Below are 57,671 nucleotides of genomic sequence, written 5' to 3' on the forward strand. Positions count from 1 at the left end.
CTTGGCCTCGTGTCAAGGTTTTTAATTGTTCGTAAGCATTAGGCACATCATACCGACGCATTACGGTTTGAACCGCTTCTGCGAGAACTTCCCAATTGCTATTCAAATCATCTTTTAAAATGTGTTTATTGATTTGTAATTTATCATTGCCTTTGGCGATTGATTGATAAGCAATCAAAGTATAAGCAAAGGCTACACCGATATTACGTAAGACGGTAGAATCTGAGAGATCACGCTGCAAACGGGATTGTGTAAGTTTATGGGCAAAATGATCGAAAAGTGCATTGGCCAAGCCTAAGTTGCCTTCGGCGTTTTCGAAATCAATAGGGTTGACTTTATGCGGCATTGTCGATGAACCCACTTCTTCAGCGACTGTTTTTTGCTTGAAATAGTTGAGGGAAATATAGGTCCAAATATCTCTGGTGTAATCAAGTAAGATATTATTAGTGCGGATCATGATATGAGCTACTTCTGCAATGCCATCATGGGGTTCAATTTGTGTGGTATAAGCACTAAAAGATAGACCCAGTGAATTAACAAAATTCCCACAATGTTTACGCCAATCCACTTGAGGATAAGCAATCATGTGGGCATTATAATTACCTACTGCGCCATTAAATTTCGCTGGAATTAATACTTCCGCCAATTGCTGTTGAGGACGTTTCAAGCGGGCGACAAAATTCACTAATTCTTTGCCTATGGTTGTGGGAGTTGCGGGTTGCCCATGTGTTCTGGATAACATAGCCACATCACCATGTTGTTTACCTAATAGGGTAATGCTGCCAATAATTTCCGCCAGCGTAGGCTGGATGATTTGCGCTATCGCTTCTTTGATCATTAAGGCATAAGCAGCATTATTAATGTCTTCGGAAGTGCAAGCAAAATGGATAAATCCAATATATCGGCTTAAGCCTTCATGTTCCTGTAATTTATCTCGGAGATAATACTCAACTGCTTTCACGTCATGATTGGTTTGTTTTTCGTAGACTTTTACTTTTTCCGCTTCAGTCTCGTCAAAATTAACTAATAGATCAGCTAAGAAGGCTTTGTCGTCACTATCAAACTCACCTACTTCGGGAATTTCTTTATTGGCTCCAAGCGATTCTAGCCAGCGAATTTCTACCATAAGACGATAATAAATGAGAGCGAATTCACTAAAATAAGGGCTCAATGCACTTGTTTTTTTAAGGTAGCGCCCATCAATAGGAGAAATTGCATTTAAGGAAGTTAAAGTCATATCTAAGCCGCCACAATCAGAAAGTCTATATCATATTAGATGCAGCGACAGATGTGAATGAAACTAGCTATCAATTTATTTATTAGCAAGCTAAATGAGTGATTATGAGCAGTATTGATGCATAATTCCTCTTGATTTGTTATTATCCAGCTCCTATTGGACAGTTTAAAAAATTTAAGATTTATGATAGTAGACGATTTAACGAGTTCTCCGCTTGGTCAACGCAGTATTTATATCGATAATTATGATGATACGCTCTTGTTTCCAATTTCAAGGCAACCTAAACGAGAAGCTATTGATATTCGTCAACCCTTACCTTTTAAAGGCTATGATATATGGACTGCTTTTGAATTATCTTGGCTGAATGAAAAATGCAAACCCGTCGTTGCCGTGGCTGACATTATCATTCCCTGTGATTCACCGAATATTATTGAATCTAAATCCTTTAAATTGTATTTGAATTCATTTAACAATACTCGCTTTTCTTCCCCGGAATTAGTTCGCGAGATAATCCAGCGCGATCTGTCTAAAGTAGCAGGTCTTACTGTCGAAGTGCTTATGTATTCTCCTCAAGAATTTGCTAATTCCCCCATTGGCCAATTTGAGGGATTTTATTTGGACGAGTTAGATATTGGTTGTTCAGAATATAAAGTGAATGCTGAGCTGCTGCAAACAAGTCAGGTCTATGTCAATAATTATTCTGTTTATAGTCATTTACTTAAATCGAACTGCCCTGTGACTGGCCAGCCTGATTGGGGATCTGTCTTAATCAATTACTCAGGTCCTCAGATTGACGCTAACAGGCTTCTACAATATTTAGTTTCATTTCGTAACCATAACGAATTCCACGAGCAATGTGTCGAACGGATATTCATGGATATTAGGTCCCGTTGTCAGCCTGAAGAGTTAACCGTTTATGCGCGATATACGAGGCGAGGCGGTTTGGATATTAATCCAATTCGCTCTACTAATATAATTGCCCCCCCTAGAAACTCGCGCTTGTACCGACAATGATCCAGGTAGGGCTTCGGTTCAATGTTCAATGAATTTGTCGGGCCGATGCCCGACCTAGATCCTGGACGAGAACTTAATTTTCCTTTTTATCTCCATTGATCCAAGTTAGCTAGCTCTATTTTATCCTTGTTGTGAAAAAGGAGAGACGTTCCTTCTAATAACTCGATTCGTGCGATTTGGGTAAATTTGGCTAGGAAACTTCGTGGAAGTTGTGGTAATTCAGAGGCGCCAATAACTAAGTAGCTATCTGGATTGACGGCAAATAAATAAGCCAAATAATAAAGATTTCGAGTCGTTAACACCCTGCCTTCTGAGTAAAATTGAGCGGAGTATTCAAGCCGTGTAGCCCAATAAAAAAGTTTTGAACTTGGAGACAGGGGTTGTTTCTTCCATTCTGACACTATTAGTTTCTGCGATTTCGCGACCTTAGCTGGATTCAACATAAAAATAGTAGTCGCCACAAAGAAAGAAATTGCAGTTAGAGTGCTGAGATAAATAATTTTTTTGGCCCATTGTTCTCTAATCCCGGAGCGTTTCCATAATTCGGCAAATAATAAAGCAAAAGCAGGTAAACTAGGGAAAACATAGGTGTAGATAATATTTCTTGAAAACGTGAAAAAAAGGAAAGGCATATAAGCCCATAGAAGAAGATAAAGTAACCAGCCTTTATCATTTTGGCGTAAAAAAGAGGGTAGTTTTTTGCCATGATTAAGTAGCCAAAAGCCTGCAACAAGTGACCAAGGAAAAAGGCCGACTAAACCATAGCCCCAGATTAAGCCATAAGGTTTTGCATGGGAATAGCCATATTTATTCCCGGTCCATGAGGGGACATAAAACCGGCTAAAATGTTCGCCAATAATGAAATAATTGATCAAACCAGGTGTGCGAATCTCCGCTAAAATATACCAGGGTAAGGCAATAGCTAGGCTAAGCAAACTGCCTTTTATCCAGGGCAGATTATGCCAAAGAGCTCGCCATTGACCGCGTATTAAAGTCCAAAAGAAGATAGGCAGTCCTGTGAGAACTATGCCAATCAGTCCTTTGGCTAATAAATTCAGTCCTAAGGCAATAAAAAAGAGGTAGGACCAGAGTTTTGAAGGATCAATCATGCTTCGCCAAAAAGCAATCATCGCCAGCGTGGTGCAAAATAGCAGCGATGAATCAGTCATTATGGTCCCGGCGTTTAAATAAAAATATAAATTACCCGCTAGAAACACGATGCTGATCAGGGCTACGACAGAGCCACTTTGTTTTCGTGCTTGAGCCCAGACCAACCATAGAATAGCAATTGATAACAGTAAACTCGGTAATCGTAAGACTAATTCGTTGAGTCCGAATAACTGCATGCAAAAAACAGAAAGCCAGGTTGATAATGGAGGTTTTGCCATAAAAGGAACGCCATTATTGTGGGTAAGCGTAATCCAATTATGTGAACTTAACATCTCTCGAGCGATTTCACTGTATCGTGCCTCCGTAGTATCCATTAAGGGCACAAAATACATCGCAAAAAGTCGAATAATAAGAATAAATAGTAAGATAAAAGCCACTTGATAGTAGAAGTTTTTACTAAAATTAAGTTCGTTTTTTACATCTGTCATGAATAATAAAACCCCTTCTAATACTTAAATCGGGTTATTCTCTTTAGCTCATTGCCAATTGCTGGATAGATTCCCACCCGCGGGAATGACAAGCTTTTTTTAACTTAAAGAAGCCTTAAGTTGTAATTGACATTGTGCATCATTTAAATCGCTTAAAAACTCGTTACTCATGAAGTAATTCAACTCATAATGACGGTAAGGATGCAATGCATCTCGTCGGTCATTTGAGAGCACACCTGGATGGCACATAATGAGTCCGCCACTATCACTCTGCTCTAAAAATTGTTTAAAGTAATAACGATAATTTTTTGCTTTGGCAAAATTATAAATCCCGGCAAAACTTGAGTTGCCTGAGATGAGTTGTTTTTTTAATAACTTTTTGAAGGAAAAACCACCTAAGAGAGAAATCGCCTGAGCTTTAGGAAAATTAGTACAAAGTAAAAAGTCTCGCCAATGACTACTTGTATTACGACAAAAAGCAGTTAATTTTTTTTGCTTATAAATAGTGATTAACGCGTCGCGAACAATTGGTAATTGATGAATATGTTGATGACCATCGATAAAATCCGGAAGCATGCCGGTTGAATTGCTAAAAGCATCCAGCTGGGCAGAAATTTCAGCCTCAAGGCATTCTTTATCGAGAAAACCTAGATAACTTTGCCGAATGGTTGATGAAAGTTTATTAAAATGAAGAGAGTATTTTTTTTGCCATTTTGTGCTAAGCGCTTGACCCAAACTCAAATTTAAATGCAGGCCAAGATAAGTATCGTTATTCACCTGCTTTAATTCACGGTGAGTGTTTGCCCAATCCGGTAAATTGACTAAGCAACTGATAGCGTTGATTCGTTTTTTTTGCGCTAATAGTAGGATGCCTTCACTAATGGCTTCATTCTGCGCATAATCATCTGCACAAATTATCAGCTTTCTAATCATAAACTGCCTATAAAAGTCGGACTTTAGTGGATTTAAGAAAGATTTTCGAAAGTCTCATGGGTTATTTCTTGTTTAATGTAATATAAAGGTCGATTTTTGGTTTCTACTAGAATTCGACTAATATATTCAGAAATGATTGCCAAAAATAAAAACAAAACTGAAAACAACCCGGAAGTTAAAAAAATAATTGACGCGATACCATCTGCTAGCTGCTGATGAGTAAATAATTTTTCAATTAAAATGAATCCAGCATAGAGCATCATAATTGCACTGATGAAAATAGATAGGAAGGACATTGTCCGCAGTGGGCGAGCTGAAAAGGAGATAATTGAGTCTAAGGATAAATGAACGAGTTGCTTTAAATTATACTTCGATTTTCCTCCGGCTCTAGGAGGGCAGTGATAGGGTAGGATTGCGGTCTTAAAGCCCACGTAAGCGAACATCATAACAAGATGGCGGTTACTTTCTTTCATTTTTTTTAGAGATTCAACCACCTTACGGTTAAGAAGGCGAAAGTTTCCCGTATCGCCTTGCATATCAAAACCAGTCATTTTTCGCGTAAAGCGGTAAAAAACTCTTGCTGAAACTCGTTTAAATCGCGTTTCATGATCACGATTGGTGCGAGAAGCGCAAACTACGTCATAGCCTTCTTTCGCTTTTTTAACCAAGTCAGGAATAAGTTGTGGAGGATGCTGTAAATCCGTATCCATCAAGATAACGAAATCCCCTGTCGCATGATCAAAGCCTGCTGTGGATGCAATTTCATGACCGTAATTACGAGAAAATGAAATTAGGCGAATATTTTTATTCGTCTTAATATAAGGGGTACAACGCATCAGGGTATGATCTGTTGAGCCATCATCGATAAGAATTAACTCATAATTCTTATAATGCGCTTCCAACACCTCAATTGTTTCTTGAAGATAGGTTTCTATAACCATTTCCTCATTATACATTGGAGCGATTACTGAGATCTTGCTATGCTGAAACATAAGTAGGGGTATAAGTGGAAGATGTGGCCATCAATCTAGCGATAATCAATTGATTTTTCAAGTGAATGAGGAAGGTTTTTTAAAATCTCGCGCGCACTACATGCTAGGTCCCGTGACTTGTTCGTGGGAACCACAGATCTGAAGATGGAAAAAGATCGCCTGGATACCGCGGACAAGCCGTCATACTTAGGTATCAGGGTTAGAACAATGAGAATCTTATTACTAAGTGAGGTTGTCATTCACATCCCACTGTAATTTCAGTAGAATGAGGGTCATTTTTTAAGGATTAGAGGGTAACTTATGGCTGTCAGCGTACATACAATAGATTTACGGCATTTAGGAATGAAGGATCTAGAGCAGGTTGGAGGTAAAAATGCCTCCTTAGGAGAAATGATTAGCCATTTATCTTCTGCAGGTGTATCGGTACCAACTGGATTTGCTACAACCGCTGATTCTTTTCGTGAGTTTTTAGCGAATGATGGCTTGGATAAGAAAATTTATGAGTTATTGCAAGCTTTAGATCCTGATGATTTGCCCGCTTTAACTTCGGTTGGGAAAACAATTCGTGAGATGGTTATCAAAGCACCATTTTCTGCTGATTTTGAAAAGGCGGTGCGTAAATCCTATGAGGAACTAACAAAAACAATTGGCCATAAAGAGTTTAGCGTTGCAGTTCGCTCATCAGCCACTGCAGAAGACCTACCCGAAGCCTCTTTTGCTGGCCAGCAAGAAACTTATTTAAATGTGGATGGCATAGAGGATGTGTTAGTTACAATTAAACAAGTGTTTGCTTCACTGTTTAATGATCGAGCCATTACTTATCGTTCTCATCATGGTTTTGCCCATAATGATGTGGCTTTATCAGCTGGTATTCAGCAAATGGTTCGCAGTGACCTAGCTGAAAGCGGTGTTATGTTTACTATGGATACTGAATCAGGTTTCGACCAGGTTGTATTTATTACTTCTTCCTATGGTCTGGGTGAAATGGTCGTACAAGGGGCAGTAAACCCAGATGAATTTTATGTCCATAAACCGGGCTTACAAGCTGGAAAACCTGCTGTGATTCGCCGCAATTTGGGTTCAAAAGCGCTAAAAATGGTTTATTGCGATGATAAAACACAAAATCGTCGTGTAAAAACAGTTGATGTGCCTCCAAGTGAACGTTTAAAGTTTTCTTTAACTAATGCAGAAGTTGAACTTTTGGCCAAACAAGCGCTGCTCATCGAAGCACATTATGGCCAAGCCATGGATATTGAATGGGCAAAAGATGGAGAAAGCGGCAAACTATATATTCTGCAAGCTCGACCAGAAACAGTAAAAAGTCGGGCAAATAAGCAAGTTTTAGAGCGTTATACCTTAAAGCAAAAAGCGAAAATCTTAAGTGAAGGTCGCAGTATTGGACAGCGCATTGGCCAAGGGCGAGCAAGAATTATAAATGACATCAGTGAGATGCATCGTGTAGAACCTGGTGATGTATTGATCTCAGATATGACTGATCCCGATTGGGAACCAGTAATGAAACGAGCTGCAGCTATTGTCACTAATCGTGGTGGCAGAACTTGTCATGCAGCCATTATTGCAAGAGAGCTAGGAATTCCCGCTGTGGTTGGTTGTGGCGATGCAACCCGCCTGATCCGCGATGGTGATGAAGTGACTGTCAGTTGTGCAGAAGGCGATATCGGCTATGTCTACGAAGGTTTGTTGCCTTTTGAGCGAGTAAGTCTGGATGTAAATACCATGCCTGAATTACCAATGAAAGTGATGCTCAACGTAGGAAACCCTGAGCGTGCTTTCGCTTTCCAATCAGTACCCAACTCTGGTGTTGGCTTGGCTCGCCTGGAGTTTTTAATTTCTAATACTATCGGTATTCATCCCAAAGCCTTACTAGAATACGATAGTTTACAAGATAAAGAGTTGAAAAAATTTATCGCTGATAAAACTGCGGCCTATGCTTCACCAGTAGAATATTATATTGAGCGTTTAAAAGAAGGGATCGCTACTATTGCTGCAGCATTTTATCCAAAACCAGTGATTGTCAGACTTTCCGATTTTAAATCCAATGAATATGCCAACCTTGCAGGTGGTAGTCTTTATGAACCTCACGAAGAAAATCCTATGTTGGGTTTCCGTGGTGCCTCACGTTATGTCTCAGACAATTTTGCAGATTGCTTCGCTTTAGAATGCAAAGCTGTTCGCCGGGTGCGCGAAGATATGGGACTTAAAAACGTTGAAGTGATGATTCCATTTGTTAGAACTGTTTCAGAGGCCAAAGAAGTCATTCAAGTACTGAAAAAGCATGGACTTGAGCGTGGTAAAGAAGAATTAAGAATTATTATGATGTGCGAACTTCCTTCGAATGCTCTTTTGGCTAGCGAATTTTTAGAGTATTTCGATGGATTTTCTATCGGCTCCAATGATCTCACGCAACTTACCCTGGGTTTAGATAGAGACTCCGGTCTAGTAGCCGCGCAGTTTGATGAACGAGATGCTGCAGTCAAGGCTTTGTTGCATCTAGCCATCTCGACGTGCAAGAAAGCAGGAAAATATGTAGGGATATGCGGACAGGGACCATCAGATCATCAAGATTTTGCGCAATGGTTGATGAAAGAAGGAATTGATAGCGTATCCTTAAATCCTGATTCAGTATTAGAAACTTGTTTATTTCTTGCTGAGCAATAGTTATGTTGTTAGGTGCAAAGACTTGGGCATCCTTAGCAGGGTATATCCCTGCTGTTTTTACAGAAAGCCCAGCAACGCAACATCATGATCCAATTGCCCCTGTCATTCTATGGGTAACGCTTATTTTTTTGTGTGCACTGATTGGACGCTATCTTGCCGCGCACTGTAAGCAACCTGCAGTATTAGGTGAGTTACTCATGGGCGTCTTACTAGGTAACCTCTGTTACTTCTTCGGCTCCAATCTGATGATTGTTTTACGTGAGGGCTCAGCGGTTTTTAATATTATGCGCGAGATGTTGACTGGCTTTCCCCTCGCGCAAGCAGTAAGCGATAGCATTCATAATCCCTATTATGCTAACCAAGTCACCCAGGCTCTTAGCCAAGAAAATGGGATTGATTTGATGAAGATTGCTTATGTTTTAGATATTTTTTCCCGCTATGGCGTTATTTTTCTGCTATTTAAAGTGGGGCTTGAAACGTCCATAGAGGAGTTAAGGCATACGGGGCGAGAATCAGTCCAAGTGGCGGTTATTGGTGTCATTGCTCCGATTATTCTCGGCTATGCTGTCTCTTGCTTACTGTCACCTGGCTCCAATTATAAATCTCATCTTTTCGTAGCAGCCACTTTATCAGCCACAAGTATTGGCATTACTGCTCGTGTACTCTCCGAAATGAAAAAATTACGTACTAGGGAGGCAAAAACTATTCTTGGTGCGGCGATGATTGATGACATTCTAGGCTTAATCCTCCTTGCTGTGGTGAGCTCGGTTGTACTGAGTGGGGTGGTTGATTTCTGGATGGTAACGAAAATTATTATTTCAGCGATTGTTTTTTTTGCAAGTGCTGTGCTTATTGGACCATGGATCATCCGCAAGGCGATAAAGTTTTTTCAATTCTTAGAGCTCTGGGAGCTGAAGTTATTTATTGCTTTTATTTTTGTAATGATGCTTGCCTGGTTAGCAACGCTTGTCCAACTAGCGACAATTATAGGAGCCTTCGCCGCAGGACTTATTTTGCACGAAGGATTTTTCGAATCTGAGAACTACAAAGCCAGATCGGAGAGTATTAAAAATCTTATCGCACCTCTCGAGTCCATTTTAGCGCCTCTATTTTTTATGCTGATTGGTATCCAGGTTAAATTAGAATCCTTTTTTGATTGGCAAGTATTATTAATGGCGAGTGGATTAATTGTTGCCGCAATACTCGGAAAGCTTATAAGTGGTTTGGGAGGGGCTGCAAAAGATGATCGCTGGTTGATAGGAATTGGCATGTTACCTCGAGGAGAAGTAGGGTTAGTGTTTGCATCGATCGGTAGGACTCTTGGCGTGATGTCAGATCAACTTTTTTCAGCCATTGTCTGTATGGTGATTGTAACCACTTTTATAGCGCCTCCACTTTTAAAGGCACGCTATGTACAGAAAGGTTTAAAGCTAAGCAAAAGCAATCGAGGTGATAAAGAATGAAACCACAGCAAGCGGATATTTTAGCTGATGTTAAGCGCGCTTTGCATGAAGACCTTGGTTCCGGCGATGTCAGTGCAGCGCTTATACCCAGCACAGTGATTGCGGAAGCTGAAATTATTTCACGTGAACCAATGTTAGTTTGCGGGTGTTCTTGGGTTGAGGCTGTTTTTGCAGAAGTAGATGCAGCAATCAAATTAAATTGGTTGGTAAAGGAAGGCGAATGGCTAGCTGAGCCTGCAACCTTGTGTCAAATTAAAGGTCCAGCAGCGGCTATCTTAACTGCAGAACGTACGGCTTTAAATTTTTTCCAAACCTTAGCTGCCACAGCAACCCAAACTTATCGCTATCTGCAAGCGATTAAAGGAACAGGTACGCGATTGTTGGATACACGAAAAACGCTACCGGGATTACGCCTTGCGCAAAAATATGCCGTTGCTTGTGCTGGAGGGGTCAATCATCGCATGGGGTTGTATGATGCGATTTTAATTAAGGAAAATCACATTAAAGCCTGTGGCTCCATTAGTAAAGCGATCAAACAAGCCCGTTTACTGAAAAAGGATTTATTTGTTGAAGTAGAGGTGGAAAATTTTGATGAATTGCTGGAAGCCTTAAAAGCAAAACCTGATCGTATTTTACTGGATAACTTTCCTCAGGAAATGATCGCGGAAGCAGTAAAAATAAATCAGACTTATCATTGTGAATTAGAAGCCTCAGGAGGCATCAATTTGTCAACAATCGGGGCTATTGCGCAAACTGGAGTAGACTATATTTCAACAGGAGCAATGACTAAATCCATCCAAGCGATTGATTTAAGTTTATTAATTAGGGACATCCAATGAATCCACGAATTGTTTTTACCGGCGGAGGGACTGCTGGCCATGTAATTCCCAACTTACCCTTGATAGAGGCATTGCAGCAGGAAGGCTGGCAAGTTGACTATATTGGCTCGGAGAATGGTGTAGAGAAGGGAGTCATAAACCATTTAAATATCCCTTACCATACAGTAAACAGTGGAAAATTAAGACGTTACTTTAGTTGGCAAAACTTTCTTGACCCTTTTAAAATTTTTCTTGGTATTGGCCAAGCCTACTGTTTATTGCGAAAACTCAAAACAGATGTGGTTTTTTCTAAAGGTGGCTTTGTTGCTTTCCCGATTGTTTTTGCAGCTTGGTTAAATCGTATTCCGGTGCTTGCCCATGAATCTGATATAAGCCCTGGGTTAGCAAATCGCCTGAGTTTTCCTTTCGTTGATAAAATTTGTGTGACCTTTGCCGCAGCGAAACAACATTTTAAAAAACACCAAGAGAAAGTAGAAATCACGGGAACACCCATTCGCCAAGAATTGTTTAATGGTTCCAAAGAAGCAGGCTTAGCTTTATGCGGTTTTAAAGCAGAGAAGCCTTGTTTACTGGTTGTCGGTGGCAGTCAAGGTTCTATGAGACTGAATAAAGTAGTTAGAGAGGCTTTGCCTTTACTGAGCGGGGATTATCAAATTATTCATTTATGCGGCAAAGGAAAGTTGGATGCTAACTTATTGAATAAAAAGGATTATTGCCAGTTAGAGTATGCTAATACAGAGCTTGCTGATTTATTTGCTGCTGCTGACGTTGTGGTTTCGCGTGCAGGAGCTAATTCAGTCTATGAAATCCTTGCCTTGCAAAAGCCGCATATCCTGATTCCTTTGTCGCTTCAAGTGAGCCGCGGTGATCAAATTCAAAATGCTCGTTATTTTCAAAAACTAGGACTAAGCCAAGTGTTAGATGATGATACTCTGACGGTCGAGCAATTTTTGCAAGCTATCAATGAAGTCAATCAGCGAAAAGACGAAATTATCAAAAAAATTAAAGAGTTAAACATTGAATCCGCAACGTTGAAAATCGTAACCCTTATCAAGGAGCAGATGCATGTTGAATCCCCAAAAACTGTATGACTATATCAGCCGTGAATGGAAAGAAACCATTCTACCCAGTTTATGTGACTATATAAAAATTCCTAATAAATCGCCTCATTTTGATAAAGATTGGCAAAAACATGGTTACATGGATCAGGCAGTAGATCATGTGGCTGATTGGTGTAAGCAACACGCCCCAGCCAATATGAAATTGGAAGTGATACGATTAGCAGGTCGTACCCCTTTATTATTTATGGAAGTCCCGGGAGAGACTGAGGAGACCGTATTGCTCTATGGGCACCTTGATAAACAGCCGGAAATGACAGGATGGCATGCAGATCTTGGCCCCTGGAAACCAGTCATTAAAGAAGGTCGTCTTTATGGGCGTGGTGGGGCTGATGATGGCTACGCTGCCTATGCCTCAATTACGGCGATACGTGCTTTACAAGCGCAGCAGTTATCCCATGCTCGTTGTGTTTTAATTATTGAGGCTTGTGAAGAGAGTGGTAGTTATGATCTACCTTATTATATTGACGCCTTAAAAGACAAGATAGGCGAACCCTCCTTGATCATTTGTTTAGATTCCGGTGCTGGAAATTATGAACAACTTTGGATGACTACCTCATTACGCGGTAATGTTGTCGGTGAGTTGTCAGTTGAATTACTCTCAGAAGGAATTCATTCAGGTTATGGCAGTGGTATTGTAGCTGATAGTTTTCGCGTGGCTAAGCAAGTGCTCAGCCGCATTGAAGACGAGCACAGTGGTGAGATAAAATTGCATGAACTGCATTGTGATATTCCAACGGAGCGTATTCATCAGGCTGAAGCTTGTGCTGAGGTTTTAGGAGAGGAAGTTTATAGGGGACTCCCTTTTCACTCTGGTGTTGAGCCCATCACCAAAGATAAAAAACAGCTCATTTTAAACCGAACTTGGCGTCCGGCCTTGGCAATTACTGGTGCTGAAGGATTTCCCGCCCTAGCAGATGCAGGCAATGTATTAAGACCTAAAACGGCATTGAAATTATCTATGCGTTTGCCGCCAATGGTTGCACCAGAAAAGGCAGCCAAAGCACTACAAAAAGCGTTGATTGAAAATCCACCTTACCAAGCAAAGGTTAGGTTTCGCATCGATAATGCGGCTGCAGGTTGGAATGCTCCGCCCTTAATGCCCTGGTTAGAAAAAGCAGTCGAAGAGGCCTCCATGACGTTTTACCAGAAGCCTGCAATCTATATGGGGGAGGGGGGGACAATTCCTTTTATGGCGATGTTAGGTGAAAAATTTCCACAGGCCCAATTTATGATAACTGGAGTTCTTGGACCACATTCGAATGCTCATGGACCTAATGAATTTTTGCACTTAAAAATGGTAGAAAAATTAACGAGTTGTGTGGCCTATGTTCTAAATCGTCATTACGAGCAAACAAGGCTCGACAGTTAGAAAAAATACTGAGATACTTTGCTGCCTCTTCTCCGAGAAGAGGTAACAAACGTGGTTAGAAAACCACACTAGTCCAATCAATAAGGAGCTTCAAATGAAAGCAAATTTATTTGCTATTGTTCTATCATCATTTATAGTCTGTCTTTCTGTTTACGCTGCAAGCGAACCATTGAATAAATCCTCAACAGCAACCCTGCAAAAAACAAGAAGTCAAATTGATTTAAATAAAGCGGATAGTAAGGCTTTATTTAGAGTAATCAAGGGGATAGGTCAAAAGCGTGCCGAGGCAATTGTAAAATACCGGACTGAACATGGTCGTTTCAATTCAATACAAGACTTAGCGAAAGTCCCTGGATTTGGTGAGCGATTTGTTAAAAATCATCTCATTCAATTGCAAAAAGTGTTCACAATTAACTAATTTTTGCTACAGCAAATTTTAAGGCGGCAATGCCGCCTATTTTTTGATTTATAGGTATGAATAAATCTTTCTTATTATCTGTCGATTTTTATTTCAATATAGGTTAAAGTGTTCGCCAAAAAAAGAACGAGGTAATGTGGCTCATGTTCAGGAAATTGCGGGGCGTTTTTTCCAACGATTTATCAATTGATTTGGGAACTGCTAATACGTTGATTTATGTAAGGGATAAAGGGATAGTTTTAAATGAACCCTCAGTCGTTGCTTTACGCAATGAGTCAGGTCAGAAACGAGTAGCAGCTGTTGGTCTAGAAGCCAAGCGCATGCTTGGAAGAACCCCTGGAAATATTAATGCTATTCGACCAATGAAAGACGGCGTAATAGCCGATTTCTTCGTGACTGAAAAAATGTTGCAGCATTTTATTCATAAAGTTCACGAAAATCGCTTCCTCAGACCAAGCCCACGTGTTTTGGTTTGCGTGCCTTGCGGCTCGACACAAGTCGAGAGACGTGCAATTCGTGAATCAGCAATGGGTGCTGGAGCGCGCGAAGTATTCCTTATCGAAGAACCTATGGCTGCGGCATTAGGTTCTGGTATGCCAGTTGAAGAAGCAAGTGGTTCAATGGTTGTCGATATTGGCGGTGGTACAACAGAAGTAGCCATTATTTCTCTTAGCGGTATTGTTTATCACCAATCCGTCCGAATTGGCGGTGATAAGTTCGATGACGCAATCGTCTCCTACGTACGCCGTAATTACGGTACTTTAATTGGTGAAACGACGGCTGAGCGCATTAAACATGAAATTGGTTCTGCCTTCCCAAGTCGCGATCTTTTTGAAATAGAAGTAAGAGGTAGAAACTTAGCTGAAGGTGTACCGCGTAGCTTCACGCTAACCAGTGCAGAAATTCTGGAAGCCCTACAAGAACCTTTATCAGGAATAGTCGGCGCAGTAAGAGCTGCTCTTGAGTTAGCACCTCCTGAGCTGGCAGCGGATATTGCTGAACGCGGAATGGTTTTGACAGGCGGTGGAGCACTCCTGAAAAATATGGACACCTTATTGATGGAAGAAACAGGCTTGCCTGTGCTAGTTGCAGAAGATCCGCTCACCTGTGTTGCTCGTGGTGGTGGTAAAGCCTTGGAAACAATGGATCTACGTGGCGGTGATTTCCTCTCAACAGAGTAATTCTAAAAACAGGCTATTTGCTAAAGGCAAACATAGGGCGCTTAGTTTTGTGTTTGCTTTGATAATATCAGCCTCGTTAATGTTCTCAGACTATCACTATCGATATCTCGATAGTGTCCGTAGTGGCTTTGCCTTGCTGGTTTCACCTTTGCAATATGCTGTGGATTATCCTGTGCGAGTAATAGGCTGGGTTCAATCTTTAGTTAGTGCCAAAAGGGCACTGATTAGCGAAAATATGCAACTACGCTATCAGCAAGCCATGCTTGAAGCAGAATTACAAAAACTCTTAGTTATTAAAGAAGAAAACTCACAATTGAGAGAGTTATTACTTACTTCATCTAAAGCAAGTATGCGCGCAATGGCCGCGCAAATTTTAGCTGTTGATACCTCAATTTCGCGACAATTAGTTGTGTTGAATAAAGGGAAGCGAGATGGTGTTTATACTGGGCAGCCTGTCCTTGATGCGAAAGGTGTCATGGGGCAGGTTATTGACGTAGGCTATATGACGAGCACTGTTTTATTGATCTCAGATGCGAAATCCGCTGTCCCGGTAAGAAATAATCGCACGGGAGAACGAGCTATTTTGATGGGAACCAATAACATGAGTCAGTTGTCTTTGGCCAATTTACCTAGAACTTCATCAATTGAAAAAGGTGATTTATTGGTGACTTCAGGGCTCGGTCGCCTTTATCCTGAAGGTTATCCCGTTGGGCGGGTAGAAAAGGTTAAGAGTATTCCTGGAGAGGCATTTATCAAGGTTGACGTGAGCCCTATTGCGTTACTTAATCGAAATCGCTTAGTCCTTCTTATCTGGCCTGACAAAGAACAAGCTGAACTAACTGCTCAGATTAATGAGCGTATGGATGCAATAGGAGCAAATGCATGAGCTCTTTAAGTTTGCGTTTGTTTATCGCAACTATTTTAGTACTTGCGTTAACTATTTTGCCTTTCCCAGAGTTTTTTTTGGGGCTTAGGCCACCTTGGGTATTGATCCTTATTTTATATTGGCAGTTTTTTTTACCTGAGCATTTCAATGTTGCTATTTTACTGATTATTGGTTTAGCTCTTGATGTTTTACTCTCAACAGTTCTAGGAGAGCATGCCTGTGCATTGTCCTTAGTGACTTGGTTAGCAAGCTCCAAAGCTCGACGGTTTCGTTTATTTACGATGGGGCAGCAAATGGCATTGGTGGGTTTTTTCTGTTTACTCTATCAAACGATAATATTAATGATTGATGCCTCACTTGGTTATTATTATGGCTTCCTCATGTCTTTAGGCAGCACTCTGATCTCCATCTTACTATGGCCTTGGGTACGATTAATTGCAGACGATACTTTAGGGAGCAAAGTGCCTCGATTAGGGGGATAATTCGGGCACTTCAGATTTCTTTTTACCCGGTTCTTATTCCGTGCTAAGCAAAGTTTTCTTCCCCAGGGTTTACAAGGATGGCTTCATGCGTGTTTACAAAAGCCCCTGGGGAGGAAAACTTTGCTGAAAGATTGGAGTAGGGAACTTGTGAGGAAGCTTTACCAGCATCTGTGAAAGCGACTTGGTATAGGGTTGGTTCAGAGAATTATTTTAGCGCCCTCTCTTTTTTGTTTTTGCGGAATGCATCACCATTCGAGATTCACCAGGCTGTAGGTCTTCTAAAGACCAATTGGCAATACGATGTCGTACTAGGCGCAGTGTCGGAAAGCCAATAGCGGCCGTCATTCTGCGGATTTGGTGATTTTTCCCTTCTTGTAAAATGATTTCCAGCCAGCAAGTGGGTACAGTTTTGCGGAAACGTACTGGCGGTACTCTAGGCCATAGCAACGGTTCTTCAATTAGCTTAACAACCGCAGGCAAGAATTTCGTTTGCTGAATAACTAAACCTTGACGAAGTGGTAACAAGTCTAGATCACGAGGAATTCCTTCCACTTGAACCCAATAATATTTTTGTTTATTAAAGTTAGGATGAGTTAAGCGATGCTGTAATTTTCCATCATCGGTTAGGAGTAACAAGCCTTCGCTATTCTTGTCTAAACGACCTGCTGCGTAGAAATTGGGTAACTGAATATAATTGGCTAAGGTTTCCTCGTTAGCGTCACCGGTGAATTGGCTTACAACCCCAAAGGGTTTATTAAACAATAAAATAGAACTCATAATACCTTAAACCTTTTATATTTATGCATTGAAATTAGAAAAATTAACAAGAAATAAAAAAAATTTATTATGCATGCTAACGCATTTGGGACAAAGGGTTTTAGCATGCTATTATACCCGCTTTAATTTAGACGGAGTTGTCGATGACATTCGAAAAAATTCATGTACCTACTGATGGCCAGACCATTACCATTGCTGCCGATCAATTATTACAGGTACCAGATTTTCCGATTATCCCTTTTATTGAAGGGGATGGTATCGGTGTGGATGTGACCCCTCCTATGCGCGAAGTAGTTGATGCAGCCGTCAAGAAAGCATATGGTGAAAAAAAGAAAATTTTCTGGATGGAAATCTATGCTGGAGAAAAAGCAACCAAGATTTATGGTGCCGACCAATGGTTACCCAAAGAAACCCTCGACGCTTTGAGAAAATATGTCGTTGCCATCAAAGGCCCATTAACGACCCCAGTTGGCGGGGGCATCCGCTCCCTTAATGTGGCGATTCGCCAACAGCTGGATCTTTATTGTTGTTTGCGCCCAATTCGCTATTTTGAAGGCACCCCAAGCCCGCTGAAAGAACCTTGGAAAACAAATATGGTAATTTTCCGTGAAAATTCGGAAGACATTTATGCGGGTATAGAATGGCAGGCTAACACCCAGGAAGCAAAAAAAGTAATTGATTTTTTACAAAATGAAATGGGCGTTACAAAGATTCGCTTTCCTGAGAATTGCGGTATAGGAATCAAACCTGTTTCTAAGGAAGGAACCTCTCGTTTAGTAAGAACTGCGATTCAGTATGCCATTGATAACGATCGTGAATCAGTAACCTTTGTACATAAAGGGAACATCATGAAATTTACTGAAGGTGCGTTTAAAGAGTGGGGTTATCAAGTCGCTCGGGATGAGTTTGATGCAAAGGACTTTGAAGGTGGGCCTTGGATGCAAATAAAAAATCCGAATACTGGGAAGCCGATTATTATTAAAGATATGATTGCAGATGCATTTTTGCAGCAAATTTTGCTTAGACCGGAAGATTATAGTGTTATTGCGACACTAAATTTGAATGGCGACTACATTTCTGACGCCTTAGCTGCTCAAGTTGGTGGGATTGGTATTGCACCAGGTGCTAATATTGGTGATAAAGTAGCAGTTTTTGAGGCGACACATGGAACTGCGCCAAAATATGCTGGACAGAATAAAGTAAATCCTGGCTCAATCATCTTATCCGCTGAAATGATGCTACGCTATATGGCATGGTCAGAAGCAGCAGACCTTATTGTCAAAGGAATGGAAGAAGCTATCAAAGCGAAAACTGTGACTTATGATTTTGAGCGTTTAATGGACGGGGCTACTTGCTTAAGCTCTTCTGAGTTTGGCAAAGCAATTATTAAGCACATGTAAAAGGATTAAAAATAAAATCTTGAATTTGCCGCAGATTGCTAACTACTTCTTTAAGAATAGAATCTGCAGGCAAAAGGCTACCATCTAACCAGTAAATAAAACCAAATTTGGTCTTGCTCGAAGTGGTCGTCAGAAAGATCCCTCATAATGTTGTGAAAATTAGGCCCCATAGAAAGGCGCTTTGTGTATAACTGTCGTATTGAAAAGGATTTTTTAATTTAAGGACTAAAAAGCTGAGGTCTTTTTTTAACCATGTAATAAAACCAATTTGGATGTGATCTAATCAAGATGTCGCTGATTATCACAAGGTTTAATTTTTTCATGAATTAAATCATTTTTTTACTGGCCAAATGCTCGCTGTCAGTCTATAAAATTAATAAAGGGTATATGTTATGAGTGGGTGGTCATTAGAGGAGATAATTGAACGTAAAACGGCGGAGTCGGAAGCTCTACCGGCGCTCAAGCAGCCTAAAAAATATAAGGTTATATTGCTCAATGATGATTATACCCCTATGGAGTTCGTGGTAGATGTATTAAAGCGGTTCTTTCATTTCAATGAGGAATTGGCAACACAAGTGATGTTACAGGTTCATATTTTAGGAAAAGGCATCTGTGGAGTGTTTACAAGGGATATTGCAGAAACAAAAGTAGCCTTAGTTAACGATCACGCAAGATCTAATGAGCATCCACTGCTATGTACTATGGAACCCGAATAATTTGGTGTTTGTGGCTGGAGAGAGGAGCGACAAAATGTTAAACAAAGAACTTGAATTCACCTTAAATCTAGCCTTTAAGGAAGCGAAAGAGAAGCGTCATGAATTCATGACTGTTGAGCATTTGCTATTATCTTTGCTAGATAACCCTGCCGCTGGAAATGTACTCCAGGCTTGTGATGCTAATGTTGATTCACTACGTCGTGATTTACTTGAGTTCATTGATGAAACCACTCCAAGAATTCCTGAGGATGAGTTGGATCGGGAAACTCAACCTACGCTTGGTTTTCAGCGAGTATTACAACGCGCTGTATTTCATGTTCAATCAGCAGGAAAGACTGAAGTGACAGGCGCTAATGTTTTAGCTGCTATCTTTAGCGAACAGGAAAGTCAGGCTGTTTATTTCCTCCGTCGAGAGAATATTACTCGTCTTGATGTGATTAATTATATCTCTCACGGTGTTTCCAAATATCATAACAACGAACTGAACGAAAATATGAACTCATCAATGGATGAGGATTCTATGGGTGGTGAAGGTAATGAGTCTCCACTTGAAAGCTATTGCATGAATCTTAACAAACGCGCCAGACTAGGTAAGATTGATCCACTCATTGGGCGTCATGAAGAGATCCAACGAACTATCCAGGTTCTTTGCCGTCGCCGTAAAAATAATCCTTTGCTCGTTGGTGAAGCAGGGGTTGGTAAAACAGCTATTGCTGAAGGATTAGCAAGACGCATCGTCGATGGTGAGGTGCCCGAGGCAATTAGTTCTTGCATCGTCTACTCACTGGATTTAGGTGCTTTGCTCGCAGGAACAAAATACCGAGGCGATTTTGAAAAACGCCTAAAAGCTGTTTTAAAACAACTAGGTCAGCAAGATGGTGCCGTATTGTTTATTGATGAAATACATACCATCATCGGTGCAGGTGCAGCTTCTGGCGGCGTAATGGATGCTTCTAACCTGATAAAACCCTTACTTGCAAATGGCGAATTAAAATGTATTGGTTCAACCACATATCAGGAATATCGTGGTATTTTTGAAAAAGATAGAGCACTTGCTCGTCGTTTCCAAAAAATTGATATTAAAGAGCCAAGTATTGATGAAACTTTTGAAATTCTCAAAGGCTTAAAAGGACGCTTGGAAGAGCACCATGGTGTTAAATTCTCGATTCCAGCCTTGAAAGCCGCTGCAGAATTGGCTGCTAAGTATATTAATGACCGCTTCTTACCTGATAAAGCAATTGATGTGGTAGATGAGGCAGGAGCTTATCAAAATCTACTCACAGCGACTAAGCGTAAAAAGATAATCTCTGTAACTGAAATAGAAAGCGTTGTCGCAAAAATTGCACGAATTCCCGTTAAAAAAGTATCTGCACGGGATAAAGACACTTTACGTAATCTTGAACGCGATTTGAAATTGCTCGTTTATGGACAAGACGATGCAATAACAGCGCTTGCTTCCGCGATTAAGCTCGCTCGCTCTGGGCTACGAGATGCCGAAAAACCAGTGGGTTGTTTCTTATTTGCTGGCCCAACTGGTGTTGGTAAAACGGAAGTCACCAAGCAATTGGCTAATGTATTAGGCATAGAATTATTACGCTTTGATATGTCTGAATACATGGAAAAACACACTGTTTCACGACTCATCGGAGCCCCTCCTGGCTATGTAGGTTATGACCAAGGCGGCTTATTGACTGAAGCAGTGACTAAAAATCCACATGCCGTATTGCTTCTTGATGAAATTGAAAAAGCTCATCCAGATGTCTTTAATTTGCTTTTACAAATTATGGATCATGGTACTTTAACCGATACTAATGGACGACAAGCCGATTTTCGTCATGTCATTATGGTTATGACTAGTAATGCGGGTGCGAGCGAAATTACCAGAAATTCAATTGGTTTCAGCTTACAGGATAATAGTAATGATGGTTTGGACGCGATTAAACGCCAGTTCAGTCCTGAATTTAGAAACCGATTGGATGCGATTATTAACTTTGCACCGCTTGATAGTGTAACAATTGGTCTAGTGGTTGATAAATTTATCATGGAGTTGGATGAACAGCTCAGTAATAAGGGCGTCACTTTCAAAGTAGATAAAGCAGCCCGCGATTGGCTCATTGAACATGGTTATGATAAGGCTATGGGTGCTCGTCCAATGGCAAGGTTAATCCAAGAAAATGTGAAGAAACCTTTAGCAGATGAACTACTCTTTGGTAAGTTATCGAATGGCGGCCATGTGACCTTAAAAGTAAAAGATGGCAAATTACATTTCGATAGCCATGATCATAGAGAAGGTGTTTGCTAAGCTCTCTTAATTCATCTGTTTTTCGTGGAATGTTGGGCCTCGGCCCAACAAATTCATATAAAAGTATCTATCTAATACCCACAGTTTCTTTTATGCCTGTATCTGGTTAGAATAGGGCAATTTATTTAGCCGGCTAACCCATGCTTAGTGTTATCATCATTGCTAAAAATGAAGAAGCAAATATCAGACGTTGCCTTGCTTCAGTTCAATGGGCTGATGAGCTGATTGTTCTTGATTCAGGAAGTAGTGACAATACAATCGCTATCGCGAAAGAATATACAGACAAAGTGTACTCTACCGATTGGCAAGGTTATGGTATTCAGAAGCAGCGGGCCTTATCATTAGCGACAGAAGATTGGGTACTAAACTTAGATGCCGATGAAACAGTCGATGAGCAGCTCAAAGCAGCAATTATCAAAGCGATAACAAGTAACGACGCCGATGCTTATCGCATTCCTATCTGTATGAATTTTTATGGATTCCCTTTACGCTTCTCTTCAAGTCCTAAAAGACATGTACGTCTTTTTAAACGAGCAGGGGCTCGCTATAGTTCAGATATTGTGCACGAGAAAATAGTTTTGCCTCCCGGGCAAAGAATTAGCAAAATAAAAAAAGCAATCATGCATCACTCCTTTCAAGATGTCACTCATGCGCTTTATAAGATCAATCGTTATTCGTCTTACAGTGCCAAAATTAAAATTGAGAAAAATAAAAAACCTAGTTTTGCAAAAACGCTGCTTGGAACCTGTTGGATGTTTTTCCGTTGCTATTTTTTACAGCGTGGATTTTTAGATGGAAAAGCAGGATTCCTTTTAGCTGTTTTTAATGCCCAAGGGACTTTTTACCGGGGAATTAAGCAGTTGTACCATGATTCCCAATTGAGTAAATTACCTGCTACTACTGAGGATAATTAAAGAATGGATGCACTTGCCGGCATATCAACTAAATTTTCAATACAAAAATTGGTGCCTTTATTGTTAGCAGTGACGCTTTTTGTTTTGCCACTTAGTTCTTCTGCAAAAAGCATCTGTTTAAGTTTATCGGTCGTCGTGATTTTATTAATTCCTAAATATCGCGCTGAAATTGCTGACCTGCTCACTAAAGGCTGGTGTAGGGCAGCTATTATTCTTACTTGCTTAGCACTAGTTGCTTGTTTATGGAGCCCTGCTAGTTTTTCAGAAAAAATGCTTATTCTGGAAAAATATAGCAAATTTCTTTATTTGCCTATTCTGGTTGCTGGATTTCGCAGCGAAAGAACAAGAAGCTTAGGTCTACATGCGTTTTTATTAGCGATGCTGCTTACCTCTGGTATTGCGGTATTAAGATATCGAGGTTTTCTGCCTACTTTTAATATCAACCCCGATCACATTTTTCGCAATCATATTATGGTCGGTTATATGTTGGATTTTGCTGCCTATTTATCGGCCTTATTTGCTTATCGGCAGCGAGCTTTGCAGCGATTCGCTTACAGCTTATTATTTCTTTTGTTCAGTTATCATGCCCTTTTTATCAATGGGGGACGGATGGGATATATTGCCTATTTTCTACTAATGTCTCTTTTAATGGTACAGATTTGCTCTTGGCGATTAGCGATTGCTGGATTTCTAATGGTTTGTACCACCTTTTTCATGATTTACAATCAAAGCCAATATATGAAAGATCGGCTTAGTTTGGCGGTGACAGAAGTAAAGCATTATCAACAAAACGATAAGGATACGCCCGTAGGTTATCGTTTACAATTTTATCAATTCGCTTATCAACTTTTTAATAAGCATCCGCTGGTAGGGAATGGAACTGGCAGTTTTACTTATTATTTCCGCACGTTAAATCCAGTGCCTTCATGGCTAAATAGACTATTAGAACCCCATAATCAATACTTTTTCGTGGCTACTGAGTTTGGTTTAGTTGGTGTTATCATCTTATTAGCCTTCTTTTTTAGTTTAATTAAAGCAAGTTGGCGTTTAGATAAAATGCGCCCCATTGCTTTTGCAATGCTTGCTTGCTTTCTTTTAGGAAATTTGACTGATTCCCTGTTGTTATATTCCGGTTCTGGTTATTTCTTTATCTTGTTTATGGCGCTTTGTCTTGGAGAGCAAGAAAGAAAAGCAGCGATCTAGTAATCGGTGAAAGGATTCATCCACTGTCGTTGCAGAGCTAAATCCTGTAGAGAGTGGTCTTTTATGCCGTTGGTTTTAATTATTATCCCAATATTATTTCAGACTGATCAATTTTCGACTTATTTTTAATGAGAAAAGAATATTTTTTAAGTATAATCCCACTCTTTTATAAATATGAATTTAAGAAGGAAGATCGATGGGTAAAAAAACGACGTTAGGCCAACTTTTAGCAACCAATACTTTTGACGATCCATTTATGGCTGCTGCTATTTTCAATGAAGATTATCCAGTTATTCATGAAGTAGATACATTATTGTCGTCTGTCTTTAGTCTACTTAATGTCTCTCAAGACGTATTTATGCATCAATATAACTTGCATCGAGAGAGGATGCAGTTACCTGAGGTTGAAGAGGGAGGCTGGTGTCATGGTTTAACCTTAACATGGTTAAAGTATGCAGCTAGAAATCGGCAAAAAGAGTTTTTTGATATTTACAATATGGTTATACGAGGGATGGAAGTGTCCCAGATGGACTGCGAAAAAATAGAAGAATTTTATACGGAAATAGATAAAGCTCAGCATCCGGGCAATTACTATCCAAATACAGGACAGGAAAGTATCGAAGTCATTTTGGGTGTCCCTGAAATAAAAACCTCAGCCGATCCCAAACGCGAAGGATTTAAGGCCCGTAAATGGCAAAATATTCTTAGCAATTTTATGAAAAATTATGACATGATTCGTATCAGTGCTTTTTCTGGAAGAAGCCATACTATCGGCATCTTTAAAGATAAAGGCGGGTTTTATCTATATGATTGTAATAACGCATCGGAAAACGTTACTGAATTTAAACAATTTAGTTCTCTTCAAGCGATAAACTGGATTAAAAATAACTTGTACGCCAAGTTAAAGCTTGAAGCCACACAATCGACTCCTATGAAATTAACCATTACTGGTATTAATTCATCGATGCTTTTGGAAAGGGATGAGCAAAACATCTCTGATTCAACACCGCTTATTCCCGGGAATGTTCCCGAAGCTAGTGACAATCGATTATCATCCGAGAATCGGAAACGTAAGCGAGAGTTACCTGAGTGTAAATCGGTTAATCAATCAGCCCCAACTACTAATTCCTCTTCGAATGAGTTTTCATTTTTTAACACCAAGCTCGGTGAAAAGAGATGTCCTGATGTGTCTACGCTAACTTTTACAGTGTAAGTGCAGCCTGGTAGCAAGCGCTCAATCTAAGTCACATCGTTGCCTACGCCCTGTGGCTAGTTCCAGCGATGTTGCAAACTCTACTCTCGTCCCTACTTACCGCGGCTTGTCCGTGGTATCCAGGTGATCTTTTTTCTTACTCAGATCTCTGGATCCCGCGAACAAGCCGCGGTAAGTAGGGAATGAGTTCAACCATGCAACAACGCCGGACAAGACGCGGGACGTCGGAGCCGAGCTGGACAGGGTTGTCAGAGATGGACTAAGATTCAGTTGCAAGCAGTCAGGCTACCTATGTTATTAGACTCCAACAGTTAGGCTCTGATAAGCTTCTGATCTAGAAAAACGTTCTTGTATTTCAACCCCTCTTTCTTCGATAGGTTTAAAAAATAGAGTTTTTGTGTGATGTGGTGCTATTGTAGAGCGATGACCAATACTAACAATCGTAGTCTTTGATAATAATTCTTTTAATAATTGATAAATAAGATTTTCATTTTCTTCGTCGAGAGAAGAGGTTGCTTCGTCCAAAAATAGCCAATCGGGTTGTTTCAAGAGAACTCTTGCGATGGCGATTCGTTGTTGCTCACCGCCTGATAATTGAGTTGCCCAGGGACAGATTTTATCTAACTGTGGAATAAATTTATCCATTTTTACCTTTTCTAAGACAGAGATGTATTGCAGATCATCGTAAGTGTCTGCTGGCTCAGGATAGGCTAAAACAGCTCTTAAACTATCGCAGGGCAGAGTGGGTCTTTGTGGTAAAAAATAGAAACTTTTGCCCTCCGGGATGGACACTTTACCATTACCATATTTCCAAACCCCTGCGATTACTTTGAATAAAGTACTCTTACCCATGCCGGATTCGGCTTGTAGCATCACATGCACGCCTGGTTCTAGTTTTAGATTAAGATTACGAATAATATATTCTGAACTTGATGCTTGAGGTGCCAGAATATCCAAGTTTTTTATTTTGATGGTTTCTTTAGACCTTAGTTTCCTAGAAATGGCTTTGGGATTCGTTGCCAAACCCCCTTCTTTAAAAGCGTCTTGTAATTCAATAATGCGCTCGATACTGGCCTGATTAGTAGAAAGATTTTCATAAGCGGTAACAAACCAGCTTAATGACATATTGACCTCAGTGAAAGACATTCCAATTTGCATTAATTGGGCAAGATCAATAAGTCCTGTAAAGTAAAGCGGGGCAGCAAGGATATTGGGTAAAATCCCAGCTAGTTGAAGATAAAAACTCTGAAAACTAGTTAATTTTGCTTCGCTATTCAGTTTTTGATTAGAGGTTTTTTTGATTGCTTCAATTTTATTTCCTATCGACGTTTGATAATAAATTTCAGCATGTTCTTCAGCAATATTTTCAGCCTCTCCACAGAGTTGTGTTAAATCCTGCCTGAAATCTGCTTCCGCTTGCTCAGCCATTTTATTCACTTCAGGAAGTGATTTTCCTATAAAATGAGTAACTATTGTGGCTGTTATGGCAACCAATAATGCAACCCAGACTAAATAACCTGGTATAATAATATTCAGGCCCAAAATTGCTACAGTTAAGGCTCCGCCCACTACCCATAAAGTGCCTACAAAAGTTCCGAAGCTGAGCACGGATTGTAAAAAATCGGTGGCTAAACTCAGTGAAAAGTCCACAATCGTTTTAATGTCTTCCTGAATTCGCTGTGCGATATTATCAATTTCAGGGGAAAATCGTCTTAATTCTAAATAATTATTTTCACTGCCAAATAAATCAATAAGCATTTTTTTAGTTAACCAATTACGCCAAATGACCGATAATTTCCCAATAAGATAATTTTTTAAAACATAAGCTCCTACATAGGTGGTCAGTAACAAAGTAAATTGCGCCATGCTTATCAGAAAAGGAGTTAACGCTTTAGCGGTTAATACAGCCCAAAATCCAGCCGACCACCAAGATAAAGCTGCCATTATAGCGACAAGAGCGATGACGCAAAGGATGGCCCCTATTAATAACAGCCATGCTTTTAATCGTTCGTCCGAATTTAAAAAATAGTCTGTGATAAGAACAAACGTTTTTTTCCAGCTGTTTTTTGAATTTTCTTTACTCATTTATGTACCTTCATGACCGAAAATTAGACATTTATTTCTAACGAGGTTCGAATATATCAACACAAATTTAAAAAAACAAATATTTATTTTAATAAAATTAAAAATGGAGTTTGAAAAATGAAATAAGGTTGATATTATATTGTTTGTTAGTAAAATATTATGCATAGAAGATTTGAGAATCAGTATTTGAAGCATGGGAAAAATAATTACACAGTGCCCATCCTGTAAAAGTTCGAATTTAAATGTAGTCAAGATTGAGTGTGCTGACTGTAATACTAGATTTGAAGGGCAATTTGAAATATCGGCGTTATTAAAACTACCTGAAGACGATCTGCAATTTATTTTGGATTTTGTAAAATGTTCAGGAAGCCTTAAGGACATGGCTGTTATCCAAAAAGTCTCTTATCCGACATTGAGAAACAGACTCAATGCTTTGATAAGAACCTTGGAAAATATGGAAATAAAAGAGGAGGGGTCTAAAGAAGAAATTTTACTATTGCTTGAGGAAGGTAAAATTTCTGCAAAAGAAGCGGCCATTATGTTGAAACGTCTGTGAGTATGATGATGGACAAAGAACAAAAACGTCTTTTAGCAATGCGTGAAGAAAATAAAATTTCAGAAGCGGATTATCAGTTAATTTCTGCAGCCTTAACCAAGAAATCTATCTTTGCAAGTATTGAGAATTCAGTGCTCATCAATCCTTTTCAAAAAATTGCAGGATTTAAAGCCTTATTGTTGGGTTTAATATTGATGGTCATCATGAGTAGCGTGGGGATTGCTGCTAATGTCTATTTCGATGGCATTATAGGTTTTGTATTCGCCGATAACATTAAGGCGATGAAACCTAATTTTTTCTTATTGCTTTATCAAAATGCCGTAGTTATTTTTATTCTAGCCTCGCTTTTTTTAGCAGCAGCCCTTTTACTTAGGCAAAAAAGAATTCGTGCGATTGATTTTTTTGGCACGGTGGCTTTGTCGCGTTATCCCATCCTCTTTGTCCTCCCCATTGTAATACTACAAAAATATTTGGAACCTCATAAAGAAGATATTTCCAAGGGCTTTGAATTACATCTAACTCTGCTAGGTACAATCGGTCATTTTGTTTTTCTAATTTGTATTATTTGGCAAATTACAACCTATTTTTTCGCTTTGAAAGAGGCTTCAGGTCTTGAAGGAAGGAGCCTATGGTTGAGTTTCATTGTGACTGTCTTGTTGGGAGATGTTATAGGGCTAATATTAACGCGTTTCTTTTTGTACGTTTAAGTTCTAAGCGTAAGTTGGAGTGGTTTCGTGACAACTTTTCCATTATTCATCGAATAAATTGTAAGCTCATCCTTGTCAAATTGCATTTTTTACACAATTTACATATAATATGTATTGTTAAAGTAATTTTAATAACGGAGAATGTATGAAAAACAGTACTCACGAAACTATTTCTGCTACGGAGTTAGTTCGACACCTTTCCGCTATGATAGATAAAGTTCGTATCTCTGGAAGAAGCCTATACATTACCAAGGGTGTTCAAACTATTGCTGAATTAAGTCCTCCACCTAGATCGGGTTTTCCTATTAAAAATTTAGCAAGTTTTATAAAAACTTTGCCGAGCTTAGGAGAGGAAGCTCAAGGAATGTCGCAGGATATTAAATCTATTAAAAATGGGGCTAAATTACCGGAGAGCCCATGGGATTAGTAATAGATACAAACTTTTTTATTGATATTGAAAATAAACGATTAGAGATTGAAAAATTGAATGATTTTTCTTCTTACGGTGATGCCTATATTGCTTCAGTTACGGCTTCCGAATTATTAGCCGGAATTCATTTATCAAAAAATATATCAATAAAATTAACCCGTACCGCTTTTGTTGAAAATATACTTGAACAAATTCCTATTTTAAATTTTGATGAAAGGGTGGCTAGAACTTATGCTGAAATCTACGCCTATTTTTTAAAACCTAGATCTAAATCAAGCTCTAACGTCCATGATTTACAAATAGCTGCTACAGCACTAGCTCATGGATACTCATTACTTACTAGTAATATTGAAGACTTTGAAAAAATTCCTGGTATAAAAATTTTAACAATATAATAGCGTAGCCCGTACCTTGTTACGCACGTAGCGAGGGATGACGTACGGGTAGGTGAGCTATTACCTAACGTTAAGTTTAAAATGCTAACTTAAACTGCTGCCAGTATTTGTTGTATAACTCCAAAGTTTGTTCACCGAGATCGCGCTGAAGATAAGCGTGCTTCATCGTTTCTTCAGAAGGATAGACGATGGGATTATCATTAATTGCCTTAGGAAGAAGACTACGCCCTTTGGCATTGGTTATAGCTGCACCTTCTAAAATAGCAATTTTTACGCTGGATTCAGGTTTAAACATAAAATTAATAAAGGCGTAAGCTTCTTCCGGGTGAGGTGGATTTTTGGGAATGGCGAGACAATCAACCCAGATCACAAAGCCCTCCTGAGGATAATTAAAAGAAATTTGATTGTTTTCCATCTGAGCTTTGAGAGCATCGCCACTCCAGGCTATTCCTGCTATTGCATCTTCATCAATCATAATGGCTTGGATACTGTCGCTAGCAAAGAGTTTAACATTCGGTACCAAAGCCAAGAGGCGATTGTAAGCTTGTCTAATATGTTGTGGATCTTTATCATTGGGGTTAAATCCTAGACTCATCAGCGCAATAGAGAAAAGTTCGCGTGAGTCATCAAGAAGCATTAGCTCCCCACGCCAGCGTTTTTGCCATAAATCTTGCCAAGTTTTAGGCGCATCTTTTACAAAAGTTTTATTATAAAAAATGCCTGTCGCTCCCCAAATCAAAGGAGCGCTATATTGATTGCCTGGATCGTACTCATTATCATTGAAGTGACTCTCGATATTTGCAAGATTTGGCAACTTCTTATGATCAAGCGCTAGCAACAGACCTTGATTACGCATGCGTTCAACAAAATAAGCGGAAGGCAAAATGACATCGTAAATGCTTTTACCACTTGCCCGAAGTTTAGCGTACATCGTTTCATTACTATCATAAGTGGATAAATGAATGGTGATTCCCGTTTCATCTTCAAAGGCTTGTAAAAGTTCCTTGGGGATTTCTCCGCCCCAAATGTAAACATTCACTACTTTATTAGCAAAAAGCATAGTCGTGCCTAAAACCAGGGCAATAAATAATAGAAAACGATTCATGGTTTTTTACTCGATATGCGATCTGAAATAATGACCAAGGCCATCGATATAGCAAGGGTAATGGTACATAAAGCATTAAGTTCAGGTGTTACGCCTGTTCTTACTAAAGAATAAATGGTAAGCGGTAAAATATTAAAATCGGGACCTGCAACAAAATAGCTAATAATGACATCATCAAAAGAGAGGGTAAAACAGAGTAAGAAAGCGCTGAGTATTGCAGGCCATAACAGGGGTAGAAGAATTTTCCTTAACGCTGTGAAACGACTCGCTCCTAAATCGAGTGCAGAAAAATAAATATTCGGATCGAGAGTATAAATACGGCTGTTAATCGTTAAAATCACAAAAGGAATACAAAAACTGATATGAGCAATTAACAAACTGAAAAAACCCAGAGTAATATTCATTAGATTAAAGAAAATTAAAAGTGCGACTCCGAGGACGAGATCAGGAATAATGATTAGCAAAATTAAGATCGCATAGAGCGGACGATGTTGTCGATTGCGATAAAGAAATAAATGCACACAAGTTAATAACCCTAAAGTAGTTGCTACAATAGAAGCGCTGAGACCCAGAATAGTAGAATGCAAAAAAGCAGACCATAATACACGATCATGAAAAAGCTCAACATACCATTGCGTTGAAAAGCCCTGCCATTGCAATGAAAACTTCGCAGCATTTACCGAATAAATAACGAGTACAAGAATTGGGAAATAAAGAAAGAGAAATACTAAAGTTAAGAAAGTTTTTTGCGTCAAAGCTTTCATTGCAAGATCTCCTTGCTTTGACGACGAAAAAAGAACAATAAAATTAATAAAATGACGGTGAGTAATACAGAAGTGGCTGAGCCTTGAGGCCAATTTTCCAAAACTAAAAATTGATCTTGAATTAAGTTTCCCAATAAAATCGAGCGTGCCCCACCTAAAACATTAGGGATATAGAATAGGGTCATTGAGGGTAAAAGGACCATTAAACAGCCAGCAATAATCCCATTTGCTGTATTAGGTAAAAATACGCGGAAAAAAATGTTGAGTTTACTTGCCCCTAAATCTTTGGCTGCTTCAATAAGGCTAAAATCAAAGCGTTCCATGTTAGTAAAAATTGGTAAAACCATAAACGGGAATAAGTTGTAAACTAGTCCAGTTAGGACTGCAAAATTGGTATAAAGCAATGAAAGGGGGGTATCGATTAAATGCAATTTTAAAAGAATAGCATTGATAAGGCCCTTTGATTTAAGCAGCGCGATCAGGGAGTAAGTACGTATTAATGAACTTGTCCAGAACGGAATAATAATTAGTAATAGTAAAACGGATTTATGTTTTGATTTAATTAATAAAAAACTGAAAGGATAAGCGAGTAAAAGGCAGCAAGCGGTCGCAAATGACGCTATGAATAGCGAGCGAAAGAAAATTTTGATAAAAATAGGGGTGAGTAAGGCAGAATAATTACTTAAGCTGAAGGGTAAATCGACAAGGTGGTTGCTATTTTTGGATAGAAAACTAGCGATTAATACCAGACATAGAGGAACGAAGCTAAAAATAATTAACCAGATGTAGGTAAGATACACTGAAAGAGATCTAACTTTCATTAAGTCCCACTTGTTGAAATGAATGATTGGATTTTAAGATTCATAAGGCAATAATACTTCCCAACCAGGTAACCATTGTAACCACAGAGTTTCGTTAAGTGTATATTCTAAGTTATCATCATCTTCATCGAAAAAGGCGGTCGCATTGATAATTTTTCCAGAATCTAATTCGACTTTTAAATCAATCGTAGAGCCTTTGTAGACAATATCTATAATTTTTCCTGGTAACATGCCGCCCGTATCGTCTGTCTCTGATTCCTTCAACACACGAATATCTTCCGGGCGAATGATAAGATGCACTTTATCACCAGGTTGATAATTGCCAGTATTACGGCATTGGAGCTGAATCGATTCGATTTCGGTAAGCAGGTTTTGGCCGGAAACCCCCTTGATTTGAATATTAAAAATATTTGCTTCGCCAATGAATTTTGCAACATAAAGATTAGCAGGTGTTTCATAGACCTGCCGCGGTGTCCCAATTTGCTCTATGTGGCCGTGGTTAAAAATCACAATTCGATCCGACATGGATAAAGCTTCTTCTTGATCATGGGTGACAAAAATAAAAGTCATGTTTAGCGCTTTTTGTAATTGTTTAAGCTCATACTGCATGTTTTTGCGTAATCTATAATCGAGCGAACTTAAAGGTTCATCCAAAAGCAAAACTTGTGGGCGATTAATTACTGCACGAGCGATTGCTACACGCTGCTGCTGTCCGCCGCTTAACTGTTGGATATCGCGTTTGGCAAAAGACTCTAGCTGAACTAGGCGTAGAGTTTCTTCGACTCGTGCGGAAATGGTTTTCTCATCCATCTTTTTGCATCGTAAAGCGAACGCTACATTTTCATAAACCGATAAATGCGGAAAGAGGGCGTAACTTTGGAAAACAGTATGGACATCCCTTTTTTGTGGAGGCAGCGCATTGATACATTGGCCATTGAAATATATTTCACCGGAGCTTGGTTGTTCAAAGCCTGAAATTAACCGCAGTAGGGTGGTTTTTCCACAACCTGAAGGTCCTAAAAGGGTTAGGAACTCACCATTTTGAACTGACAGGGAAATATTATTGAGAATGAGGGCTGAGCCGTAAGATTTATTAACTTGTTTTATTTCAATGAGCGGACTAGTCATGAGAAGAGCAAACTACCAACTGGAAACGGGTTGTGGAGGGTTTTGCAAACTACAAACCTCAGAAATACTACCATTATTACATACCACGGCCCCTACAGCAGAAATAGTCATCACGCCACCTTGCCATAAACAGCAACCTGAGAGTTTTTGGATATCCATCACAGCATGACGTGTACAGTAGCAGCTGGAATAATACCCATTGTTACAAACATAGCGTCCAGCTACAGAATCACAATAGCTGATGCCGCCCATAGCATGGCAACAGCGCTGTTTATCGCAAAACGGAATGAAAATGGGATCACATTCTGCAGGAATAGTTGCATAGCTAATTGAAGAAACATACAAAGATAGAACAGTGATTAGCGAATAAGACAGAGATCGCATCTTTATTTCTCCGATGGGCGTGTTGTTAGCATAACATAGGTTCTTAATTAAAAAGAAGTTAGTTTTTAGATTACAAGGTTAGGCTTTAGTCCAGCATTTCCTTCCACACAAGTGTGGATGAATTTGTTGGGCCAAGCCCGAGTCTAATTCGACTCAGTAATCGTTTCACGCTCCTGAAAATCTAACTCGACGGACTCAATTTTTTGAAAACGCTGTGTTATTTTTTTGGCTGAAGTACTTACCTCGTTGACATCTTGATGTGCTAAATCAATATGTTTTGACAACTTGTCCATGCGTTTTTCAAAACGTTGGAAGTCATCGGCGAGGGAGTGCAGGTGTTTTTGAATAATATGAACTTGTTTGCGAGTTGCATCATCTTTTAAGACAGCTCTTGCTGTGGTTAAGACCGCCATTAAAGTACTTGGCGACACAATCCAGACTTTAAGCCGCTGAGAAAGGGCAATCATATCAGGATAATTAGCATGAATCTCAGCGAAAATAGCCTCTGCAGGTATAAACATGACTGCGCCATCGGTTGTTTCATTGGGGACAATGTATTTTTCAGCAATATCCTTGATATGTTTTTGCAAATCTTGTCGAAACTGCTGTTGTAGGGCTTTGCGGTCGCTAGAGACAGCGTCTGTGTTCATGAGTTTTTGATAAGTTTCCAGTGGAAATTTCGCATCAATGACCACATGTCCAGTGGGCTCGGGTAAGAAAAGAATGCAGTCGGCTCGCTTTTGGTTACTAAGCGTATATTGCGTACGATAATGCGTGGAGGGAATCATATTGGCAATGAGGGTAGATAACTGTACCTCACCAAAGGCTCCGCGAGCTTTTTTATCAACCAGAACATCTTGCAGACTGACTACGTGCGTTGAAAGTTCGGTAATTTTTTTCTGTGCTTCGTCAATAATAGTGAGCCGTCTCACGACGTCGGTGAAGGTTGTGGATGTTTTTTCAAAACCTTCTGTTAATTTGTGATTGACTTGCTGAGTTAAATTATGCAAATGATTGCGAATTTCTTCGGTTAAAGATTGCAAATGAGCAGTGAGCGAACTGGCGTGTTGTTTAAAACTATGATTCATTTGCTCTCGTACGTCTGCCATTTGGCTTTGAATAATTTCAGCGATTAATCGTTGGCTGTTGATTTGTCCCTGAGTTATTTTTTCATAGATCTGATGTTGGCTTGTTTGATAGGTTTGATGGAGTTCAAGATGCAATTGGTGAAGCTGCGTAGCGAAGGATTGTTGCAGTTTTTCAAATTGGGTTTCTAGCAAACTGTGCTGCCGCTGCTGGCGGCGCATCACAAAAAAAATCAACAGAGTTTGCAAGGCAATCGACAGTGCAATGCCTTCAATAAGAGAAATAGTGGGTAAGTAGTTCATTATTAACTTAATTTATCGACTTCAATCGGAGCATCAAATTCAAAAACAGGCTTCATTTGCCCAAAATCAGTCAGGTGGATATAACTCAAATAGTAAGGAGCTTTATAATCAGTTTTTAAGTTAGAATCAAATGAAAAATTCAAACGCTGCTGGCCGGTAGGCAACCAAGCAGCCGATTGGGTCGTTTGAATAGGATGAAGTTTGCCTTGTGTATCACTCCCTAAAAGAACTGCCTGCAAGGCATAACGACTGCCGGTAGCGACCTCCACTGTGGCAATAAAATCAAAGTTGTTTGCAGGACCTTTTGTGATGTTTACAACTGCGGCAGAAGGAATCGTATAAGAAAAAGCAGAATGAGCTTGCCGCCAGATTATATCGTCGCCAATAATGGTGGTCACCGTCGCGTCAACATACCAATTACCTCCACGGCTATTTTTTTCTGAATTTAAAATAGTTCTTGCTTGAAAAATGTTTTCAGCGATTGGCGTGGCCACAAGAGGAGTAATTTCTCCATCAGGGCTAACAAGTGACAAAGTTAGATCATCGATGGAATAAATCTGCTCTTTATCTTTTAAGATCAGAGTGGCAACAAACTCATCGCCAGAATAATAACGCGCCTTATTCGTTTGAATGGTTAAGGCAGTGGCTGCATAACGATCATAGACATGAATCATAAAAAGTTCATCGTCTTTGCTCCGATCAGCCTGAGAACTTGTGATTGTGAATTGACCAAAACCAAGCTCAGGTTTTAATTCAGCAAGCGCTAAAGTATTGCCTGCAAAAGGTGTATTTTTTAAGGCTTCTCTTTGTGAATATAAAGAAGAAGCTTCGAGCAAACTTAAATTAAGACCATGCTTGTTGCTGATACTAAATTGAAGTTTAACCGAGGTTTTAGGATTGACAGGCGCAATACGCACAATAGCCTCTGCGGCTGAAGTATGGATAGTTACCCCCTGTCTTAGTTCCTTTAAACTTGCTTTAACTTGATATTTACGACTTGTTTGCTCATGCATGGTTTGAGTTTGCAATGGGCTATCGTGAGTTGGCCAGCTCAGACTTAATTCTTCATGAGATAAAAGATCACAGCTTTTACAGTTATAAGGAACAAGGTGAACTTGTTTTGCTAAAGGGTAAGCTTGAGACTCTAAACACAGCAAGGATAAAAGAATTAATGAAAGAAATTTCATTGGACAGCTCCTTGAGTCAAAAGGTCCTTACGCAGAATTTTTTCTAAACCAAAACAACTATGACGGCTTTGATTATGGCTTAATGTGATGGCATGATTTGTTTTTTGTTTATCGTAAAACCAAAGTTGACCAGCAATACGTTGCGAGTTGCAGTTTAAAAATCCATCAGAGCAATGTTGTAAATAAGATTGGGTAATTTTTAAACCAACATTAAGGAAAAAGCCATTGCAATAGCTTGATGAGCTGAACGGCGAAGCATCCACATCGGTTCCGATCATTACGCGAAAAGGAAGTGGTAAAGAAGGCCGTCCAGCAGTTCCCAATAACATTTCAGAGTTAAAAAGAGCCATATCACCTATGCGTTGTTGTTTTACTGCGTTGTTGATATAACCCAGTAACCAGCCAACGGACTCTTCAAAGCCATTGCCATTGAGGATTTCATCGGCGAGTTCAGTGCCGCCACTCGAAGGGGCTAAGGCAACCACCTGTCGAATATGTTTCACCAAACTGAGATAACGCGCATCGAAGGTTGGATTTGAAAGAATCCAGCGAACGACATTTCCTCCATTTGAATGGGTATAAACGATCAGTTTGGTGATTTGTTTATTAGTGATAAATTCAAGCAATTGATTGGCCACGCAACCTGCAGCCTTTTCATGCCACATATACTGACTAAAATCGCAATGAACAACATAATAGTTACTTGGATTGGGAAGTCCTTCGATGACTGCGTGAATAAAATCCTCTTTCCAATAAACGCCTTCTGCGCCAGCACTATAATCATGAGTGCCATGCACAAAAGCGACGCCGAGATTTTCAGGCTGTTCTTCAGCTGAATAACTTAAGAAGGTACAAAAAAATAGGAGTAGGCAGATAATAAAACGAAAGACCATAGGTTTGTTCCGAGCTGACAGGGCGATATCAATACCATAAGAGAATTTATTACACAAGACAAGAAAACAAAGTCGACGGCAAGCCGAAGTTGTGGGTAGAATGATGCCCTAAAGGATACAATGCTAGAACAGGTAAAAAAAACAGATGAAAGTGGATGATTTAGTTAAAGAAATCGACAATTTACGTGAGCGTATTAGGCTTTATGACTACCATTATTACGTGCGCGATGAGCCTTTAGTTCCTGATAGTGAGTACGATCGTTGTTTTAAAGAATTACAAACACTTGAAACAAAGCATCCACAGTACATTAGCCCTGATTCGCCGACTCAGCGAGTAGGCGGCAGCCCTGCCGGCACTTTTGAACCCGTTGAACATAAACAACCTATGTTATCGCTAGGAAATGTTTTTTCTGAAGAAGAGTTACATGCTTTCATCAAGCGGGTTGCTGATCGCTTAGAGGCTGATGAAGAATCCTTGCAATTTGTTTGTGAACCCAAACTCGATGGTTTAGCAGTCAATCTAAGTTATGAGAAGGGGCAACTAGTTTATGCCGCGACACGTGGAGATGGTGCAGTCGGTGAAAATATTACCAGCAATATTAAAACGATTGCCGCCGTTCCTTTAAAATTGCTCTGTAATAATCCGCCTGCGTTTATTGAAATACGCGGTGAAGTGTATATGCCTAAAGCGGGTTTTGAGAGCTACAATGAAAAGGCACGTATCAAAGGAGAGAAAACCTTTGCCAATCCACGTAATGCTGCGGCTGGGAGTTTACGACAATTAAACCCTGCCATTACTGCAGCCAGACCTTTGGCTATCTATTGTTACGGTATAGGCGCTAGTGATCATTTTTTATTACCTGATAATCATATGGGGCAATTAGAATTGCTGCGTGAGTTTGGATTTCGTGTTTCTCCTGAAGCTAAAGTTGTAGTTGGTCTCTCAGGTTGTCTTTCCTATTATCAAGACATGTTAAAACGTCGGTTAGCCTTGCCCTACGAAATAGATGGGGTTGTTTATAAACTAAATAACATTGCTCTGCAACAGCGTTTAGGCTATGTCGCTCGTGCACCAAGATTTGCCTGTGCGCATAAATTTCCTGCAAGTGAGGAGATGACTGAAATTCATGCGGTTGATTTTCAGGTAGGAAGGACGGGTGCTTTAACCCCGGTTGCACGATTACGGCCTGTGAGTGTTGCTGGTGTTACGGTGAGTAATGCCACGCTGCATAATATGGATGAAATAAATCGCAAGGATATTCGTATAGGTGACACGGTTGTTGTTAGGCGAGCGGGTGATGTAATTCCTGAAGTGGTTTCCGTAGTGATGGAAAAACGTCCGTCTAAAACTGAAATTATCCACCTTCCTAGCCATTGCCCGGTCTGTGGCGCAGATGTTATTCGCGAAGAAGGGGAAGCGGTTGCTCGTTGCACCGGCGGTTTATTTTGTAGTGCTCAGCTTAAACGGATGCTCTGGCATTTTGCCTCGCGTAGAGCGATGTCGATTGATGGCTTGGGTGGCATGTTGATTGAGCAATTGGTCAACCAAGGCTTAGTTCGCGATGTCGCTGAGCTTTATGCCCTTGATTTAACGACCCTGGCCAGTTTGCCACGGATGGGCAAAAAATCAGCTGAGAATCTGTTAACCGCTATCGAAAAGTCAAAAAAAACCAGCTTTGCTCGCTTCCTCTATGCTTTAGGAATTCGTGAAGTGGGGGAGGTCAGTGCAAGAGCCCTCGCTTTAGAATTTGCTGATATTGAAGCCTTAAAAAAAGTTTCTGCAGAACAGTTAATGGAAATTCGAGACATTGGTCCGGTGGTGGCCTATCATATTGTTCATTTCTTTGCTCAAAAACATAATATCGACGTCATTGATAAACTTATAGCTTATGGCGTGCATTGGCCTCAGGAAAAACGCAAACAGCTTGATGAGCAACATCCGTTTTTTGCTAAAACAATGGTATTAACTGGTACATTAAACACGATGGGGCGCGAAGAAGCTAAAGCCTGCTTGCTTGCTGTTGGTGCAAAAGTAGCCGGTAGTGTGTCAGCTAAAACGGATTATGTGGTAGCGGGGGCTGAGGCAGGTTCTAAATTGGATAAAGCGCAAGACTTGGGAGTTAAGGTATTAAACGAAGAAGAATTTCTCAAGCTTTTAAAACAACGATAACTGATTATAGGACTCGTACTTTGAAAGGGCTTTGTAGACAAGGGATTGTCTTCATTATACTGCTGTATACTTTGTTTCCAACTTATGCAAGTAATTGGATTCTGAATAATCCTTATCCCGCCTCCCAAGCCCAGCAAAAAATTTATTATTCTTCTTTTAACGAGCAACCTAAAACCCTGGATCCTGCCCGTTCTTATTCAGCGAATGAATATCAATTCACCATGCAAATTTATGAGCCTCTATTGCATTACGATTATTTGGCTCGGCCTTATAAAGTGGTGCCGCTAATCGCCACAGCGATGCCTGAAATACGTTATACCGATAAGTTGGGTCGTCCCTTAACTAACTTGGATGGGGTTGAGGTTGCCTACACAGTTTATACTATTCATATTAAACCTGGAGTCCTTTTTCAACCTCATCCTGCCTTAGCGAAAGATAAAAAGGGTAACTACCGCTATCTCCATTTAGCAGAAGGTTATTTATCTGAACAGGGTATTAATAAATTAGCTGATTTTAAGTACAGAGGAACACGAGAGTTAACCGTTGACGATTATATTTATGAGATTAAGCGTTTAGCGCATCCGGCCGTGAACTCAGCAATCTACGGTCTAATGAGTGATCATATTGTTGGTTTTCATGAATATGCCAGTGCGTTACCTGCTAACTTGGATGGGTTTGTTGATCTGAGAAAATATCCAATGGTTGGTCTGCGAAAATTGGATAATTATAGTTTTGAAATTACGATCAAAGGGCAATATCCGCAATTTCTATTTTGGCTCGCCATGCCCTTCTTTGCACCAATTCCCTGGGAAGCTGATTGCTTTTATTCGCAACCTGGAATGGAAGAGAAGAACTTAAGTTTTGAGTGGTATCCCATTGGTACGGGACCTTTTATGTTAACGGAGAACAACCCAAATCGACGGATGGTTTTAACTAAAAACCCCAACTTTCGCCAAGATTATTTTCCTCAAAATGGTTCTCTAGAAGACGAGAAAAAAGGGTATTTGCAGCATGCAGGTGAATTACTGCCTTTGATCGATCGCGCTATTTATACCTTAGAAAAAGAATCTATTCCGCGTTGGAATAAGTTTCTGCAAGGTTATTATGATGTGTCGGGTATTAGTGCAGACAGTTTTGATCAGGCCATTCAAATTAGTCGTTCAGGAGTTCCCCGATTAAGTCAAAGCATGCTTGATAAAAAAATGAAGCTCACACAAACCACGGATCCGACTATTTTCTACATTGGGTTTAACATGCTCGATCCGGTAGTGGGTGGTAAAAGCGAGCGGGCAAGAAAATTACGTTTGGCGATATCGATAGCAGTGAATTATGATGAGCATATCGCCATTTTTTTAAATGGCCGTGGTAAGGCAGCTCAGGGACCAATACCACCGGGCATTTTTGGCTTTAAGGAAGGAGCGGCGGGAATAAATCCTTATGTCTATGAATGGGATGGAAGCAAGCCAAAAAGAAAATCAATCGAAGTAGCCAAAGCGCTTATGCGAGAAGCAGGCTACCCTGGAGGACGAGATTCGAAAACAGCTAAGCCACTCATTTTAAATTATGATGTGGCAGTGACTGGCGGTCCTGATGATAAGGCACAGTTGGATTGGATGCGAAAACAATTTGCACGAATTGGTATCGACTTAAATCTGCGTGCGACTCAATACAATCGTTTTCAAGACAAAATGCGTAGTGGTAACGTGCAAATTTTTAGTTGGGGCTGGAATGCGGATTATCCTGATCCTGAAAATTTCTTATTTATGTTTTATGGTACCAATGGCAGAGCAGAATATGGTGGTGAAAATTCATCCAATTATAAAAATTCTCACTATGATAGCTTGTTTGAGCAAATGAAGAATCGTGGCAACGATGAGACTCGTCAACGGCTGATTGATGAAATGGTAGAGCTGCTGCGCCATGATGCCCCCTGGATTTGGGGAGTGAATACACAAACCCTAATTCTAAGGCAGCAATGGGTTTCGCCGACAAAACCAAACACTATCAGTTCGAATACTTTAAAATATATTGCGATTGACGTGACGAAGCGAAATGCGCTACGAGAACTCTGGAATCAACCGGTATTATGGCCAATTGGCTTATTAGTTTTATTTATCTTACTCTCTTTACTACCCCTATTTATTGCTTATCGTAAAAAAGAAAAGCTGCCTGCGCCGAGAGTTAGATTATGATTTATTATTTATTACGACGAATTTTATATGCTATTCCCATTTTATTCGCGATTAATATCATCACTTTTGCTTTGTTTTTCATGATTAATACACCTGATGATATGGCGCGTATGCAATTGGGACAAAAATATGTAAAACCTGCAGCTATTATGCAGTGGAAAGCGCAACGCGGTTATAATTTGCCTCTTTTTTTTAATAATGAAAAATCAGGACTTCAACAGTTTTCTCAAACGCTTTTTTTCCAAAAATCTCTCCGTTTATTTGTCTTTGATTTTGGGCTATCAGACGGTGGAAGAGATATTGCCTATGACATTTCACATCGCATGTGGCCAAGCCTAGCCATCGCTATTCCTATTCTTATTTTTGGCATGTTAGCAGATATTGTTTTTGCTATGTCCATGGCGTTTTTTAGAACTTCTTATCTTGATTTAAGTGGCGTGGTTTTTTGTATTGTTTTAATGTCTATTTCTAGTCTTTTTTATATTATTGGAGGGCAATATATTTTTGGTAAATTGCTACGTTTGGTTCCCATTTCTGGGTATGACGGGGGATTAGAAAGTATTAAATTTATCTTGTTACCGGTCATCGTGGCTGTGCTAGCTGGATTAGGTGCCGGATCCCGTTGGTATCGGACTTTATTTTTAGAAGAACTTAATAAAGATTATGTCAAAACAGCACGTGCCAAAGGCTTATCAGAAGTAAAAATTCTATTTCATCATGTTTTAAAAAATGCCATGTTACCTATTCTTACGGGTGTGGTAGTGCTCATCCCTTCCTTATTTATGGGGAGTTTGGTCTTGGAATCCTTTTTTGGTGTTCCAGGGCTTGGCAACTACATTATTGATGCCATCCAGCAGCAGGATTTTGCCATAGTTCGGTCAATGGTATTTTTAGGATCAGTGCTTTATATTTTGGGTTTAATTTTGACTGATATTTCTTATACCTTAGTCGATCCAAGAGTGAGGTTTAGCTAGTTATGGAATTATTATGGACGGATAAATGTTTTTTTGCAGTCTTATTAGCAAGCCTTGTACTCTGCTTGGTGAGTCTTAGAAAGAGGCATATAAGGCGCGTGTTTCTGCGTATTTGTCATCGACCTTTAGCGGCATCGGCAGGGGTGGTTTTATTATTTTTTATTACTATTGGTATTTTAGATTCTATCCATTTAAATTCAATGGCAATGAATGATAATGCTCAACTTTCTACGATCCACAACAATTCAATTTTAGATCACATACTCGCCCCATTAGGCGAGACTTATGAGAAAACTTATTCTGCGCCGCTGGCACTGAATTTATATGGCATTGAAACTGTTTTTGTAAACGGCATTGCAAAGCAGATTTACCCACGGTTAAACTATCCGCCGCCTACCCTAAGAAATGAGACGATTAAACATCAATTCATAATAAAAAATCTCTATCAAGCTTGGCTTTTAAGTCTGTTAATTGTTGTTTCAGGTTGGTTTGTACTCGTCATTGCTAAGGGGTTTTTATTCGCTAAACCGCTAAAGTTTAAACCATCAAAAAGTGGTTTAACCGCTTTAATCACTTTATTTATTTGTTTTTTTGTTATTTTTGCCAGTTATTGGATATCAAGAGAGTTACATCTTTTAGGGACAGGGAAGATAGGGCAAGATATTTTTTATTACACCATTAAGAGTATCCGCACAGGGCTTATTATTGGTATTCTCACCACCTTATTCATGATGCCACTGGCTTTATTATTGGGGATCTCAGCCGGTTATTTTGGTGGTTGGGTCGATGATATCATCCAATATATTTACACGACTTTGAGTTCAATTCCCGGTGTTTTATTAATTACCGCGTCTGTTTTATCGATGCAAACTTACATCGCGAATCATCCTCAGCAATTTTCAACGTTGGCTAAAAGTGCTGATGCTCGTTTGCTTGCCTTATGCCTGATTTTAGGGGTAACCAGTTGGACGAGTTTATGTCGTTTGTTACGCGCAGAATCTTTGAAATTAAGAGAAATAGATTACGTTCTAGCTGCACGAGCTTTGGGTAGCAGCTCCTTTACCATTTTGCGTAAACATCTGTTACCGAATGTGATGCATATTGTTTTAATTACCCTCGTTTTAGACTTTAGTTTTTTAGTCCTCGCTGAAGCGGTATTGTCTTATGTTGGTGTAGGTGTTTCACCAATGACTATCAGCTGGGGAAATATGATCAATGGAGCTCGTCTAGAATTGGCAAGGGACCCTATTGTTTGGTGGCCTATGCTTTCCGCTTTTGCGTTGATGTTTATTTTAGTGCTCGCTTCGAATCTCTTTGCGGATGCTGTTAGAGATGCTTTTGATCCTCATCAGAGCGCTGGTTAATTTAAGACAAATTTTGCCCATATAGATTAAAATATTGCAATTCATTGATAAAATACGTATTATGCCCATTTTTTTTACGGAGCTTCGATATGTTTTTCTTTACAAGAGTTCATTTCCCACGTTTTTTTTCAGAGGATTCTGAAAAACTAATCAAAGAGATGTTGTCAAGTGAGATAGCCTTGCAGGGAGAACCGTATAAGTACCAAGCATTGTTAACATTAAAAAGGCATAACGCGAACCTAATTTCTAGCGTGTATCAATTAAAGGGGGTTATATCTAAAACAACGAATTTAGATGCATTATATCTGCAACTTCAGCAGTTAATTATGGCTGAGCTTGCTGGTGCCCACTTTGATCGTACTCCCTATAAGAACCTGATTACGAATTTGCGCGCTGCTGTAGAAGAAGATTTACGAGAAGAGTCTTGTAGAAAAATAACATCAGGTATTTTCCTGGCGACTAATTCCTTATTATTAGCCATAAGCGCACTTGCCCTCATTGGTAGTGTAGGAGCACTCGCTACAGGCCCAGTGGGATGGGCTCTTCTAGGCATAGCAGTGTCTGCCGTACTCTTAGCAATAGCAGCCTACAGCGTTTATGTTGATGGACGTACTCTATTTGATAAGCAATTAAAAGAAATAGATGAGGCGATACAGTTTTTAGAAGTTTATCCTGCACTGGTGCGAGGTGAAATACTTATTGCAACAACAGAAGAAGGTCTCCCTCCAGAAGATCTCCGTCTAACAACAACAGAAACTCCAACTATCTAATAATAACTAGCAAATGTAGTCTGGCTGCTTGCAGCCATATCTTAGTACATCGTTGCCTACGCCCCGCGGCTAGTCCGGCGTTGTTGCATGATTGAACTCCCTCCTACCTCCCGCAACTTGTTCGCGGGATCCAGGGATCTCAGTATGAAAAAAGATCGCCTGGATACCGCGGACAAGCAGTGGTAGGTAGGGACGAGAGTAGAGTTTGCAACAACGCCGGACTAGCCGCGGGATGTCGGAGCAGAGCTGGACTGGGTTGTCAGAGCTGTGACTAAGAGTTGCTTGCAGCCAGGACTGCCAGGTTATATTTGACCAAAAGTAGAATTGTCAGCAGCTGCACTTGCTCTCACCAGCCGACTTCGGTACAGTTCAGGCATTAAACTCTTGGAAGACTTAAGTCATGCTAGCGCGTTTTGTTCATCTCCGTGTACATACTGAATTTTCGATGGTCGATGGTTTAGTTCGCGTTAAACCCCTAATGAAAGCCACTGTAGAAAGAGGAATGAACGCAGTTGCTGTTACGGATTTCTGTAACTTATTCGCGGCAGTTAAAGTTTTTAAAGCAGCGACAGAAGCCGGAATTAAACCGATTTTAGGTAGTGATTTACCCTGCCATGATCCTGAAAATCCAGAACAGCTCACCTCTCTCGTGCTGCTTTGTCAAAATGAACAAGGTTATCGCAATTTAACTTGCTTAGTTTCAAAAGCTTACCAAGAAGGCCAATACCAAGGTCAGCCTAGAATCCATCAGACCTGGATCAGTGACTATGCAGAAGGGCTGATTGCTTTATCAGGCGGGCGGGCAGGGGCGATAGGTAAAGCCTTATTGGCAGATGACGAAGCAAGTGCTTATACTCTCGCAAAATCGTTTGCACAGATCTTTCCGCAGCGTTTTTATCTAGAAATTCAACGAACCGGGCGAGTCGATGAAGCGCTCTACAATGAGAAAATTGTTCGGTTAGCTGGGGCCTTAAATTTACCACTTGTAGCAACAAATGATGTCCGGTTTATCAATAAAAATGATTTTGAAGCGCATGAGGCGAGAGTCTGTATTCATGATGGTTATACCTTAGCTGATCCCCGTCGGAACCAACAATACAGCGCTGCGCAATACTTGCGCTCAGCGGATGAAATGATCGCTTTATTTAAGGATCTGCCCCAAGCTATCGAAAATACGGTGGAAATCAGCAAGCGTTGCACTTTAAAGCTTGATTTGGGTAATAATTATTTACCGAATTTCCCCCTTCCTGAAGGTTCTACTGTGGAAGAGTATCTTTCCAGTTTATCGAAGCAAGGTTTGGAAGAACGCCTGTTGCAAATCTTTCGCAATCAAAGTCCTGAACTAATTGCAGAGTCCCGAGCACCTTATGATAAGCGTTTACAAATTGAGTTAGATGTTATTAATACCATGGGTTTTCCCGGATATTTTCTGATTGTGGCCGATTTTATCCAATGGGCGAAACAAAATGGTGTGCCAGTTGGTCCTGGACGGGGATCAGGAGCCGGTTCTTTGGTGGCTTATGCGCTAAAAATTACTGATCTCGATCCATTACAGTATGAGTTACTCTTCGAGCGGTTTCTTAACCCCGAACGGGTATCGATGCCGGATTTTGATATCGATTTCTGTATGGAAGGGCGCGATCGTGTTATTGAATATGTCGCTGAGAAATATGGTCGCCAGAGTGTATCGCAAATTATCACTTTTGGTACGATGGCAGCAAAGGCTGTGGTGAGGGACGTTGGTCGAGTTTTAGGCCATCCCTATGGTTTTGTTGATAAATTAGCCAAATTAATTCCTTTTGAAATTGGTATGACGCTCAATAAAGCCCTTGAAGACGAAGCGGAATTGCAACGCCGTTATCAAGAGGAAGAAGAGGTAAAAGAATTATTCGATCTAGCTTTAAAATTAGAAGGTATCACTCGTAACGCGGGTAAACATGCTGGCGGTGTGGTGATTGCCCCTTCGCGATTGACTGATTTTACTGCCATTTACTGCGAACAAGATTCAAATCAAATAGTCAGTCAGTTTGATAAAGATGATGTTGAATCAGTCGGCTTGGTGAAGTTTGACTTTTTGGGCCTGAGAACGCTGACCATCATTGATTGGGCACTGGCCATTGTTAATCGACAACGTAAAGAACAGGGCGAGGAATTGATTGATATAGCAATGATTCCTACGGATGACGAGCAAACCTTTCATTTATTGAAAGCCTGCCAAACGACCGCCGTTTTCCAGTTGGAATCACGCGGTATGAAAGAGTTAATTCATCGACTGCAGCCCGATTGTTTCGAGGATATTATCGCCTTAGTGGCTCTATTTAGACCAGGTCCCTTGCAGTCGGGCATGGTGGATGATTTTATTGATCGTAAGCATGGTCGTGCCAAGGTAGAATATCCGCACCCTGATTTAGAACCCATCTTAAAACCGACCTATGGAGTCATTCTTTACCAAGAGCAGGTGATGCAAATTGCTCAGGTGCTCGCGAATTACACACTTGGTGCTGCTGACTTGTTACGGCGTGCTATGGGTAAGAAAAAACCGGAGGAAATGGCTAAGCAAAGGGCTATTTTTACCGAAGGGGCAACGGCACGAGGGGTTGAGGAACAAACAGCAACTTATATTTTCGATTTGATGGAAAAATTTGCCGGCTATGGTTTCAACAAATCGCATTCCGCCGCTTATGCGCTAGTCGCCTATCAAACGGCTTGGCTAAAAGCCCATTTTCCTGCAGCTTTTATGGCTGCGGTTATGTCTTCTGATATGGATAACACCGACAAAGTAGTGACCTTTATCGATGAATGTGAGCAGATGAAACTGAATGTTTTACCTCCTTCTGCAAATAGTTCCAGTTACCAATTTACCGTTAAAGATAATCAAACTATTCTGTATGGTCTGGGGGCAATTAAAGGAGTAGGTGAGTCAGCGATTAATTGCATCGTTGAAGAACGCAAACTAAATGGTCCTTATGCGGGCTTATTTAGTTTTTGCCAACGACTCGATTTGCGTAAAGTGAATCGTCGAGTACTTGAGGCTTTGATTAAAAGTGGTGCCTTTGATGATTGGCAGGTTGAGCGTTCTGTTCTTTTTGCCTCTTTGGAAAAAGCCTTAAAAGTTGCTGATAAAACCCATCAAAATCAATTAAGTGGCCAAACTGATTTATTCTCTTTACTCGATGCTGCTGCTGATCAAGAAGACTATCTTGATTGTAAACCCTGGCCCGAAAAGCAACGTTTAGATGGCGAAAAGGAAACCCTAGGTCTCTATTTAACCGGCCATCCGGCTGGTTATTATTGCAAGGAATTTAAAGGATTTATTCAACCCATCGGCCGTTTGAATCCTGCTTCCATGAAAAAAGCAGTGGTTTGTGGTTTGGTCACCGCGGTTAGGAGAATCTTGACCAAGCGAGGTAAAAAATTAACGATCATTGGTCTTGAAGACTCCTCAGCGAAACTTGATATTGTTGTATTTTCAGAGATTTATGAGGCACTGCAAAATCCAGTGCAGACCGGACAAATGTTGGTTGTCGAAGGAGAAATTGCAACGGATGACTACAGTGGTGGTGTAAAAATGACGGCTAGCCAACTGTATTCGATAGGAGAGGCCCGTACCCGCTTTGCAAAATGCCTCACCTTAACTTTAACTCGCGAGCAAGATTCGATTATTCCGGCGCTGCAGTCTATTTTAAAAGCCAATAAAGGGGACTGCGTCGTTCAGTTTCATTATTCCAATGCCTCAGCACGCGCAATTTTAAACCTTGCATCGCAGTGGTGTGTTTCACCATCTGATGAATTACTCCTTCTTCTTACTGATTTGTTAGGTCAATCCAAGGTAGCTTTAAGTTATTAATAAACACTGTTGCGTTAGAAAGATTAGCAATTCAAGCCCTTGCCTCCTTCCGTTCGCCCTGAGGAGCCGCCAAAGCGGCGTCTCGAAGGGTGTGCACTGTGTTTATCCTTCGAGACGGGCTAAAGCCCTCCTCAGGATGAACGGCTCTGGAGCTTAGTAACCTTATCTATAATTGATGTTGATAAATAAAGATGAGGCTCAATACTTCCTTTGCTGACGGCCATAGGCTAACATGTCAGATACGCGGTTAAGGAACTGTTATAATGACTTTTTTTTGGCGAACAATCTTAGTTTGCGCGTTGACAATATTGATGATATCGAACCCCTATGCGGCTAGTCGCAGCACGGATTTCTATCGAAACTTTTGGATGCCGACTTATCAAGGAGTCCGATTAAATTACTGTACTGTAGACGCTAAATTTTGTGGATTACCGGTTGCGACCCGCTATTGCCAAATGATGGGCTATTTAAAAGCTGATCAGCAAGTGATTGATTATAACGTAGGTCTTACTAATTTCATTTCCTCTGCGATGAAATGCCAAGGCTGGCGTTGTAATGGTTTTAAAACCATACGCTGCGTAGCACAGCTGACACACAGGCCGCCCAAACCCTATCATTATCGTTTTAGGCAATTTGTCTATCCACGATTTAATCAATTTCGTGTAGCCTGGTGCTATGATGGACAGCGGGGTTGTGGTCGAAGAGCGGCGTTTTCTTTTTGTCGTCGTATGGGGTATTTGCAAACTAAACGTTACGCTATTGAGAAAAATATTACAGCGACTAAGGCAGTGGGTAACCAGAAATTATGCTTCGGTCATCAGTGTAATGCCTTTAAATATATTACTTGTTATCGATAAATCAGTGGGTGTAATTATTTGAATAAATAATTATGACGCTTAGAAAAAAAATCGTCATGGATTTGACAGGGCATTCATTAGTAACCAATACTCAACATTAGATGACATGGATTAGGGATCGATTTATGAGCAGCAATGAAACAATTATTATCATTGATGACAATGAAGAACGTTGCCACAAGCTCAGCACAATTTTGAATTTCATTGGCGAGACCTGTTATCTCGCAAATTATAGTAACTGGCATTCTCTTCCTTATGATAAAGCCCATTTAGTAGTGGCTGGTGCGCCGGAGTCCTACAATGATTCACTCGGGTTTTTAGAGGAGTTGGTTAAGATTGCACCTAATCTATCGGTCATTCTGGTCGATTCCCCTTTACCTGAAAGCAGCTATCTAGCAAAAAATGTTCTTGCAAACCTTCACTTCCCTTTTAGCTACGCACAAATGCTTGAAGCCTTGCATAAAGGGCAAATTGCCCAAGAAGTGACTGAGGATAATAAAAAGAAAACCCCTTTGTTTCGTAGCTTAGTGGGTAATAGCGAGTCCATACGTCAGGTCCGTAAATTAATTGCCCAGGTGGCCGATACTGAAGCCAGTGTACTAATACTCGGAGAATCGGGTACCGGTAAGGAAGTGGTTGCACGCAATATCCATGCTCTTTCATCTCGAACCAATAAACCTTTTATTCCAATTAACTGTGGTGCTATTCCTGGGGAATTGCTAGAAAGCGAATTATTTGGTCATGAGAAGGGCGCTTTTACCGGTGCGATTACCTCGAGACAAGGTCGATTTGAGTTAGCAAATGGAGGCACTTTATTTCTGGATGAAATTGGCGATATGCCTTTAGCAATGCAGGTCAAATTGTTACGTGTATTGCAAGAACGTTGTTTTGAGCGGGTTGGTTCTAATAAAAGTATCGATGTGAATGTCCGTATCATCGCTGCAACGCATCGTAATCTTGAAGCAGCCATCAAAGAGGGGAAATTTCGTGAGGATCTTTTCTACCGCTTGAATGTCTTCCCCATTGATATGCCTCCTTTACGTGAAAGACGTGAGGATCTTCCCTTACTTGTTAACGAATTAGTTTCAAGGATTGAAGGGGAAAATAGAACAAGTGTTCGGCTCATGCCGGCAGCACTGGAGGTTTTAAGTCGATATAATTGGCCAGGCAACGTAAGAGAGCTCGCTAATCTTGTCGAACGTTTATCTATTCTATTTCCAAATGGTATTGTTGATGCGGATGAATTACCAAGACGATTTAAAGTAGATAGCGAAGTATCAGCTCATGGTGTAGTAGGCAATGAAAGAGAAACTTTGTTGGCAATGGTAAGCCAAGAGCAAGCTACGTCTTCGGGAGATGGTATTGATCTCAAAGAACATCTAGTGAAAACGGAGTTGGCTTTAATTAGCCAAGCTTTAGATGAATCTGATTGGGTCGTTGCTCACGCAGCCAGCTATTTAAACATGCGCCGTACCACTTTAGTTGAAAAAATGCGTAAATATGGTTTAACTCGTCCTGAACGTGCATAAAGAAAGAGCTTGCTTGTAGTCGATCCCGAGCCCCTAAGGGGCTGGGGATGTACGGCTCTGAGTTGACAGGGATTGCAGTGGAATGAGGCTGGAATTATCTGACACCTATGATGAGCTAGAATTATTCCTTCTCAGATTCGTCGGTTTTTGGAGCTTCTTCTATTTTTTTCTTCGTTTTGACCTTAGTCGTTTCCACTTTTTCTTTTTGAGGCGCTGTTGATTTTTTTGTAACTTTAACTTCGGTTTCTTTTGTTTTTACTGGAGCTTCAGTTGTCGCAGCTTCCTCACGTTTCTTCTTATAGTCTTCGATTATTTCGCAAACGCTAGTTTTAACGTCTTTAAATAATTTAGTTGCCATTGAGGTCACTTCTTTAAAGTCAGGCAGCTTAGATTTGAAATCGCTCATAACTCACTCCGTAGTTTAGCTGATTGATGTTGTTACCCTAAGTATATACCCATATCTCAAGCCCACGGATGGATTAATTTTGTGACAGGTTTAAATAATTTTTCCATCAGGGATTTTTTCGCTTGAACTGAAATTTTAAACATATTGAATTCTGTCATTTTTTCAGCGAGATAATCATCACTTGTTTTTAAACTATCCACAAGATTTAGGTCAAAAGCATCTTTGGCTAACCAATGCTCCCCAGTAGACACTTTGTGAATATCCAATTGATTGCGATTTGAAAGAACAGATGAACGAAAGGCATCATGTATTTTTTCTAAATCTTCTTGGAATTTTTCACGTCCTTTCTCGGTGTTTTCACCAAACATGGTTAGTGTGCGTTTGTATTCGCCGGCAGTTAATAATTCAATATCGATATTATGCTTTTTAAGCCAACGATGAAAATTGGGGACCTGGGCAACTACGCCAATTGAACCAATAATTGCAAAGGGTGCAGCAACAATATGATTTGCTACACAGGCCATTAAATAGCCACCGCTGGCAGCGATCCTATCAATACAAACAGTGAGGGGAATTTTTTTATCGCGCAAGCGTTGTAATTGTGAGGCTGCTAAACCGTAGCCATTCACTGCGCCTCCAGGACTTTCTAGGCGAACAAGGACCTCATCTTTTTCACGGGCTATTGAGAGAATAGCATTGATTGCCTGGCGTAATTGCTCAACCTGTGAAGCTTTTATATCCCCATAAAAATCAAGCACATATAAAGAAGGTATTTCTTTTTGTTCTTTTTTGTATTGCTTCGTTTTCTTTTTCTTCTTTAATTTTTCATCTTTTATTTCTTGCGCCATGCGTTGCTGTGTTTCTTCGTATTGTTTATTAAGCGAAGTGATGTCTAATGCTGGTTTAGGTTTACGGTTCAGAGCAAAGATACCTGCAATGACTAATAAAAATGAAACAACAATAGTTAACGCTTTTAAAAGAAATAAACCGTATTGAGCAAGAAAATCCATTGTTTACCTTAGCAATAATAAAATAACAATTATCTCCATGAGAGCGTAGTGAAGCAAGAGAATTAACGTATTTGCCTTATCCTTTTATCTCAGGTGAAGAGGGAGGGCTAGACATAGGTGGTACGTCTTTTCCAGTTGCACGTCCATGCTCTTCTACTTTAGGAAATATACCTAGTGTAGTCAATGACTTAGCAACCTCTTTTGGCGTGCGGATTAATTGTTTCTTTGATGCAAGGCCTTTCATATTAGGTGGGGGGACAGAGATATCAATTTCAGTCTCATCGTCTTCGTCCCAGTCACTATGCTTATTAGCAGGTGCTTGTTTATAGACTTTAAAAACGGGTGCGTCTCTGACAGAGTTTTTTGTTTTAAGTGTTAGATTCTGCAAGTTCATCGTGTCAGCTTTCTTGATTGCATTGAGCACAAATGGACTATCATTTGATTCTAAAATTAAATGCACTTCATGCTCTGGAAAAAAGTGATTGATAGTTTTATCGAATAGAAAAGGAGCCAGGTCTGTTTTATGTACACAACAGAGATTTAAATCCGCAGAAAAAATGATTTTTCCCTTTCCGCTGGTTTGTGCATCTCGCCTTTCAATTTCAGTTTTGATAACACTTAAGTATTCAAGCAATTTTATTTTTACCGTGCTGTTATCGTAAGTTTCGGGAAGTTCTATTTTCTTGTAGGTTAATAACTTTTTATCCCTTCCTACTAGTTGAAAGGCGTTACTTAAGGCTTGCGTTGTTTCATGGTAACAAGAAATGATAAATTCACCGGTCTTGGCATTCCTGCCATAATAAATATGCATTGCGTTTGCCATATTAAGTCCTTGAGTTATAGTATTTATTAGTCATCTAGTTTGCAGTTAGTCTAACATGAAATAGCACATTGTCGTGCTTCGTTTGCTTCATCTTCGCAGGGCTCGCATCCTTCATTTTCATCGTAAGGGGCACCTTGCTGTGATTTGGCATTTTCATATTGCTTTATAAATAAACGTTTTGCCTCTTCGGGCGAGTCCATAGCGAATGAATTACTCTGTCTAAGGCCACGACCTAAACTCGCATTGCTAATACTGGATTTGCTTTCCGTCAAAATTTTTTGCGCCCATTCTAGCGATACTAGAACTGCATAATAAGTCGTTTCAGCTTTTTCAATTTTCGAATTAGTGAGCAACCAAAAACAATAATTGCTTAAAGATTCTGCATAGATCATATATCCATAACTACCACCTGTTGGAATTGATTTTTTACTATTATCAATAAGCTTTTTATAAAGCTTCTCAGCTTCTCGGTTTGTGGCTTTTTGCAAATCGGCATAGATATAGTCATTGAATCGTTGTATCGCGTGGATTGAGCCAAACTGAATAGCAGTTTGCAGAAATTTTTCTTCAGAGACACTAAAGTCGCGGTTACTCGCTTTTTGCATTTTTTTCCTTGCCATTTGAGATTGATGGAAAAAATGGACTCCACAAACAAGTTCAAAATGATTTAAATTAGGATGCTCATAAAATCCTTTGGGTGGTAAGTTCATGTGGAGAGTTAGACCATATCCGGCATCACACCATAAATTTCGCCAATGACTAGTTAAGTTTTCATGATGACAATAGGAGGCAAAATTTGCATTATGAGTAGCAAGCGTTGTAACTATGTCGATAGAAATCTCTCTAATTATTTTAAGCCGGCTTTCAATGTCTTCTTCTGGAATTTCTTCAAACTTTTTAAGAATGAGTAGATAAACGCCCGGCAAAGATTTTTCTTTCTCCGCTAGCCCATTAAAGAAATGATAAGTATTTGTCATAGGCTAAACTCTAAGATAATTGGACAGGGTTTAAAAGGGTAAAAGCCTAGCAGGAACGTCATCCGAGCAGCGAAGGATCGCCGAAGGTTAACATAATGCCAAGTCCCAGAGATTGCTCGCAATACTCGGATGACGCGGGTGGAGCTGAGCTATTACATAAGGGCTCATAATAGCATTAGATTGCGAAATTCTCATCCTTAAATTGATCAATGTGCACCGGTAGCAGCTTCAGCGGAGTCGACTTTTTCGGGTTTCGTGATCCACACTATAGGAATAAGTAACATAAAGATAATTGAGGACACCCAAAAAACATCATTGAGACCTAGCATGCTGGCTTGTACATTTAATAGTTGATTAAAAAGTGCGTAGCTTTGGTCTAGTTGAATATTTAGTAAAGAACGGCTTGTTTCGATAAAGTGAGTAAAATTAGCGGTGTAAGGGGTTGATTGCTCGGTTAACTGAGAGTGGTGAAGAATAGAACGATTATTCCATACGGTACTGAAAATGGAAGTTCCTATTGCTCCACCGAAAATTCGCGCAAAATTAGATAAACCAGCTGCTGCTGGAATTTTTTCAGCTGGGAGTCCTGAAAGGATAATCATCGACAGTGGAATAAAAAACAGTGCAACAGGAATCCCTTGGATGAGTGTTGGTAGAACTAATGTCCAGGTATCAACGTAAGAGGTGTAAAGCGAGCGCATAAAAAAGACGAGTCCAAAAAGAAGAAAGGCTATGGTTGTCAGAATACGTGCATCGACTATGGGTAAAATTCTACCGACAATAGGCGAAGTTATGACTGCAAAAATGCCTAGAGGGGCCAAGACCAACCCGGAGTTCAGTACAGGATAGGCCAAATCTTGCTGTAGCCATTGTGGAAGCAAAACTAAGTTGCCAAAAAATACAGCGTATCCAACAGAAATAGCAATTGTACCACCGGTGAAATTTCTTCCTGCAAAAAGCCGTAAATCAATGATTGGATTTTTTTCTGTGAGCTCCCAAACGACAAAATAACAAAAACTAACCGCTGAAGTGATGGCTAAAGCAATAATAGTGCTGGAGTTAAACCAATCTAAATCTTTGCCTTTATCTAACATGATTTGTAAGGCGCCGACCCAGATAATTAGCAAAGCTAAGCCCATTACATCAATAGGTAAGATTTTTCTTGTTGTTTCACGGTCGCGATAAATGACCCAAGTGATTGCCGCGGCAATGATTCCCACGGGGACATTAATATAAAATATCCAAGACCAGCTATAGCTGCCTGTAATCCACCCGCCTAAAGCTGGACCAGCAATAGGGCCAACCGTTGCCGTCATTCCCCAAAGCGCCAAGGCAACAGAGCTTTTTTCTTTTGGATAAGAACTAAGTAATATCGCCTGTGATAGAGGGATTAAGGGACCGGCAACAACCCCTTGAAAGACTCGTGCTGATAATAATAAAGGCAAACTATTGGCCAGACCGCATAGCCAAGAGGCAATTACGAACAAGATGATTGATGTAACAAACAAACGGATTTGCCCGAGGCGCTGCGTAAGCCAACCGGTCAGTGGAATGGAAATTGCGTTTGCAGCCGAAAATAAAGTGATTACCCAAGTGCCTTCATCGACAGAAACACCCAGGTTTCCGGAGATCGTTGGAATAGCAACATTGGCGATCGAAGAGTCTAAGACAATCATAAAAGTGGCAAGTGCGACTGCGATGGTCGCAATAACAAGCTGCCCCCCTTTTAATGGAGGAGGATTGGAGTTAGTATCGCTCATCGTGAGGTGCCCTTTTTAGGAGCCGGCTTGGTTTTTTTAGAGGAAGCTTCTGGATCAAGATTAGCTGTTTTGCTGATATTTTCTCTGATAACTTTGTTGATCTCAGCATCCGCTTCTTTGCCTAAATTTTCAAAAATGAACGTTTGGTAAACAGGTATGGGGGCTGTTTGATCAATATATTTTCCCGTTTGATCATGCAGGTCAACAGTCACTTCCATGGATAAACCAATGCGTAGCGGATGTGCTTTAAGCTCTTTAGGATCAAGTCCAATACGAACGGGAAGACGCTGTACCACTTTAATCCAGTTTCCGGTTGCGTTTTGCGCGGGTAAAAGTGCGAATGCGCTTCCTGTGCCTGCGGAAAACCCGACAACTTTGCCATGATATACCACGGAGGAACCGTAAAGATCAGCAGTGAGATGAACGGATTGTCCAATACGCATATCGCGCACTTGTTTTTCTTTGAAGTTAGCGTCAACCCAGACTTGTTCTAAGGGAACTAGTGCCATCAATTGCGTTCCGGCGGTAATGCGTTGGCCTACTTGTGCTGTCCGTTTAGATATTTCCCCCGCAACCGGTGCTCGAATTGAAGTGCGCATATAATCGATATAAGCTTGCCGCAATCGAGCTGCTGCGGCCAAAACACTCGGATGTCGCTGTAAATCAGTATTTTCAGTTAAAGCGCGGTTAGATAATAAGGCAGACTTAGCTTGAGTGAAGGATGCATCAGCACTTTTTAGCGTTTCCTCTGCATGCACGAGTTCTTCTTTGGACACAGCGCCTACACCAATGGCTTGATTACGACGAAGTAAATCTTCTTGTGCTCTTGATTGGGAGACTTCTTGATTTTTGAGGTTCGCTTGTAATCCTTTGTTATTAATAAATAATTGTTGAGTATTACGTAGGGTTTCTGCCAGATTAGCTTTAGACAATTGAAAAGCAACAAAAGCATCGATGGGATCAATCTCTACAAGCAGTTGACCGGTAGAGACATACTGTGTGTCATCGACTTTAACAGTAATAATTGTGCCGCCTACTTGGGCAGTAATTGGAATGATATTGCCATTCACATAGGCATTATCCGTTGACTCATAAAAACGAGCAATAAACCACCAATATAAGCCGCAAAGTAGGGCGATAATTAAAAAAGTGACGGTCAAGAGGATTAGAAAAAATTTGCGCTTTTTTTGGGGTTTCTCTTCTTCTTCTGATGTAAGGGGAAGTTCATCCACTGTACTCATTTATTTCTCACTTTAGATTTTATTGGGGACTCGACAACATTCAAGCATAGAGGCATCAAAACCACCACCAAGTGCTTGAATTAAAGCTACTTGCAGATTACGTCGATTTAAAATAAGTTGCAAACGTGTTTGTTGTTCAGTGAGGTAACGTGTTTCGGCATCCAGTACTACTAATTGAGAAGCGAGACCTATTTTATATTGATACCTTGCCAAATTATAAGCTTGCTCTGCGGTGGCAAGTGCGTCTTTTTGTACCTTTAATTGTTGATTAACCACCTTAATATTCGTGACCTGGGAAGTAACATCTGATAAAGCCTCATTAAGCGTATTGTTATAGTGACCTACGGCCTCTTCATATTTGCCATACTGTTCTCGCAATTGACCGCGAAGCGCGCCGCCATCAAAAAGGGGTAAGCTAAGTGCTGGCCCAAAGTACTCCGCATTTCCTCTTGATTCGATATGAGCGAATTTTAAAGAGATAAATCCGACGCCAGCCATTAGATTCACATTCGGATAAAATAAGGCTTTGGTGTAATTTATTCCTTGGCAGGCTGATTCGACTTGCCAGCGCGCACTGACAATGTCTGGCCTTCGTCCTAAAAGAGCTAAAGGTAAATTGGCAGGGAGAGCAGGGGTTTTTACAATGGGTAATCGTGGGCGGGTGATTAATAAACCTCGGTCTGGTCCAGCGCCCACAAGCGTTCCTAACTGTTGTTTGGTTGTGAGAATTTGTCCTTCCACCCTAACTAAATCTGTCTTCGCTGTCGCTGAGGTATTACGCGATTGGAAAAGTTGCACTCGTGTGTCTAGTCCAGTTCGTAACCTAACTACGGTTATTTTTTCTAAGGCTTCGCGCTGGGCGACGGTTCGTCTTAGTACATCTCGCAAGTCATAATAATGAGCTAATTCGTTGTAAGTTGAGGCTACGGAAGTTGCGATTGTTAGTCGTGCCTGCTGTCCTTCTGCCTCAGTGGCTTTGACATCAGCTAAGGCTTGTCTTAACTGGGAACGGTTTTTCCCCCAAAGGTCCAAAGTATAATTGGCCCGAGCAATGAATCCGCTTTGGGTAAAAGTCCCATTATTCACTGGAGGAGGGATGAGTTCATGGGAAGAAACACGGGTTCGGGTGACTGCCCCAGAAAACTTGCCTTGTGGGTATAGTGTTGAAGCA

The 57,671-nt window shown here is 40.3% G+C and carries 49 protein-coding genes (2 of these 49 only partly in view); 28 read left to right on the forward strand and 21 right to left on the reverse strand.

Annotated features, from left to right (window positions below):
- Window positions 1-1,237, reverse strand: partial view of an adenylosuccinate lyase gene (purB, locus tag Lnau_RS04595; RefSeq protein WP_058503969.1) — the 5' portion only. Its footprint begins 134 nt before the window's first position; 1,237 of the gene's 1,371 nt are visible here — the first part of the coding sequence; it begins with the start codon at window positions 1,235-1,237; the stop codon falls past the left edge of the window.
- Between the two features lie 183 nt (window positions 1,238-1,420).
- On the opposite strand from purB, the gene queF reads away from it, so the two are divergent.
- Entirely contained in the window at window positions 1,421-2,251 is an 831-nt protein-coding gene (queF, locus tag Lnau_RS04600; protein ID WP_058503970.1) for an NADPH-dependent 7-cyano-7-deazaguanine reductase QueF, read from the forward strand.
- An 86-nt stretch (window positions 2,252-2,337) separates the two neighbouring features.
- On the opposite strand, the gene Lnau_RS04605 is transcribed toward queF, so the two are convergent.
- The 3 genes from Lnau_RS04605 to Lnau_RS04615 form a co-directional block, all read right to left on the reverse strand.
- On the reverse strand, window positions 2,338-3,849 hold the full coding sequence (locus tag Lnau_RS04605; protein WP_058503971.1) for an ArnT family glycosyltransferase: 1,512 nt from the start codon (window positions 3,847-3,849) through the stop codon (window positions 2,338-2,340).
- Window positions 3,850-3,948: 99 nt separating this feature from the next.
- Window positions 3,949-4,782, reverse strand: a complete 834-nt coding sequence (locus Lnau_RS04610) for a ChbG/HpnK family deacetylase (protein ID WP_058503972.1) — start codon at window positions 4,780-4,782, stop codon at window positions 3,949-3,951.
- A 32-nt stretch (window positions 4,783-4,814) separates the two neighbouring features.
- Window positions 4,815-5,774, reverse strand: a complete 960-nt coding sequence (locus Lnau_RS04615) for a glycosyltransferase family 2 protein (protein WP_065240243.1) — start codon at window positions 5,772-5,774, stop codon at window positions 4,815-4,817.
- Between the two features lie 300 nt (window positions 5,775-6,074).
- Here Lnau_RS04615 and ppsA point away from each other — a divergent pair, with 300 nt between their 5' ends.
- From ppsA to mreD, 9 genes are all read left to right on the forward strand, one after another.
- On the forward strand, window positions 6,075-8,453 hold the full coding sequence (gene ppsA / locus Lnau_RS04620) for a phosphoenolpyruvate synthase (RefSeq protein WP_058503974.1): 2,379 nt from the start codon (window positions 6,075-6,077) through the stop codon (window positions 8,451-8,453).
- 5 nt (window positions 8,454-8,458) lie between these two features.
- On the forward strand, window positions 8,459-9,916 hold the full coding sequence (locus Lnau_RS04625) for a cation:proton antiporter (RefSeq protein WP_058504815.1): 1,458 nt from the start codon (window positions 8,459-8,461) through the stop codon (window positions 9,914-9,916).
- A complete protein-coding gene (nadC, locus tag Lnau_RS04630) occupies window positions 9,913-10,755 on the forward strand; it encodes a carboxylating nicotinate-nucleotide diphosphorylase (protein WP_058503975.1) in 843 nt (280 codons plus the stop codon). Before Lnau_RS04625 ends, nadC begins: the two co-directional genes overlap by 4 nt.
- Window positions 10,752-11,846: an undecaprenyldiphospho-muramoylpentapeptide beta-N-acetylglucosaminyltransferase gene (locus tag Lnau_RS04635; protein ID WP_058503976.1), complete on the forward strand. Its 1,095-nt coding sequence runs from the start codon at window positions 10,752-10,754 to the stop codon at window positions 11,844-11,846. Before nadC ends, Lnau_RS04635 begins: the two co-directional genes overlap by 4 nt.
- The gene (locus tag Lnau_RS04640; RefSeq protein WP_058503977.1) at window positions 11,821-13,245 is read left to right on the forward strand and encodes a M20 family metallopeptidase; all 1,425 of its coding nucleotides are present in this window, start codon (window positions 11,821-11,823) and stop codon (window positions 13,243-13,245) included. The genes Lnau_RS04635 and Lnau_RS04640 overlap by 26 nt, the downstream gene beginning before the upstream one ends.
- A gap of 94 nt (window positions 13,246-13,339) precedes the next feature.
- The gene (locus tag Lnau_RS04645) at window positions 13,340-13,663 is read left to right on the forward strand and encodes a ComEA family DNA-binding protein (protein ID WP_065240244.1); all 324 of its coding nucleotides are present in this window, start codon (window positions 13,340-13,342) and stop codon (window positions 13,661-13,663) included.
- 143 nt (window positions 13,664-13,806) lie between these two features.
- Window positions 13,807-14,844, forward strand: a complete 1,038-nt coding sequence (locus Lnau_RS04650) for a rod shape-determining protein (RefSeq protein ID WP_025385468.1) — start codon at window positions 13,807-13,809, stop codon at window positions 14,842-14,844.
- On the forward strand, window positions 14,822-15,730 hold the full coding sequence (gene mreC, locus Lnau_RS04655; protein ID WP_058503978.1) for a rod shape-determining protein MreC: 909 nt from the start codon (window positions 14,822-14,824) through the stop codon (window positions 15,728-15,730). The genes Lnau_RS04650 and mreC overlap by 23 nt, the downstream gene beginning before the upstream one ends.
- Entirely contained in the window at window positions 15,727-16,212 is a 486-nt protein-coding gene (mreD, locus tag Lnau_RS04660) for a rod shape-determining protein MreD (RefSeq protein WP_058503979.1), read from the forward strand. The genes mreC and mreD overlap by 4 nt, the downstream gene beginning before the upstream one ends.
- A gap of 210 nt (window positions 16,213-16,422) precedes the next feature.
- Here mreD and Lnau_RS04665 read toward each other — a convergent pair whose 3' ends face one another.
- Window positions 16,423-16,989 (reverse strand): pseudouridine synthase, encoded by a 567-nt coding sequence (locus Lnau_RS04665; protein WP_058503980.1) that lies wholly within the window; start codon window positions 16,987-16,989, stop codon window positions 16,423-16,425.
- Window positions 16,990-17,132: 143 nt separating this feature from the next.
- On the opposite strand from Lnau_RS04665, the gene icd reads away from it, so the two are divergent.
- The 6 genes from icd (at window position 17,133) to Lnau_RS04695 (ending at window position 24,737) form a co-directional block, all read left to right on the forward strand.
- Window positions 17,133-18,389 (forward strand): NADP-dependent isocitrate dehydrogenase, encoded by a 1,257-nt coding sequence (gene icd / locus Lnau_RS04670; protein WP_058503981.1) that lies wholly within the window; start codon window positions 17,133-17,135, stop codon window positions 18,387-18,389.
- Between the two features lie 392 nt (window positions 18,390-18,781).
- Window positions 18,782-19,105 carry an ATP-dependent Clp protease adapter ClpS gene (gene clpS, locus Lnau_RS04675; RefSeq protein WP_058503982.1) on the forward strand — a complete coding sequence of 108 codons (324 nt, stop codon included), beginning with the start codon at window positions 18,782-18,784 and terminating at the stop codon, window positions 19,103-19,105.
- Window positions 19,106-19,139: 34 nt separating this feature from the next.
- Entirely contained in the window at window positions 19,140-21,407 is a 2,268-nt protein-coding gene (gene clpA, locus Lnau_RS04680; RefSeq protein ID WP_058503983.1) for an ATP-dependent Clp protease ATP-binding subunit ClpA, read from the forward strand.
- 140 nt (window positions 21,408-21,547) lie between these two features.
- Window positions 21,548-22,321 carry a glycosyltransferase family 2 protein gene (locus Lnau_RS04685; protein WP_058503984.1) on the forward strand — a complete coding sequence of 258 codons (774 nt, stop codon included), beginning with the start codon at window positions 21,548-21,550 and terminating at the stop codon, window positions 22,319-22,321.
- Between the two features lie 3 nt (window positions 22,322-22,324).
- A complete protein-coding gene (locus Lnau_RS04690) occupies window positions 22,325-23,524 on the forward strand; it encodes an O-antigen ligase family protein (RefSeq protein WP_058503985.1) in 1,200 nt (399 codons plus the stop codon).
- 196 nt (window positions 23,525-23,720) lie between these two features.
- Window positions 23,721-24,737 (forward strand): hypothetical protein, encoded by a 1,017-nt coding sequence (locus tag Lnau_RS04695; protein ID WP_058503986.1) that lies wholly within the window; start codon window positions 23,721-23,723, stop codon window positions 24,735-24,737.
- A gap of 297 nt (window positions 24,738-25,034) precedes the next feature.
- On the opposite strand, the gene Lnau_RS04700 is transcribed toward Lnau_RS04695, so the two are convergent.
- Window positions 25,035-26,822 carry an ABC transporter ATP-binding protein/permease gene (locus Lnau_RS04700; RefSeq protein WP_058503987.1) on the reverse strand — a complete coding sequence of 596 codons (1,788 nt, stop codon included), beginning with the start codon at window positions 26,820-26,822 and terminating at the stop codon, window positions 25,035-25,037.
- A gap of 193 nt (window positions 26,823-27,015) precedes the next feature.
- On the opposite strand from Lnau_RS04700, the gene Lnau_RS04705 reads away from it, so the two are divergent.
- The 4 genes from Lnau_RS04705 to Lnau_RS04720 all read left to right on the forward strand — a co-directional run bounded on the left by Lnau_RS04705 (window position 27,016) and on the right by Lnau_RS04720 (window position 28,910).
- A complete protein-coding gene (locus Lnau_RS04705) occupies window positions 27,016-27,378 on the forward strand; it encodes a DUF2089 family protein (protein ID WP_058503988.1) in 363 nt (120 codons plus the stop codon).
- 2 nt (window positions 27,379-27,380) lie between these two features.
- Window positions 27,381-28,085 (forward strand): hypothetical protein, encoded by a 705-nt coding sequence (locus tag Lnau_RS04710; protein ID WP_238585920.1) that lies wholly within the window; start codon window positions 27,381-27,383, stop codon window positions 28,083-28,085.
- A gap of 145 nt (window positions 28,086-28,230) precedes the next feature.
- On the forward strand, window positions 28,231-28,512 hold the full coding sequence (locus Lnau_RS04715) for a hypothetical protein (RefSeq protein ID WP_058503989.1): 282 nt from the start codon (window positions 28,231-28,233) through the stop codon (window positions 28,510-28,512).
- Entirely contained in the window at window positions 28,503-28,910 is a 408-nt protein-coding gene (locus tag Lnau_RS04720; protein ID WP_058503990.1) for a type II toxin-antitoxin system VapC family toxin, read from the forward strand. The genes Lnau_RS04715 and Lnau_RS04720 overlap by 10 nt, the downstream gene beginning before the upstream one ends.
- A gap of 76 nt (window positions 28,911-28,986) precedes the next feature.
- On the opposite strand, the gene Lnau_RS04725 is transcribed toward Lnau_RS04720, so the two are convergent.
- The 8 genes from Lnau_RS04725 to Lnau_RS04760 form a co-directional block, all read right to left on the reverse strand.
- Window positions 28,987-30,015 (reverse strand): ABC transporter substrate-binding protein, encoded by a 1,029-nt coding sequence (locus Lnau_RS04725; RefSeq protein ID WP_058503991.1) that lies wholly within the window; start codon window positions 30,013-30,015, stop codon window positions 28,987-28,989.
- A complete protein-coding gene (locus tag Lnau_RS04730) occupies window positions 30,012-30,779 on the reverse strand; it encodes an ABC transporter permease subunit (RefSeq protein ID WP_058503992.1) in 768 nt (255 codons plus the stop codon). Before Lnau_RS04730 ends, Lnau_RS04725 begins: the two co-directional genes overlap by 4 nt.
- A complete protein-coding gene (locus Lnau_RS04735) occupies window positions 30,776-31,600 on the reverse strand; it encodes an ABC transporter permease (protein WP_058503993.1) in 825 nt (274 codons plus the stop codon). The genes Lnau_RS04730 and Lnau_RS04735 overlap by 4 nt, the downstream gene beginning before the upstream one ends.
- A gap of 33 nt (window positions 31,601-31,633) precedes the next feature.
- Window positions 31,634-32,728, reverse strand: a complete 1,095-nt coding sequence (gene potA, locus Lnau_RS04740) for a spermidine/putrescine ABC transporter ATP-binding protein PotA (protein WP_058503994.1) — start codon at window positions 32,726-32,728, stop codon at window positions 31,634-31,636.
- A gap of 12 nt (window positions 32,729-32,740) precedes the next feature.
- Entirely contained in the window at window positions 32,741-33,112 is a 372-nt protein-coding gene (locus Lnau_RS04745) for a hypothetical protein (RefSeq protein WP_058503995.1), read from the reverse strand.
- Window positions 33,113-33,255: 143 nt separating this feature from the next.
- Window positions 33,256-34,500 carry a DNA recombination protein RmuC gene (locus Lnau_RS04750; RefSeq protein ID WP_058503996.1) on the reverse strand — a complete coding sequence of 415 codons (1,245 nt, stop codon included), beginning with the start codon at window positions 34,498-34,500 and terminating at the stop codon, window positions 33,256-33,258.
- A gap of 2 nt (window positions 34,501-34,502) precedes the next feature.
- A complete protein-coding gene (locus tag Lnau_RS04755) occupies window positions 34,503-35,687 on the reverse strand; it encodes a DUF4785 domain-containing protein (RefSeq protein ID WP_058503997.1) in 1,185 nt (394 codons plus the stop codon).
- The gene (locus Lnau_RS04760) at window positions 35,684-36,580 is read right to left on the reverse strand and encodes a hypothetical protein (RefSeq protein WP_058503998.1); all 897 of its coding nucleotides are present in this window, start codon (window positions 36,578-36,580) and stop codon (window positions 35,684-35,686) included. The genes Lnau_RS04755 and Lnau_RS04760 overlap by 4 nt, the downstream gene beginning before the upstream one ends.
- 145 nt (window positions 36,581-36,725) lie before the next feature.
- Between Lnau_RS04760 and ligA the strand changes: the two genes are divergently transcribed.
- The 8 genes from ligA (at window position 36,726) to Lnau_RS04800 (ending at window position 50,283) form a co-directional block, all read left to right on the forward strand.
- Entirely contained in the window at window positions 36,726-38,750 is a 2,025-nt protein-coding gene (gene ligA / locus Lnau_RS04765; protein ID WP_058503999.1) for an NAD-dependent DNA ligase LigA, read from the forward strand.
- A 44-nt stretch (window positions 38,751-38,794) separates the two neighbouring features.
- Window positions 38,795-40,942 carry an ABC transporter substrate-binding protein gene (locus tag Lnau_RS04770; RefSeq protein ID WP_083503800.1) on the forward strand — a complete coding sequence of 716 codons (2,148 nt, stop codon included), beginning with the start codon at window positions 38,795-38,797 and terminating at the stop codon, window positions 40,940-40,942.
- A complete protein-coding gene (locus tag Lnau_RS04775; RefSeq protein ID WP_058504001.1) occupies window positions 40,939-41,916 on the forward strand; it encodes an ABC transporter permease in 978 nt (325 codons plus the stop codon). Before Lnau_RS04770 ends, Lnau_RS04775 begins: the two co-directional genes overlap by 4 nt.
- 2 nt (window positions 41,917-41,918) lie before the next feature.
- Window positions 41,919-43,280 (forward strand): ABC transporter permease, encoded by a 1,362-nt coding sequence (locus Lnau_RS04780; RefSeq protein WP_058504002.1) that lies wholly within the window; start codon window positions 41,919-41,921, stop codon window positions 43,278-43,280.
- 89 nt (window positions 43,281-43,369) lie between these two features.
- A complete protein-coding gene (locus Lnau_RS04785; protein WP_058504003.1) occupies window positions 43,370-44,050 on the forward strand; it encodes a hypothetical protein in 681 nt (226 codons plus the stop codon).
- Between the two features lie 400 nt (window positions 44,051-44,450).
- Window positions 44,451-47,897 (forward strand): DNA polymerase III subunit alpha, encoded by a 3,447-nt coding sequence (gene dnaE, locus Lnau_RS04790; RefSeq protein ID WP_058504004.1) that lies wholly within the window; start codon window positions 44,451-44,453, stop codon window positions 47,895-47,897.
- A gap of 263 nt (window positions 47,898-48,160) precedes the next feature.
- Entirely contained in the window at window positions 48,161-48,754 is a 594-nt protein-coding gene (locus tag Lnau_RS04795) for a hypothetical protein (RefSeq protein ID WP_058504005.1), read from the forward strand.
- Between the two features lie 125 nt (window positions 48,755-48,879).
- On the forward strand, window positions 48,880-50,283 hold the full coding sequence (locus Lnau_RS04800) for a sigma-54 dependent transcriptional regulator (RefSeq protein ID WP_058504006.1): 1,404 nt from the start codon (window positions 48,880-48,882) through the stop codon (window positions 50,281-50,283).
- A gap of 121 nt (window positions 50,284-50,404) precedes the next feature.
- Here Lnau_RS04800 and Lnau_RS04805 read toward each other — a convergent pair whose 3' ends face one another.
- The 7 genes from Lnau_RS04805 to Lnau_RS04835 form a co-directional block, all read right to left on the reverse strand.
- Window positions 50,405-50,689: a hypothetical protein gene (locus tag Lnau_RS04805; protein ID WP_058504007.1), complete on the reverse strand. Its 285-nt coding sequence runs from the start codon at window positions 50,687-50,689 to the stop codon at window positions 50,405-50,407.
- Window positions 50,690-50,745: 56 nt separating this feature from the next.
- Window positions 50,746-51,699, reverse strand: coding sequence for a protease SohB (gene sohB / locus Lnau_RS04810; RefSeq protein ID WP_058504008.1), 954 nt, complete (start codon window positions 51,697-51,699; stop codon window positions 50,746-50,748).
- A 76-nt stretch (window positions 51,700-51,775) separates the two neighbouring features.
- A complete protein-coding gene (locus Lnau_RS04815; protein WP_058504009.1) occupies window positions 51,776-52,522 on the reverse strand; it encodes a hypothetical protein in 747 nt (248 codons plus the stop codon).
- Between the two features lie 50 nt (window positions 52,523-52,572).
- Window positions 52,573-53,499: a DUF5630 domain-containing protein gene (locus Lnau_RS04820; protein ID WP_058504010.1), complete on the reverse strand. Its 927-nt coding sequence runs from the start codon at window positions 53,497-53,499 to the stop codon at window positions 52,573-52,575.
- A gap of 206 nt (window positions 53,500-53,705) precedes the next feature.
- Window positions 53,706-55,259, reverse strand: a complete 1,554-nt coding sequence (locus Lnau_RS04825) for a DHA2 family efflux MFS transporter permease subunit (protein ID WP_058504011.1) — start codon at window positions 55,257-55,259, stop codon at window positions 53,706-53,708.
- On the reverse strand, window positions 55,256-56,500 hold the full coding sequence (locus Lnau_RS04830; protein ID WP_058504012.1) for an HlyD/EmrA/EmrK family protein: 1,245 nt from the start codon (window positions 56,498-56,500) through the stop codon (window positions 55,256-55,258). Before Lnau_RS04830 ends, Lnau_RS04825 begins: the two co-directional genes overlap by 4 nt.
- Before the next feature lie 12 nt (window positions 56,501-56,512).
- Window positions 56,513-57,671: the 3' portion of an efflux transporter outer membrane subunit gene (locus tag Lnau_RS04835; RefSeq protein WP_058504013.1), read on the reverse strand. The gene runs 287 nt beyond the window's last position; the window shows 1,159 of its 1,446 coding nt (coding positions 288-1,446); its start codon lies beyond the right edge, outside the window — the gene reads right to left on this strand; its stop codon occupies window positions 56,513-56,515.

It is taken from the genome of Legionella nautarum, assembly GCF_001467895.1.
Taxonomy (GTDB): domain Bacteria; phylum Pseudomonadota; class Gammaproteobacteria; order Legionellales; family Legionellaceae; genus Tatlockia; species Tatlockia nautarum.

Coding starts and splice junctions, on each gene's coding strand:
- queF (WP_058503970.1), top strand. CDS start 1,421: ATGATAGTAGACGATTTAACGAGTTCTCCGCTTGGTCAACGCAGTATT.
- Lnau_RS04605 (WP_058503971.1), bottom strand. CDS start 3,849: ATGACAGATGTAAAAAACGAACTTAATTTTAGTAAAAACTTCTACTAT.
- Lnau_RS04610 (WP_058503972.1), bottom strand. CDS start 4,782: ATGATTAGAAAGCTGATAATTTGTGCAGATGATTATGCGCAGAATGAA.
- Lnau_RS04615 (WP_065240243.1), bottom strand. CDS start 5,774: ATGTTTCAGCATAGCAAGATCTCAGTAATCGCTCCAATGTATAATGAG.
- ppsA (WP_058503974.1), top strand. CDS start 6,075: ATGGCTGTCAGCGTACATACAATAGATTTACGGCATTTAGGAATGAAG.
- nadC (WP_058503975.1), top strand. CDS start 9,913: ATGAAACCACAGCAAGCGGATATTTTAGCTGATGTTAAGCGCGCTTTG.
- Lnau_RS04635 (WP_058503976.1), top strand. CDS start 10,752: ATGAATCCACGAATTGTTTTTACCGGCGGAGGGACTGCTGGCCATGTA.
- Lnau_RS04640 (WP_058503977.1), top strand. CDS start 11,821: ATGTTGAATCCCCAAAAACTGTATGACTATATCAGCCGTGAATGGAAA.
- Lnau_RS04645 (WP_065240244.1), top strand. CDS start 13,340: ATGAAAGCAAATTTATTTGCTATTGTTCTATCATCATTTATAGTCTGT.
- Lnau_RS04650 (WP_025385468.1), top strand. CDS start 13,807: ATGTTCAGGAAATTGCGGGGCGTTTTTTCCAACGATTTATCAATTGAT.
- mreD (WP_058503979.1), top strand. CDS start 15,727: ATGAGCTCTTTAAGTTTGCGTTTGTTTATCGCAACTATTTTAGTACTT.
- Lnau_RS04665 (WP_058503980.1), bottom strand. CDS start 16,989: ATGAGTTCTATTTTATTGTTTAATAAACCCTTTGGGGTTGTAAGCCAA.
- icd (WP_058503981.1), top strand. CDS start 17,133: ATGACATTCGAAAAAATTCATGTACCTACTGATGGCCAGACCATTACC.
- clpS (WP_058503982.1), top strand. CDS start 18,782: ATGAGTGGGTGGTCATTAGAGGAGATAATTGAACGTAAAACGGCGGAG.
- clpA (WP_058503983.1), top strand. CDS start 19,140: ATGTTAAACAAAGAACTTGAATTCACCTTAAATCTAGCCTTTAAGGAA.
- Lnau_RS04685 (WP_058503984.1), top strand. CDS start 21,548: ATGCTTAGTGTTATCATCATTGCTAAAAATGAAGAAGCAAATATCAGA.
- Lnau_RS04690 (WP_058503985.1), top strand. CDS start 22,325: ATGGATGCACTTGCCGGCATATCAACTAAATTTTCAATACAAAAATTG.
- Lnau_RS04695 (WP_058503986.1), top strand. CDS start 23,721: ATGGGTAAAAAAACGACGTTAGGCCAACTTTTAGCAACCAATACTTTT.
- Lnau_RS04700 (WP_058503987.1), bottom strand. CDS start 26,822: ATGAGTAAAGAAAATTCAAAAAACAGCTGGAAAAAAACGTTTGTTCTT.
- Lnau_RS04705 (WP_058503988.1), top strand. CDS start 27,016: ATGGGAAAAATAATTACACAGTGCCCATCCTGTAAAAGTTCGAATTTA.
- Lnau_RS04710 (WP_238585920.1), top strand. CDS start 27,381: ATGATGATGGACAAAGAACAAAAACGTCTTTTAGCAATGCGTGAAGAA.
- Lnau_RS04715 (WP_058503989.1), top strand. CDS start 28,231: ATGAAAAACAGTACTCACGAAACTATTTCTGCTACGGAGTTAGTTCGA.
- Lnau_RS04720 (WP_058503990.1), top strand. CDS start 28,503: ATGGGATTAGTAATAGATACAAACTTTTTTATTGATATTGAAAATAAA.
- Lnau_RS04725 (WP_058503991.1), bottom strand. CDS start 30,015: ATGAATCGTTTTCTATTATTTATTGCCCTGGTTTTAGGCACGACTATG.
- Lnau_RS04730 (WP_058503992.1), bottom strand. CDS start 30,779: ATGAAAGCTTTGACGCAAAAAACTTTCTTAACTTTAGTATTTCTCTTT.
- Lnau_RS04735 (WP_058503993.1), bottom strand. CDS start 31,600: ATGAAAGTTAGATCTCTTTCAGTGTATCTTACCTACATCTGGTTAATT.
- potA (WP_058503994.1), bottom strand. CDS start 32,728: ATGACTAGTCCGCTCATTGAAATAAAACAAGTTAATAAATCTTACGGC.
- Lnau_RS04745 (WP_058503995.1), bottom strand. CDS start 33,112: ATGCGATCTCTGTCTTATTCGCTAATCACTGTTCTATCTTTGTATGTT.
- Lnau_RS04750 (WP_058503996.1), bottom strand. CDS start 34,500: ATGAACTACTTACCCACTATTTCTCTTATTGAAGGCATTGCACTGTCG.
- Lnau_RS04755 (WP_058503997.1), bottom strand. CDS start 35,687: ATGAAATTTCTTTCATTAATTCTTTTATCCTTGCTGTGTTTAGAGTCT.
- Lnau_RS04760 (WP_058503998.1), bottom strand. CDS start 36,580: ATGGTCTTTCGTTTTATTATCTGCCTACTCCTATTTTTTTGTACCTTC.
- ligA (WP_058503999.1), top strand. CDS start 36,726: ATGAAAGTGGATGATTTAGTTAAAGAAATCGACAATTTACGTGAGCGT.
- Lnau_RS04775 (WP_058504001.1), top strand. CDS start 40,939: ATGATTTATTATTTATTACGACGAATTTTATATGCTATTCCCATTTTA.
- Lnau_RS04780 (WP_058504002.1), top strand. CDS start 41,919: ATGGAATTATTATGGACGGATAAATGTTTTTTTGCAGTCTTATTAGCA.
- Lnau_RS04785 (WP_058504003.1), top strand. CDS start 43,370: ATGTTTTTCTTTACAAGAGTTCATTTCCCACGTTTTTTTTCAGAGGAT.
- dnaE (WP_058504004.1), top strand. CDS start 44,451: ATGCTAGCGCGTTTTGTTCATCTCCGTGTACATACTGAATTTTCGATG.
- Lnau_RS04795 (WP_058504005.1), top strand. CDS start 48,161: ATGACTTTTTTTTGGCGAACAATCTTAGTTTGCGCGTTGACAATATTG.
- Lnau_RS04800 (WP_058504006.1), top strand. CDS start 48,880: ATGAGCAGCAATGAAACAATTATTATCATTGATGACAATGAAGAACGT.
- Lnau_RS04805 (WP_058504007.1), bottom strand. CDS start 50,689: ATGAGCGATTTCAAATCTAAGCTGCCTGACTTTAAAGAAGTGACCTCA.
- sohB (WP_058504008.1), bottom strand. CDS start 51,699: ATGGATTTTCTTGCTCAATACGGTTTATTTCTTTTAAAAGCGTTAACT.
- Lnau_RS04815 (WP_058504009.1), bottom strand. CDS start 52,522: ATGGCAAACGCAATGCATATTTATTATGGCAGGAATGCCAAGACCGGT.
- Lnau_RS04820 (WP_058504010.1), bottom strand. CDS start 53,499: ATGACAAATACTTATCATTTCTTTAATGGGCTAGCGGAGAAAGAAAAA.
- Lnau_RS04825 (WP_058504011.1), bottom strand. CDS start 55,259: ATGAGCGATACTAACTCCAATCCTCCTCCATTAAAAGGGGGGCAGCTT.
- Lnau_RS04830 (WP_058504012.1), bottom strand. CDS start 56,500: ATGAGTACAGTGGATGAACTTCCCCTTACATCAGAAGAAGAAGAGAAA.